This window comes from Paraburkholderia phenoliruptrix (genome assembly GCF_902859825.1).
Classification (GTDB): domain Bacteria; phylum Pseudomonadota; class Gammaproteobacteria; order Burkholderiales; family Burkholderiaceae; genus Paraburkholderia; species Paraburkholderia phenoliruptrix.
Genome location: NZ_CADIKB010000012.1, coordinates 1 through 57671 on the forward strand (window position 1 = coordinate 1; position 57671 = coordinate 57671).

Here is a 57671-nt window from a genome sequence, read left to right on the forward strand (position 1 = left end):
CAGAAACTGGCTCCATGTTCGAGGGAAATCTTCACCGGCAGTCGGGGTATGCTTGAGTTCGCTCACTACCCGATCATGGCGCAAGTGGAGCTAAATGGATAGCCCATACATTCATACAGGGTGTGCGTCATGCCTCATTTCGACCCATACGGGAAGCCGCGGCCTTGCGTCGGTTGCGAGCACTTTGCCGAGTTCGCTCAGGCGGCTCGATCGTCCTATGCATGTACCGCGACCGCGCCCAGGTCAACGCCCAGCCGCAGCAGGGCTGTGTGCACCGGGTTCGGGCGATCGGAGCCGACGACGAGGTTTCTCCAGACCGAACGAAAAGGCGTTGGCGTTAGCCTCCTCGGAGAATTCGCCAGCATTCGCCCCGTTGATCCCGTGCATCTGATTTAGGTCGCCTAGACTGGATGAATGGTTCCGGGAGGCGCAGATGACAGCAGACGACGTGATTACCGTGTTTGAACAGATGAATGCTGAGGGGCGCGCTGATTACTCGCTCGACGACACATGCGCGGGATTCGCGGGCTGGCTCGCGGAAGCTTGGGAGAGGTTGCCGGCGCAGGATATAGCGTTGCTTACTGCGGTGGGCGCAGTGCTTTGGCGGGAGGGATTCGCCTTGCGGCAGAAATGAAAAACCCGGCGTGGAGCCGGGTTCGCTTAACAATCGATCACAGTGATAGATACGCGCGGAGGCAGGCGTCGATTGCTTCCATGTCCTCTTCGCAGAGGAAAACGCCTATGTATTTCCTGCCGGCATGCTGAGTTTTCTTGTACGGCTTCGTCAGACGATCAAAGCTGATCGTCGCAAGCATGTCGCACTTTGCCCACATGGTGGCCTTGGGTTCCCATCCGGGTATCTGGACATGCGGAAGAGCGTAATGCCAGTGCTTTACTGGGACCGGTGCGGTTGTGGAGATGGGGACAACACTACACAGCCGACGCCCATGGCTGCTCTTATGCGAAACAACTATCGCTGGGCGACGTTTAACCATTTCAGGCTCTCGAAAGCCAGTGTTGAAATCGCAAACGAGTATCTCGCCCCGAGACGGTATGTAAGGAAGAGCCATAGGATAAGAAAAAGCCCCCGAATTATCGGGGGCTTAGATCAGACGCCCGGGCTAGCTTGGAATCGCCTATCCGGGCCGCTGCCGCACCTAAGATGCGACAGACTCAAGCCGGCTTTCGCCGGTGACACCAACAGTATGCTGCCCGCAGCGATAAAACTCAAGTAAAAGCTTAGCTTCTGCATCATGCGGCCGACACTTCTGTACTACCCCGTATTTGTGGTTTTTAGCGGTTCTTGCCGTCTTTCTTTGCAGCCGTAGTTTTCAGCCTGGCGCCACGTGGACGAGAATGACGCGTCCCTAAGGCCAGCATTATGCCCCTTTTTGACTGTCCAGATAGTCGCCCCACCACTGCATCATCTTGTGCCGGTCCTTCAGGTATTCGGCGTGGTTGTACGCCGCCCGGACGCTGTCCCGCTCGGTGTGGGCGAGCTGGCGCTCGATCCAGTCCCGGTTGAAACCGTTTTCATTCAGGATCGTCGAGGCGAGCCCGCGGAAGCCATGCCCGGTCATCCGTGAGTGATAGCCCATCCGGTAAAGCGCGAACAGGATGGTGTTCTCGCTCATCGGCTTGTTGGGGTTGGTCGGGCTGGCGCACAGATACCGGGAATTGCCCTTCTGCTCGATCAGTTGCTTGAGCACCGCCACGGCCTGCTTTGACAGCGGCACGATGTGCGGCGCCCGCATCTTCATTTTCTCGGCGGGGATTTTCCACTCCTTGCGCTTCCAGTCGATCTCTTCCTCCTCCAGGAAACGAAGCTCGACCGTCCGCACGAACGTGTAGGCCATCAACTTCAGCGCAAGGCGCGTACGGATGTCGCCCTCGTAAGTCTCGATCTTCCTCATGAGCTCGGGAACTTCCGCTTCCCCGACGCGCTTCATGTGGACGACGGTGCGGGTCTTCAGTGCCCCCTTCAGATCGGGCGTCGGATCGCGCTCAGCGCGGCCAGTCGCGATCGCAAATCGGAACACCTCGCCGGCCGTTTGTAGCGCCCGGTGCGACAGTTCGAGCGCGTCACGGCTCTCAATCTTCCGGATCACCGCGAGAATCTCAGGTGCCGTTATCTGCTGGATTGGCCGGGCGCCTAGCGCCGGGAACAGTTCGCTCTCCATTCGCTTCATCACCCGAACGGCATGGGCCTCGCTCCAGCTCGCCTTCTTGTGATCGTGCCAGTCGCGCGCGACCGCCTCGAACGAGTTTTCGCGTTCAAGATTCCGCTGGAGCGCCGCTCGCTTCTTCTCGTGCGATGGGTCCAGCCCCGCACGAAGAGCGTCCTTTATTTCCTCCCGGGCCTTCCGCGCGGCAAGGAGAGATACTTCCGGATAGACCCCCAGAGCGGCCCGCCGCTCCTTCCCGTCGATCCGGTATTTCAGGCGCCAGTACTTCGATCCATTGGGCATGACTTCGAGGTACATGCCTTGGCTATCAGCCAGCTTGTAGGCCTTCTCGCGCGGCTTCGCAGACCGCACGGCGACATCGGTAAGGGGCATAAGCGTGTGGGGGCATATTTGTGCCCCTATCGTGAAAATCTGCCCCCAACGATGCCCCCACTTTCGGTGGGTGTCAATGGGAAACGATGGGCAATGTTGGTAAAGCGAAACGCCGCAAACCCTTGACTTACAGGGTTTTTTGGTCAACTATGGGAGACGTTGGGAGACAGCATGGTGCCGGGGACCGGACTCGAACCGGCAAGCCGTGAAGCGGCGGATTTTAAGTCCGCTATGTTTACCAATTTCATCACCCCGGCGAGGGTGGGGAAAAACGCGTGGACGCGCATTCTACCATTGGCCGCAGAGCCGGCAAAACGTACGCATGACCCACCTGCCCGGCGAACGGGCCCCCACTCTGCCATCACTCCCGAAGTCATCGGCGAGTCATAAACCTCCCCGATAATCCGCTCCGAAAACGTTTACAACCGAGCGGAAATCATGACCCCGACGATCAAGGATGTCGCTGCGCACGCGGGCTTTTCCATCGCGACGGTCTCGCGCGCGATCAACGCGCCGCACACCGTGAGCCCCGTCACGCTCGACAAGGTCCGGCAGTCCATCGACGCCCTCCAGTTCCGGCCGAGCCCGCTCGGCCGTCAGCTGCGCGGCGAGCGCACGCGCCTGATCGGCGTGATCGTGCCGACGCTTGCGAATCCGGTGTTCGCTGAATGCCTGCAAGGCATCGACGAACTCGCGGCAGCGCAGGGCTACCGCCTCATGCTGATGACCACCCAGTACGACGCCGATCGCGAACGCCGCGCCATCGAAACGCTGCGCGAACATCGCGTGGAAGGCCTCATCCTGACGGTCGCCGACGCCGACACGCATCCGCTGCTCGATCAGCTCGACCGTGACGGCCTGCTCTACGTGCTGATGCACAACGACACCGAACGGCGCCCATCGGTCTCGGTCGACAACCGTCTGGCTGCCTATGAAGGCGTGCGCATGCTGATCGCGCACGGCCATCGCCGCATCCTCATGCTCGCGGGCACGCTCGCCGCTTCGGACCGCGCACGCCAGCGCCACCTCGGCTATGCGCAGGCCATGCAGCAGGCCGGGCTCACGCCTGCGCCCGCGCTCGAAGTCGATTTCAACGCCGACGAACTCGCGCCCTCCGTGCTCGCGCATCTGACGCAAGGGGCGAACCGCCCGAGTGCCCTCTTTTGCAGTAACGATCTGCTTGCGATGGTCGTGATGCGCGGCCTGCGCCGCGCGCGTCTGCAGATTCCGCGCGACATGTCGATTCTCGGTTTCGACGGCCTCGCGATGGGCGAGCTGCTGTCGCCGCCGCTCGCGAGCGTCTGCGCGCCGAATCGCGAGATCGGCTGCGCCGCATGGCGTCGTTTGCTCGCGCGCGTCACCGGCGGCGACGCGGGCCGAGGCGCTGCGCCGCTCGCGCTGACGCTGCCGCACAGCGTGCGCGAAGGCGCGACCATCGCCGCCATTTCGAACCATCACGGCAGCGCTGCACTGCATGCGCGCTCGCACCTTCATCTTGAGTCCTGACTAACTCGCTGGGATTCGCTGAACCACTCGCCTCAAACAACAACTCTGAACCACCCGCTTTTGTCCCTTCCTGGAGAACCGCAGTGACCCGCTTTTCCGTCCGCCTTGCATCGCCGCTTACATCGCTGATGCGCCGTCTCGCACAGTCCACCGTCGTCGCGCTGGGCGCGGGCGCCGTCGCGACCGCCGCCCTTGCCGTCGTCATGCCGCAAAGCGCACACGCCGACGAAACCGCCATCTGCTACAACTGTCCGCCGGAATGGGCCGACTGGGCAAGCCAGATCAAGGCCATCCAGCAGAAGACCGGCATTCGCGTGCCGTTCGACAACAAGAACTCCGGCCAGTCGATTGCGCAACTCATGGCCGAGCAGAAAAGCCCCGTCGCGGATGTCGTCTATCTCGGCATCTCGTCGGCGTTCCAGGCGAAGGACAAGGGTGTGGTCGAGCCGTACAAACCCGCGCATTGGGACGACATTCCCGCGAACCTGAAGGACCCGCAAGGCTACTGGTTCACGATCCACTCGGGAACGCTGGGCTTTTTCGTCAACAAGGACGCGCTCGAAGGCAAGCCAGTGCCGCGCTCGTGGGCCGATCTGCTCAAGCCCGAATACAAAGGCATGATCGGCTACCTCGATCCGTCGAGCGCGTTTGTCGGCTACGCGGGCGCGGTCGCGGTGAATCAGGCGCTCGGCGGCACGCTCGACAACTTCGAGCCGGGCCTCGACTGGTTCCGCAAGCTCAAGGCAAATGCGCCGATCGTGCCGAAGCAGACCGCCTACGCACGCGTCATGTCCGGCGAAATCCCGATTCTGCTCGACTACGATTTCGATGCCTATCGCGCGAAATACAAAGATCACGCCAACGTCGAATTAGTGATTCCCAAAGAAGGCACGATTGCCGTGCCGTACGTGATGAGCCTCGTGAAAGGCGCGCCGCACGAAGCGAACGGCAAGAAAGTGCTGGATTTCGTGCTCTCCGACGAAGGCCAGAAACTATGGGCCGACGCTTATCTGCGCCCGGTGCGCGCGAATGCGATGAGCCCGCAAACGGCGGCGAAATTCCTGCCCGCCAGCGAATATGCCCGCGCCAAGCCGGTCGATTTCGGCAAGATGGCCGAAAAGCAGGCGAGCTTCGGCGAACGCTATTTGCAGGTGATGCATTGAACGACATCACGTTCCCGTTGCGCTGGCGCATCGCACTGCTTGCGCCGGCGCTCGCGGTTTTCATCGCGTTCTGGCTGCTGCCGATGGGGGCGCTCGCGCAGCTGAGCGGCGACGGCCACGCGTTCGCCACCTATCGCGCGATGCTGACGAATCCGCGCTACATGTCGAGCCTCGGCGCAACCGTCGTGCTTTCGGCGGCGGTGACGGCTGCCACGTTGGTGCTCTCCGTGATTGCCGGTTTGCTGCTCGCGCGCCGCGAGTTCGCGTTCAAGCGCACGCTGCTCGCGTTGCTGACCTTCCCGCTCGCGTTTCCGGGCGTGGTGGTCGGCTTCATGGTCATCATGCTGGCAGGACGCCAGGGGCTCGTCGGCGCGTTGTCGCTCAAGCTCACCGGCGACCGTTGGGTATTCGCCTATTCGATGAGCGGGCTTTTTCTCGGCTATCTGTACTTCTCGATTCCGCGCGTGATCGTCACGGTGATGGCTTCGGCCACCAAACTCGATGCGTCGCTCGAGGAAGCCGCGCGCTCGCTTGGCGCATCGCCATGGCGCATTACGCGCGACATCGTATTGCCTGCGCTGTCGCCCGGTCTGATCGCGGCGGGCGCGGTGTGCTTCGCCACCGCGATGGGCGCGTTCGGCACGGCGTTCACGCTCGCCACCGACATCGACGTCCTGCCGATGACCATCTACACCGAGTTCACGCTCAACGCGAACATGGTGACGGCGGCGGGCCTGTCCATCGTGCTAGGCATCGTCACATGGGCGGTGCTTGCTCTCGCCCGCAGCGTGAGCGGCTCCGCCGTCGCGGCCAGCGCATGAGCGGCGCATCATGGCCACAGGCCGCCTCAACGGAAAGAAAAAGCTCCTCATGAACTCGATCACTGCTACTTCACAGCCTGCCGGCGAGCGTCGCTCGCGCGTTCGCATGCCCGATGCCAGAGCATGGCTCGCGGCGGGCCAGTGGTTCGTCACGCTGTCGCTCTGCGCGTTTCTGATCGTGCCGGTCGCGATGTCGATCCTCGCCGGTTTGACGGTCAACTACTTCAAGGGCATCGCGAGCGGCTTCACGTTGCGCTGGCTCGGCGAAGTATGGACGCAGTACCACGGCTCGGTGTTTCTCTCGCTCGAAGTCGCGGCTGCGACGCTCTTCATTACGCTGTTGACGGGCGTGCCCGCGGGCTATGTGCTCGCGCGCAGCAAGACGCGGCTCTCGCGCGTCATCGAAGAGTTTCTCGTGCTGCCCATTGCGCTGCCCGGGCTTGCCTCCGCGCTGGCGCTGCTCGTGGTGTATGGCGGCTTCACGATGTTCCGCATGAGCGTCGCGTTTATTGTCATCGGCCACGTGGTGTTTACGCTGCCCTTCATGGTGCGCGCGGTCGCCGCCGTGTGCGCGAGCAGCGATCTGCGCACGCTGGAAGAAGGCGCCGCGAGTCTCGGCGCGAGCTTCATGCAGCGCTTCGTGACCATCGTGCTGCCCAATGCGAGGCCCGGCATCGTGGCGGGTGCACTCGCGGTGCTGACGCTTTCCATCGGCGAATTCAATCTGACGTGGATGCTGCACACGCCCGACACCAAGACGCTGCCGGTCGGTCTTGCCGACACCTACGCGTCGTTGCGCATTGAAATCGGCAGTGCCTACACGATTCTCTTTTTCATCATGACGATGCCGCTGCTCGTCGCAATGCAATGGCTCGGCGTCGATGCGACCGGCCAGCGCAACGCGGCAAAAAAACGCGGCGCCGTTTCTGTTTCGAAGTCCAAAACGACGCCATGACACTTGCCTCAGCTTCCTCCACCGCTTCTTCCTCCGCGTCGGCCTCCGGTGCCGCCTCGGTGCCGATCACGCTGACGCAGTGCGCGAAAACGTTTCGCGGCTCGCGTGTGCTCGAACCGGTCGATCTGCGCATTGAAGCAGGCGAGACGCTCGTGCTGCTCGGCCCCTCCGGGTGCGGTAAAACGACCACGCTGCGCATGATCGCGGGCCTCGAAACACCCGACGCGGGCGGCCGCATCGCATTCGGCGACGACGACGTCACCGCGCTGCCCATCGAAAAACGCCAGGTGGGCATGGTGTTCCAAAGCTACGCGCTGTTCCCGAACCTGACGGTGCGCGGCAATATCGGCTATGGCCTGAAAATCCGGCGCATGCCGGCAGACACCGCGCGGCAGCGCGTCGACGAACTGCTCGCCATGATGCGTCTCACCGCGCACGCCGACAAACCGATCGATCAGTTGTCGGGCGGCCAGCGTCAGCGTGTCGCGCTCGCACGCGCGCTCGCTGTGCAGCCGCGCGTGCTGCTGCTCGACGAACCGCTCACGGCGCTCGACGCCCGCTTGCGCGACGCGTTGCGCAGCGAGATGAACGCGCTGCTGCGCGAACTCGGCATCACAACAATCTATGTGACGCATGACCAGGCCGAAGCAATGGAACTGGGTGACCGCATCGTCGTGATGAGCGCGGGGCGCATCGAGCAGATCGGCTCGCCGCGCGACATCTACTATCGGCCGGCGAATCGCGCGGTCGCGCAGTTCGTCGGCACGATCAACCGCGTTGCCGGCGAGCGCCGCGGCAACATGCTGACAACGACAGGCGGCGCCGTGCCGCTGCCCGCCGCCCAGGCGAACGCGTTGGTAGAGCGCGACGCGAAGCACGAAATTTTCTTCCGCCCCGAAGACGCGTTTCTCGCCGATCCGGCTCACGCGCAACTGCGCGGCTGCATTGAAAGCAGCGCATTTCTCGGCGAGCGCACGCGCCTCACAATCAGCGGCGCCGCCCCCGATGCGCTGCTCATCGACGTCGCGGGCCGTGTCGAACTCGCGCGCGGCACGCCGGTCGGCATCTCGATCGGGCAGGACGCGCTGATTGCGCTATCGTAATGAAGCCGCGCGTTGCACCCGCGCGCAACAATGAGGATGACCCCATGCTGCTGGCTCAAATTAGCGACCTGCATATCAAACGGCCCGGCGCGCTCGCCTATCGCCGCGTCGATACTGCCGCGTATCTGGAACGCTGCGTCGCCGCGCTGAACGCGCTCGATCCTCGTCCGGACGCCGTCATCATGACCGGCGATCTCGTCGATCAAGGCGAACCGCAACAGTACGAACACCTGAAGGCGCTGCTCGCACCGCTGGAAATTCCCTACTTTCTGCTCGTCGGCAATCACGACGACCGGGCCGCGTTGCGCGCGGCGTTTCCCGATCGCGCGGAATTGCAGGGTGGCGGCGAGTTCGTGCACTACGCACTCGACGTCGGTCCGCTGCGCCTGATCGCGCTGGATTCGATGGTACCGGGCCACAGCGCCGGCACGCTGTGCGACGCACGGCTCGCGTGGCTCGCGGCGCGACTCGACGCGGCGGGCGGCAAGCCGACGGTGGTCGCGCTGCATCATCCGCCGTTTGCGTGCGGCATCGGACATATGGACAAGCTGCGGCTCGATCCCACCGCGGCAGAGAGGCTCACGGCGCTGATCGCGCGCTATCCGAACGTGGAGCGCGTGATCTGCGGACATGTGCATCGCCCGATGTTCGTGCGCTTTGGCGGCACCATAGCGTCGGCCATCCCGGCGCCCGCCCATCAGGTGGCGCTCGATCTGCGCGACGATGCGCCGTCGGCCTTCATGATGGAGCCGCCCGCGTATGCGCTGCATCGTTACGAGCCGGGCGTCGGCATTGTCACGCACCACGCGTATGTCGATGCGGCCGAGGGTCCGTATCCGTTCTATGAGCCGGAAGGCGTGTTGATCGATTGAACAGGCGTCGTGGCGACGCCCTCAGCGGTTCGCGAAGGTTCGGCGCACGCGCCGGGACGCCCTGAAATAAGGGATCCCGAGCGCGGCGGCAACAACGGCCTGCAGCAGACCGTCAATCGGAATCGCAATGTCTACGCCGATTGCATGCGTCATATAGGCACTTGCCAGATATGCGCCGATTCGCATGGCGAGAATTGCCCCAAGCCACACCTGCACATGCAACGGCAAGCGCGCCGACCTGCGCCACGCGAGCAGCGCGAACCACCCGATGCCCGCGACCATGAATGCACCGGTCACGACGTCGAAAGCGGTCATGGCGATCACCGTGCGATACCACCCATGCGTTTGCGGCCACGTGAAAACCGCAAGCAGTTCCCATTCGAGCAGCATTTTCAGCGGGTCGCGCAGCGCCATGGCGGTGGCGAGCGCCCACGCCGCGAGGCAGATCAACACGACAATCAGGCATCCATCGATGCGCTGTGGCGCCAGCCCGGCTTGCGCGCCGCGCCGGGTCGAACAGGGGTTGAGCTCTTTCATCGGATCGTGCGAAATTGGCCGGAATAGCGCGCCGATTCTACGAACCCGCGCCCATGAACCTCGCATTTTTGTCACAAACACCGCGTTGCGCAGACCTGGCAGCGCGTCAGCACGATCCGGTTCGCTCCGGTATGATCGGCACGCTTGAGGACCGCGCATGGGCCGGTCCGCCGACTGCCCTCATTCATGTCCACGTCCAACGCGTCCACACCCGTTTCCGCCGACCCGTCGCTGAGGGGCCTGCTGCTTCTGCTCGCCACCATTGCCGGCGTGGCGGTCGCGAATATCTATTACAACCAGCCGCTTCTCGACAACTTCCGGCAATCGTTTCCTGCGAGCGCTTCGTGGGTCGGCGTCGTGCCGGCGGTGACGCAGTTGGGCTACGCGGCCGGCATGCTGCTGCTCGCGCCGCTCGGCGATCGCTTCGACCGGCGCGCACTGATCTTGCTGCAAACCGCGGGCATGTGCGTCGCGCTCGTCGTCGCGGCCACCGCACCGGCGCTGCCGGTGCTGATTGCCGCGAGCCTCGCGATCGGCGTGCTCGCCACCATTGCGCAACAGGCCGTGCCGTTCGCGGCCGAACTCGCGCCGCCGTCCGAGCGCGGTCATGCGGTGGGCACGGTGATGAGCGGCCTGTTGCTCGGCATTCTGCTCGCGCGGACGGCAGCCGGTGTCGTCGCGCAATACTTCGGCTGGCGCGCGGTGTTCGCCGCGTCGGTGGTGGCATTGCTCGCGCTGGCGGTGGTGATCGTTCTGCGTCTGCCGAAGAGCAAGCCGACTTCGAAGCTGCCGTACGGCAAGCTGCTCGTGTCGATGTGGCATCTGGTCGTCGAGCATCGCGCGTTGCGTGAGGCCTCGCTGACGGGTGCCGCGCTCTTTGCCTCCTTCAGCATCTTCTGGTCGGTGCTCGCACTGCTGCTGGCGGGGCCGCCCTTTCACCTCGGACCGCAGGCAGCGGGCCTCTTCGGCATTGTCGGCGCGGCGGGCGCGCTTGCCGCGCCGCTCGCGGGCAAGTTCGCCGATCGGCGCGGGCCGCGCGCGATCATCACCCTCTCTATCGTGCTGGTCGCGATTTCTTTCGTGGTCTTCGGCTTCTCGGCGAAGAGCATCGCGGGGCTCGTGATCGGCGTGATCGTGCTGGACGTGGGCGTGCAGGCCGCGCAGATTTCGAATCAGTCGCGCATCTATGCGTTAAAGCCGGACGCGCGCAGTCGCGTGAATACCGTGTACATGGTCGCGTATTTCATCGGCGGAGCGCTGGGTTCCGCCGTGGGCGCGGCTGTGTGGCCGGTATTCGGATGGGTGGGTGTGAGCGTGGCAGGCTTGCTGTTCGCGGGCCTTGCGGCCTGGAACCATCTGGCGCTGCAAGCCGGAACGAAAACCAACGAGGAGCGCGCCTAGCCGTGGCTGCGCGCGAATGCGTACTCGTGCAGCGCGTCGATCACGCGGTCGAACTCGAACGACTTGTCGTAGAAGTGCCGCACCCCATACTGTTCGCAGCGCTCGCGGTACGCCGGCAACGCGTGATTGGTCAGCACCGCCGCGAACACCGAGTCGATCAGACCTTCGCGCTGCAAATAGGCCAGTACGGGCACGCCCGAGCCACGTTTCAACTGCAGGTCGACGATCACCGCGTCGAACGCTTCGTCGCCGAGCAGCGCGATGGCTTCGTCGGCGGAATCGGCATAAGCGGCCACGCGCAGCGAACCCGACGCGTCGATGGCTTCCACCAGACTGCGGCGGATCAGCGGCGAATCTTCGATAAGCAGCACGCGCAGCGGCGCGCGGCTGGCTGACTCGGCAACGGGATTCGATTCGCTGTTCATCGGGATCTCTCGATCGTCCATTATTCGATCAGGCCGTTCTTGATCGCGTAGTAAGTGAGATCGGCGTTGTTGGCGAGGCGCATCTTCTCCAGCACGCGAGCCCGGTACGTGCTCACCGTTTTCACGGACAGGTGCAACTCCTCGGCAATCTGCGTGGGGATCTGCCCCGCGGCCAGCTTGCAAAAAATCTGGAACTCACGCTCGGAGAGCGCCTCGTGCGGCCGCGCCGCCGCCGGCTTGTCCAGATTGTCGGCCAGCGTGTCGGCCACCGCCTCGGACAGGTAGCGATGCCCGCGCGCCACCGCGCGAATCGCCCGCACGATCTCGTCCGGCTCGCAGTCCTTGTTCAGATAACCGTTCGCGCCCGCGCGCAGCAGGTTGATCGCGTACTGACTCTCCGGATAGCCGGAGAGGATCAGCACGCCCTGCTCCGGGCGCACCTGCTTGATGACGCGCAAGGTGTCGATGCCGTTCTTGTCCGGCATCGCAATGTCGAGCAGGACGACGTCGAACGCCTGCTCGCGCACGAGGCTGATGGTTTCGTCGCCCGTGGCGGCTTCCGCCGCGACGCACATATCCGGCTCGTCGGCGACGAACTGTCTGAAACCCCCTCGGACGATCGCGTGGTCGTCAGCTATCAACACTCGAATCATCGGCTTGGTGTCCGTACGATGGAGTCGCTCCAAAGCAGACATTGTAATGATCTCGCGCCGCATTTCGACATGAGAGCGGCCGCCGCCGGCCGCACGCTCGTGCTGCCGGGCACGCTCACTCGCGGCCCTCGAGCAGATCGGCCATGTCGTCCGCATGCTCTTCCTCGACCGCGAGAATTTCTTCGAACAGACGCCGCGTCGTGACGTCCTTCTCGCCGAGATAGCGGATGATCTCGCGGTAGGTGTCGATTGCGATACGCTCGGCAACCAGGTTCTCGCGGATCATGTCGGTGAGGTTCTCGCCTTCCTTGTACTCGGAATGCGCGCGCGTCTTGAGGCCGTCCGGTGCAAAGTCCGGCTCGCCGCCAAGCTGCACGATGCGCTCGGCGATGCGGTCGGCGTGCTCCTGCTCTTCGGCCGCGTGCTCCGCGAATTCCGTGGCCACGGCTTCCGAGTTGATGCCTTTTGCCATGAAGTGATGCCGCTTGTAACGCAGCGTGCAGACGATTTCCGTCGCGAGCGCGTCGTTGAGCAGCTTGAGCACCGTGTCGCGGTCCGCGCCATAGCTTTGCGTGACAGGCCCATCCGACATGTGCTTGCGGGCGTCGTCGCGGATCTTCTGGATGTCCATCACGAACGGATCGCTCGACTGAGATGCCGCGCCCTGGGCGCGAGGTGTGTTCGCCATTGAGTTTCTCCTTTATCCGTATTGAGGAAATGGGCGCATCGCAAGGCGTGCCCGCGATGCGCCGTGACTGTGATGTCCGGCTCTAAGGGTCGGCTCTACGTTCGGAACACGCCGAGCAGCAACGTGACCACGAACACGACGAGGAAGATGTAGAACAGTATCTTGGCGATTTCGGCCGCACCCGCCGCGATTCCGGTGAAACCGAACACCGCGGCAATAATGGCAATGACGAAAAAGACGATGGCATAGTGAAGCATGGCAACTCTCCTTCTTGTTGGTATCCGCGTGGATTCTCGTGCTTTGCGCTACGCGAGCGCGGCTTGGGGAACGCGCCCGGTCAAGGACGCCTTGAAAGACCAGAAGCGGCGCTAATCGACAATTTTTTTCGTCACCACGAAGCCGAGCACGAGGAACACCACGCACAGAATCACAAATACGACGAACAGGAACTTCGCGATGGCCGCCGCGCCCGCAGCGATGCCGGTAAAGCCAAGAAGGCCGGCTATCACCGCGATGACGGCGAAGAACAACGCCCACTTCAGCATGATGGCTACCTCCTGAAACAATGAATGGGATCAGGGTTCATCCTATCCAGCGGCGGCGGCGGGCGCATTCCGACGCGCTCCGGTTTTCGTGTGAGAATCCGCTTACATTCGATTACGGCAGCGTTACGGCGCCCGCATTTGCCGGTGGCAGCGGCGCCCTGCGGCGCTCGCGCGAGGGCAACGAGCGCTACACTGATCCTATTCAGGGAGCCGAAGGTGTCAAACGTGCAGAACGCGCCAGATTGGCGGAACGACATGCAGCATGTGGCAGGACACGATGCCGGACATGAGCCCGGACACGAGGCACGGCATCGGGCGCAAAGCGAAACGGGAAACCCCGCGCAAGCCGAAGCGCCCTCACGCAGCACCGCCGCGCGGCTGAGCGCCTGGATGCGCACCCGCAGCTGGGCGATCGCGATGACCGTGGCCATCGTGATCACCGTCGGCGGGCTCGTCATTCTGGAGACCGCGCGCGAACGCATTGCAGCCGAGTACGAGACGGCGCTCGAAGCGCGCGACGTCACCGTGCAACTAAGCGCGCTGGCGAGCCAGCTATCGCGTTTGAGCGCCCAGCAAAGCGAGTTTCTTCTGACGAAGCGCGACGACGCGGCCCACGCATTTTGCGCGACCGCGACACGCATTCGCGCGAGCGAAGAACCGCTGCAGCGCTTTTACCGCGGCCCAGAAGCCGATAGCGCCGAGCTCGCGAGCTTCACGCAGATTCGCGCGCTGATCGACGCGCGCATCGGCGCCGGCGCTGCGGCATTGCAGCGCGCCGCGGCGCAACCGCTCGATCTGGCCGCATGCGGCAGCACGAGCGGTGCGCAAGCGGTGGACGCGGCGCTCGTCGACAGCACGCTCAGCCTGCTGCGCGACAACGAAGAGCGCCGCGCGCAGCACGCGCTCGCCGCGAGCCGCGCCGATCAGCGCATCTCGACACTGTGCGCGGCGGGGCTGTCGGCGCTCAATATCGTGTTGTTCATTCTGCTGTTTCGCAACCTCGGCATCCAGATCGACAGGCAGGCACGCGTGCAGCGCCAGTTGATCACGCAGCAAGGCGAACTCGACCAGCTCGTCAACGAACGCACGCGTCAACTGGAAGCACTCGGCTGGCATCTGCAAGCCGTCAGCGAAAACGAGAAAACGCAGCTTGCGCGCGAACTGCACGACGAGCTCGGCGCGATCCTGACCGCGAGCAAGATGGACGTCGCGTGGGCGAACCGCAAGCTGAAGGAGAGCGCTCCCGACATCGCGCAGAAGCTGCAGCGCGCGCTCGCCAACCTGGATCAGGGGATTGCGCTCAAGCGCCGCATCATCGAGGACATGCGGCCCACCGTGCTCGCGAACTTCGGTCTCGTGACCGCACTGCGCACGCTCGCCGACGAAGCGGCGCAGCGCAACAACTGGACGCTGAACCTGCAGCTTCCCGCAGACGATATTCAACTCGACGAGCAAACGGAAATCGCGCTTTTTCGCGTCGCGCAGGAATCGCTGACGAACGCGGCGAAGTACGCGCGCGCGTCGCAGGTGTCGATCGGCCTGCAAATCGGCGAGGGCGAAGTCACGCTCGATATTGCCGACAACGGCGTGGGCATCATGCCGGCCGACCTCAAGCGCACGCATACGCATGGCCTTCTCGGCATGCGCCAGCGCGTCGCCGCGCATGGCGGGCGCTTCGACATCCGGCGCGCCGTGCCCAAAGGCACCGACATTCATGTGGTCATGCCACGCGCGAGCGCCGCCTCGCAACCGGGCAGCGACGCCTCCTCCGCACCGGCGAACACGCATTGATAAACGCCGCGCCAAAGCCACCGCGCACGCGCCTGTAGGAGTGCGCCGACGCCAACACCAGAGCGCGCCTACAACAAAATCGCAGCGCAGCCGACAGCGCGGCATGCGCCCTTTTTTTAACATGCAATCAGACCGGATCGACTGGCGCAAGCCACGGTCGGCAGCTAGCAAAACCGCTAGCGGGCCACGTCAACCGATACCTTCTCGACAAGGAGAACTTCCATGAATCGACTGATCGCTTTGCTCCTCATTGCAGGCACGGCCGCGCTGGCCGGTTGCAACACGATGGCAGGTGCCGGCCAGGATATCTCGAAGGGCGGTGACGCCCTCACCAATCAGGCTGAAAAGGCGAAGTAAATCGCCGCTCCCTGAGAGCCATGCGTCGTGACGGCGCGTGGCGCATCGCCGTGATGCATCGTCGACGCCCGCTGCGGGACACCGCAGCGGGCTTTTTATCGTCTCCGACTCGCGCCTGCTTCGAGGCTCGCGTGCATCGCGGCGATAGGCGCGTGCAGCGTCGCCAACCGTCTGCACAAACAAAGCGGCGACCCACTTGCGTGGATCGCCGCCCCGTCCTCCCCAGGATTTGCCGCTATGCCATGCGCTGCAGTGCGCGCATGCTTGCTAGCGAGCTTATACGCCCGTCAGCGTATTCGAGAGTTCGACGCTCGGTGTGCCGGTGTTGCCGTTCTGCACGATCAGCAGATGAATCTGCCCCGCCGCCAGCTGGCTCAGCGCACCGCCGATCGGCACCGACGTGATGAGCCAGTCGGCGTTGTTGGACAAGGTGAACGACTGCGACTGGTAGATCGGCGTCTTGCTGCCCGCCGCGGTCGCGATCAGCACATACTGGCCGCCCGATACGTAGATCGAGTCCTGGCCGCTCGCCGGGACCGCGTTCTTGAACGCGACGCCCGCCATGGTCGGCGAGACGCTGCTGATGTTGGTGTTGCTGGCCTGCACCAGATACAGGTCGAGATTCGGCGCGTTGCCCGATGCATTGAAGCCGCGCACACGCGCGCTGTTGGACAGGAGGCCCTTGTCGAACGGATCGTCGATCAGGCCGATGTCCGGCGCGGCAGTGCCGGGCAACGCGAGCACGGTGTATTCGTGGCCCTTGGCGACATTCGGGAAATTGCCGCTCGCGAGCGGGGTCGTCGTGCCGGTTGCCGCGTAGGCGACGTTCGTCGAGCCGGTGTTGATGTTGGTGAAGTTCGTCACGCCCTTATACGAGACATTCGTCTGCCCCGACGGAGCGCTGCCGTTGACGAGAAAATCCACCGCCGGTCCGCTCGGGATCGCGTGCACGAAATGGATTTCCGGGTTGGTGAGGCCGAGTTCCTTGCCTACGTCGTCGGAGCCTCCACCGCACGCGCTCAGCACGGATGCAACGGCAATCATGGCCGCCATGGTTCGAATCAGTTTCATTCTGTTCACCTATCTCGATGTCGGGCTTTCCGCCCATTCATATGCGGGCGCACGCTCTGGACGGCACCATCAGAAACCGTGTTTTGCATCGTTCGATCGGTCCCGTTCCGGCTGTCCTCGGCGAAGCACTCCCTCCTATCCCTGCGCGCAATACGCCGTTTTTAGCGGCGCCGCGCGGTCCATGTCGATGGACGCACCCAATGAGCAATGCCTGTGCCGCGACGATCGAATTGGCTTATGAGCGCGCGAGAATGTCTTGTCCGGCAACATGCTGCGAGCATTAGAAGCTTTCCTCTGATGGTGACCGTGATCGCGCGGTGTATCGTGCGTGCGCACCCCATACTTACAACGGCAGCCTGTATGTCTTACCAACGCTTACTCGCTGAGCTCGATCTCGGCTTTACCCGCTTGCGCAATCGCGTCGTGATGGGCTCCATGCATACGGGCATGGAAGACCGCTTCTGGAATTATCCGAAGCTCGCCCAATACTTCCGCGAGCGCGCGCGAGGCGGCGTGGGGCTCATCATTACAGGCGGCATTTCGCCGAATCGCGAAGGGTGGCTGCTGCCGTTCGGCGGCACGCTCAACTCGGTGTTCGACCTGCGCAATCATCGGCGGCTCACGCAAGCGGTTCACGAGGAAGGCGGCAAGATCGCGCTGCAGATCCTGCATGCGGGTCGTTACGGATATCAGCCGTTCGTTGTGTCCGCATCGGCGTTGAAGTCGCCGATTTCTAAGTTCAGACCGCGCGCGCTCAGCATCGCCGGCATTGAGAAAACCGTGCGCGACTATGCGCGCTGCGCAAGACTCGCGCAGCGCGCGGGCTATGACGGCGTCGAGATCATGGGCAGCGAAGGCTATCTGCTGAACCAGTTCCTCTGCCCGCGCACCAACCGGCGCACGGACCGTTACGGCGGCAGCATCGAGAACCGCATGCGGATTGCGCGCGAAATCGTCGAGCGGGTACGCGAGGCCTGCGGAGAGCGCTTTATCGTCGTATACCGGCTTTCGCTGATCGACCTGGTGGAAGGCGGCAATACGTGGGACGAAACCGTGCAGGTCGCACGCGCGCTGGAGGCGGCCGGCGTCACGATCTTCAACACCGGCATTGGCTGGCATGAGGCGCGCGTGCCCACCATCGTCACTTCGGTGCCGCGCGCCGCGTTCGCCGGATTGAGCGCGCGTCTCACGGCCGCCGTCAACGTGCCGGTGATCGTCTCGAACCGCATCAACACGCCCGAGGTCGCAGAGGCTCTGCTTGCCGACGGCGCGGGCCACCTCGTCTCGATGGCGCGGCCGCTGCTCGCCGATCCGGAATTTGTGCTGAAGACAGCCGCCGGACGCACGGATGAAATCAACACCTGTATCGCGTGCAATCAGGCGTGCCTCGATCATACGTTCAGGAATCAGCGCGCCACCTGCCTCGTCAATCCGCGCGCGGGACGCGAGACGGAACTGGTGTACCGGCCCGTCGCAGGTCCACGGAACGTGCGCTCCATTGCGGTGGTCGGCGCCGGGCCGGCGGGCTTGTCGGCGGCGACGGTGGCAGCCTCGCGCGGACATCGCGTGACGCTCTTCGATGCGGCCGCAACCATTGGCGGCCAGTTCACTCTCGCGATGCGCGTGCCGGGCAAGGAGGAATTCCGCGAGACCATTCGCTATTTTCAGAGCCAGCTCGAGCGGCACCGCGTGGACGTGCGGCTCGGCACGCGCGCGGATCCCGCACTGCTTGCGGCGGGCGCTTACGACGACATCGTGATCGCTACCGGCATCGTGCCGCGGCGGCCGGCCATCGCCGGTATCGACGCGCCCCATGTTCTGTCGTATATCGACGTGCTGCGTGGCGCACCGGTGGGCCGCCGCGTCGCGGTGATCGGCGCGGGCGGCATCGGCTTCGACGTCAGCGAGTTTCTGCTGCACCGCGCCGACGAGCCGCTACCGGTGCCGCGCGATGCATGGCTCGACGAATGGGGCGTCGATCTGTCCGTCAGCGAGCGCGGCGGCCTGAAGCCGCCGGCGCCTGCACGGCCGGCGCGACAGATCTGGCTATTGCAGCGTAAGCCCGGCAAGCTGGGCGCGGGCCTCGGCAAAACGTCCGGCTGGGTGCACCGCGCGACGCTCGCAAGAAACGGCGTGACGATGCTCGCTGGCGTTTCGTATCTGGAGATCGGCGCGCGTGGATTGAAGATCGAGCACGGCGGCGCCGGGCAATGGCTGGAGGTCGACAATATCGTGGTGTGCGCGGGGCAGGAATCGCTGCGCGATCTGTATCCGCACGACTTTGCACGGGAAAAACCGGCGGATGCGGGCGGCCCGCGTTATCACGTGATTGGCGGCGCGGCGCTGCCCACGGAGCTGGATGCGAAGCGCGCGATTCGCGAAGGCGCGGAACTGGCTGCGCGGTTGTAGCCTGCGTGCCGCCTGCTGCCTGCTGCCTGCTGCCTGCTGCCTGCTGCCTGCTGCCTGCTGCCTGCTGCCTGCTGCCTGCTGCCCCCAGAATAACTGCGCGAGCCTGACCGCGTGAGCCTCGCCCTTGGCCCGCTCCGGCGCTTGGCCGGCAGAAAGCCTCAGGCGAGCCCTTTCTTCCGATAATCGAGCCAGAAAGACAGGCCCACGCTGACCAGAATGACGACGGTGGCGATCACCGTCGAATGCGTGACCGGTTCGCCGAGCAGCAACGCGCCGAGCGCCACGGCCACGACCGGATTCACATACATGCAGCTGCTCGCGATAATCGGGCTCGTGTGCCGGATCAGGAAACCATAGGCCACGTAGGCGGCCATCGTGCCGATCAGCATCAGATAGATGAACGCAAGCGCCGGCAGGACATGCACGTCGAGCATCCGCTCGCCGGAGACCCACGCGACCATGGTCGACATGGCGCCGCCCAGGCCGATTTGCAGCGACGTCGATAAAAACAGGTCCGACGGCAGTTTCAGGCGGCTGGCCAGGTGGGCGCCGCCCGCCCAGAAGAGCGCACCGCATAGAATCGCGAGACTGCCGCCCGCCGAACCGGGCGCGCTGTCGCCATGGCTCAGGATTGCGATGCCGACGAGCCCGAGTCCCACCGCGAACCACTCGCCTTTGCCGATCTTGCGCCCGGCGACCGCCGCGATCACCGTCGCGAAAAGCGGTACGGTTGCGACCATTACCGCCGCGGTGCCGGTGCCGACCGTGCGCATGCCATACGCGAGCATGCCGCTCGACAAACCGACCAGCATCGTGCCGACAAGTCCGGCATTGCGAATTTCCGCGAGGCTCGGCCATACCGGCTCGCGGCGCGCCGCGAGCGCGAAAAGTCCGACGCCCGCGAAGAGGTTGCGCAGGCCCGACATCAGGAGCGGCGGGAACGAGCCGAGCGCGACGTGCACGGCCAGATAAGTGGAACCCCACACCAGATAGACGACGCCCAGCGCGAGCGCGATCTGGCCGTTGCGCGAACGCGGCAAACGGATCGGGAAACCACGCGAAAACCAGCCTGAGAGTTCCTGCGACATACCGTCAACCCGCCCGCGCCGTTCGAGATTCCCGCTGCGGGGACGGCGGACACCGCATCGGCGATGCGGTCAAACGGGCGAGGCTGGCGGACATGATGGTGGAGCGAAGGACGATAGTTGGCTAACAGAGAAAGCCATACGGGAACTGCCAAGCCGCGCCGGCAGCACCGGCAGATTCGCGGCGCGCGCCCTGTCAATGCAGGCCCAAAGCACTGCGAATGCACGGCGCGCATCGCATTATGCAGTAAGCGCCCACCGCGCCAGGCGAAAGAATCGTAACTTTTGGTGCGCATGCAACAAAAAGCCGGGGCCAAACCGCGCCCCGGCATGCTGGGTGAGTTGTGCCGCCCACCCGCGGCTTATGCGCAGCGCATCAGGCCCAGCGCCGCGCGCCCGCAATGCTTCGGACGGGCGGGCTGCACGCGCCGCGTCGCTCAGTTGCTCATCGCACCCGACGCCTCGTGCTTCATGCCCATCGCGTCGCCCTTTTTCATCTTGTCGTGCTTCATGGCGTCTTTTTTCATGTGGTCCTTCGACATGGCATCTTTCGACATCGCATCGTGCGACATCGAACCGTTGGACATGGCACCGCTCGCTTGTGCGAACGCGGCGCCGCCGCTGGTCAGGAAGGCGACGGCGACTGCGGCGATTGCAAGCTTTTTCATGGGATGACTCCGTTTGTTGTGGATGAATCGAACCGGCTCGTGCCGGCATCTTTCCGAAGCGTCTGCCGAGCGGGACCGCATGCGCCTCGCGCATGCGGCGGCCCGCGCGTCAGGAGCCTCCGAACCAGTTGTAACCCTGATCGACCCAGTAGCCGCCAGGATAAGTGTTGGTCACGAACATCTCGACGATATGCTTCGGATTCTTGTAGCCGAGCTTGGTCGGCATGCGCAGCTTCATCGGGAATCCGTATTTCGCGGGCAGCCGCTCGCCGTCGTAGGAAAAGGTGAGCAGTGTTTGCGGATGCAATGCGGTCGGCATGTCGATGCTTTCGTAGTAATCGTCCGCGCATTTGAAGCCGACGTACTTCGCGCTCGTATCCGCGCCGATGCGCCGCAGGAAGTCGCCGAACGGCGTGCCGCCCCAGCGGCCGATTGCGCTCCAGCCTTCCACGCAGATATGCCGCGTGATCTGCTCCGCGTGCGGCAGCGCGTAGAGCTCCGGCAAGGTCCACACGCGCTGACCGGTGACGAGGCCGCTGATCTTCAGCTTGTAGTCCGATGCGTCGACCTGTGGCACCTCGTCGATGCCGTAGTAGGCGTTGAACGGAAACGGCCGTGTGATTTGCGCTTCGGTGTAGGTCGGCGCGAGCAGCTTCGGGTTGAACAACGCGGCTTGCGCGCGGTCGTTCAGGCGCGAAACGGCGGTGAGAAACTTGTTGACCGATTCGTCGTCGGTAAGCGAGCAGCCCGTCAGCAGCGAAAGCCCGCCGAGTGACAGAAGCTGCCTGCCGAAAAGACGCCGCGACGGCATGGAGAGCTCGCGGCGCGCGTCGATCAGGATCGACTCGCGGTCCAGCTTATGGGCGCGTTTTACCCGTAATTCTTCAGGTGGCTTGTTCATGATTCGGCATCCGTAATATTGAACGATGCGCTCAGCGCCCACGCAACATGGCGACGAGCGAACGCGGCACGAGCGCGACCATCACGAGATGCACGACGATAAACGCGGCCATGAGCGCCATCGCGCAGAAGTGGACGATGCGTGCGTTGTCGTAGCCGCCCATCAGTTCGCGCAACAGCGGAAACTGCACCGACTTCCAGATGGCGAGCCCGGACAGCACGAGCACGATGAGATCGAAAACGACGAACAGGTAAGCGAATTTCTGCACTGCGTTGTAGACCCGCAGATCGGCGTGCGAGAGCTTGCCCGTCAACGCGGCGATGAAATCGCGCCACACCGCTCGCGGCGAGAGCGGCAGAAACTTGCGCACAAAACGACCGCTCGCGAGGTTCATCGCAAGATAGACGAGCCCGTTGAAAACCAGCAGCCACATCGCGGCGAAGTGCCACTGCAGCGCGCCGCCGAGCCAACCGCCCAGCGTGATTTGCGTCGGAACACTGAACGAAGCGAAAACCGGGGACGCGTCGTAAATGCGCCAGCCCGAAAGCATCATCACGATCGCCGCGAGCGCGTTGAGCCAATGCGTGACGCGCACCCAGAGCGGATGGATCGCGCCGTGCGCGGGCTCGGCAGGCGGCGCATTGCCGCGAACAACGTGAGGCGTAGCCATGAAACTCTCCTGTGATTGACGACGTGCGTTCAATGGCAGAACGCGAGGTCCGCCACTTGCAGCACGTCGCCGGTTGCTGCGTTTTCGACGAAGGCGACCACACCGAATCGGCCGGCGGAAAAGTCGGTGCCGGTATTCGCGCCGGCATCGGCGAGCCGGATGTCGCGACGAATATGAGCACTGCCGCCGACAAGCGGCACCGGGCCGAACCATTGCCGCACCACCCGCTCGTGATGCAAGGTCGCACCACGGTTTTCTCCCGCGCCCACCTGCGTGCTCAGCGCGTTTTCATACACGGCGACATAGGCGTCGAGTCGGGCCGCGGCGTCGGCGATCCGGCTGTCGAAGCGGGCCGCGACGTCGAACGCGCCGCCCGCTCGCGGCGTGATGTCGAGTGCGACATCGGCGTCGGACGGCTGCGCGATCAGCTGGGCCACGCGGCTATTGAAACTCTCCGGCCGCGACCAGCTTCGCAATTCGCGGCCCGCGACGAAGACCTCGGGCGTATAGATCGTGTGGTCGCCGGCACGATGGGTCAGCGACTCCTGACGCTCAGTGAAACGGTGCTGCGAGAAGCGGTCGGTCCAGCCGAGGCTGTTCCAGTAATCGACGTGCAGCGCGAGCGGCACGACGCTTCGCGCGGCGCCGCTGTTTTTCCATTGACCAAGCCACGCGTCGGCGGGCGGGCAGCTGTTGCAGCCTTCGCTGCTGTAAAGCTCGACGAGCGCCACGCGGTGCGCGGGACTGCGCGCGCTGCACATCGCGCCGGTCGCGCTCGCGAGACCGCTCGCGCACAACAGCGCGAGTGCGGTGACGAGTGCGACGGCGCGCGTGAACCGCCCGTCCGCGTGGCGCATGAAGACTGATTGCATGACGTGCTCCGATCAGGATCTGCACGTTTGTCGAAGGGCGCGGCCGGTTATGACACCGCGCTGAAAATTTTTTTGCCTGTTTTTTTCTGCGCTTTTGCAGGCCGGCTGCGGCGAGTGTCCACCGATGTCGCCGGTCTCTAACGCTCATTCTTTCAACAACGAAATGTTCGCCAAGGCCGTTGAAAGACGCCGTGCTAACATGCTCCTATCCTCCGCACTACTTCTCTGCGTTCTTCGCATTGCTCGAATTGCAGTTGCGCGCCGTCCACTTCATTCGACACCTGCCGGCCACTCAATGCGTTTGCCGACCTACCGCGCCTTCACCTGCTTGCGCTTTGCCAGCGCAACCGGTCGCGCGCGCGTGGAGTGCGCGCCGCATTGGGCCGGCGAACCGCCGCCAACGCTTGTCGCAGTAACGGCCCCGCTCCAGGCCGCCCGGCACTCCGACTGACGCAGCTCTCCCGCTTGGCTGAAACCGCGTCGTTGCCCCTAAGGGGACTGTCGGAGCGCCGGGCCGATCCATCCGCGTGACCTTTCCTCGCAGAGATTGCAGATCGAACTGGAGTAGCAACCGTGAAAACGACCCGAAGGACCAAGCAGTGTTACCTCACCGAACTCGACGTCGCCCGTCTTGAGAAACACGCCGCCGCGCCCGGCGCGAATGCGCGCTTTCAGGAGATGCTCGACGACGTCCTGGAACGCGCCGTCATCGTCGACTCGCGCGACATTCCCGCCAACGTAGTCACGATGAATTCGCAGGCCACGCTCGTCGACGAAACAAGCGGCGAAGAAATGACATGGACGGTCGTCTATCCGCCCGACGCCGACTTCGCGCATGGGCGCCTGAACGTCTTTTCGCCGGTGGGCCTTGCGCTGCTCGGCGCGAAACGCGGCGAACAGATCCGCTTCATGCCGCCAAGCGGCGACGAAAAAGTGCTGAAGCTCGCGAAAATCCTGTATCAGCCCGAAGCCGCCGACGACTTTACCCTCTAGCCGCACGGCCGCCTTGCAGGCGCGGCCGGTGCTGCGGGGCGTCATGGAAGGCGCGCCCGTCAATACAAGCATAGTCCGCTAATCGCGGCGCGCACGCCGGCTCTCAGGCGCAGAAAAAAGGCCGCTGCGCCATGCCCGCCCCGGCGGCGCAGCATCGCGCGACGGTTGCCAAGCGCCGCCCGCCCGGTGTATCGTGTGCGCTGCTAACGCGGGGGTCCTGCGGTGCACTGGGGTTGGAGGTCCGTGCAACGTGGGTGAGAAATACCCTTTGAACCTGATCTGGATAATGCCAGCGCAGGGAAGCGTACGGATTTCGCACTCCAGCTTTTGAGCCTCACCCCTCGCGAATTCCGACTACTTCCGTCTCGTCTCCTGCTTAGCGGCCCCACATCGAATGGGACCGGACCCAGGCGTAAAAGCGTCGCTCCGGCCCACACATGGAGAACCGCATGAACGCCAATCCGAAGTTTCTTTCCGCCGACGCCCACGTCGACGAAGCCGCCGTCGCGCCGCTGCCGAATTCCCGCAAGGTCTACGTGACCGGCTCCCGTCCCGACATCCGCGTGCCGATGCGCGAAATCACCCAGGCGGACACGCCGGACAGCTTCGGCGGCGAAAAGAATCCGCCCGTCTATGTCTACGATACCTCCGGCCCCTATTCCGATCCGGACGCGAAAATCGACATTCGCGCCGGCTTGCCCGCGCTGCGTCAGCGCTGGATCGAAGAGCGCGGCGACACGGAAGCGCTCACCGGACTCACGAGCGACTACGGCCGCGAGCGCGCCGCCGACCCGGCCACCGCTGAACTGCGCTTCCAAGGCCTGCATCGCACGCCGCGCCGCGCGTTGCCCGGCAAGAACGTCTCGCAGATGCACTATGCGAAGAAAGGCATCATCACGCCGGAAATGGAATACATCGCGATTCGCGAGAACCAGCGCCGCGCCGAATACCTGGAGAGCCTCAAGACGAGCGGCCCGAACGGCGAAAAGCTCGCCGCGATGATGGGCCGCCAGCATCCGGGCCAGGCGTTCGGGGCGAGCGCGTTCGGTCCGAACGGCGTGACCGAAATCACGCCGGAATTCGTGCGCGAGGAAGTGGCGCGCGGCCGCGCGATCATTCCGAACAACATCAATCACCCGGAAAGCGAGCCGATGATTATCGGCCGCAACTTCCTCGTAAAGGTGAATGCGAACATCGGCAATTCGGCGGTGACCTCCTCCATCGGCGAGGAAGTCGACAAGATGACGTGGGCGATCCGCTGGGGTGGCGACACGGTCATGGATCTGTCCACCGGCAAGCACATTCACGAAACGCGCGAGTGGATCATCCGCAATTCCCCGGTGCCGATCGGCACGGTGCCGATCTATCAGGCGCTCGAAAAAGTGAACGGCAAGGCCGAAGACCTGACGTGGGAAATTTTCCGCGACACGCTGATCGAACAGGCCGAGCAAGGCGTCGATTACTTCACGATCCACGCAGGCGTGCGGCTGCAATATGTGCCGCTGACCGCGAAACGCATGACCGGCATCGTGTCGCGCGGCGGCTCGATCATGGCCAAGTGGTGCCTCGCGCATCACAAGGAAAGCTTCCTGTATGAGCATTTCGAAGACATCTGCGAAATCATGAAGCAGTACGACGTGGCGTTCTCGCTCGGCGACGGCCTGCGCCCCGGTTCGATCTACGACGCGAACGACGAAGCGCAGCTCGGCGAGCTGAAGACGCTCGGCGAACTCACGCAGATCGCGTGGAAGCATGACGTGCAGACGATGATCGAAGGCCCGGGCCACGTGCCGATGCAACTGATCAAGGAAAACATGGACCTGCAGCTGGAATGGTGCGACGAAGCGCCGTTCTACACGCTCGGGCCGCTCACCACCGACATCGCGCCGGGTTACGACCACATCACGTCGGGCATCGGCGCCGCGATGATCGGCTGGTTCGGCACGGCCATGCTTTGCTATGTGACGCCGAAGGAGCACCTCGGCCTGCCGAACAAGGACGACGTGAAGACCGGCATCATCACGTACAAGCTCGCCGCGCACGCCGCCGACCTGGCGAAGGGCCACCCGGGCGCCCAGGTGCGCGACAACGCGCTCTCCAAAGCGCGCTTCGAGTTCCGCTGGGAAGACCAGTTCAACCTCGGCCTCGACCCGGACAAGGCGCGCGAATTCCACGACGAAACCTTGCCCAAGGATTCGGCGAAAGTCGCGCATTTCTGCTCGATGTGCGGTCCGCACTTCTGCTCGATGAAGATCACCCAGGACGTGCGCGAGTTTGCAGCGCAGCAAGGCGTCTCCGACGACGAAGCGCTGAAGAAAGGCATGGAAGTGAAATCGATCGAGTTCATGAAGAAAGGCGCTGAAATCTATCAGCGGCAGTGATGTTTGGGCCGCGCATCGGTCCGGGCCACGGTCCGACTCGATGCGCGCACAACTTCCTGCTGTCTCCCGAGCCCGCCACCCGGCGGGCTTTTTTGCGCCCGACCGCGCAGGCACGCCGCATGCTGCGCCCGGGGAAACATTTGATTACGAAACCGTCAGTCTGCTGACAACCTCATACAACTCGAAACCGGTTGCGGCGATAAGATCAAATCAACCAATGCATAACGACAGGCGGCTTCGAATCACAACAAGGGAGTGAGTCATCATGAAATCGATTCGTAAAATGGGTTCGCTTGCGGTGCTGGTCGCGCTTGTCGCAAGCCTTTCTGCGTGCGAGGGGATGACGACGCGCCAACGCGACACGGCAATCGGCGCGGGTGTGGGCGGCGCGGCCGGCGCGGTGATCGGCGGCAGTGCGCTTTCCACGCTCGGCGGCGCGGCTGTGGGCGGTGTGATCGGCAACCAGGTGGGCAAGTAAGTCTTTGAGTATCAGGCTGCAGAGCGGGCCGGGCGCACCGCCCCGCCCGCTCGCCGCTTGCCGGTCCGCTGCAAATGATGAATACGGCAGCGATGAATACCGCAGCGCACCGGGAGCCGCCGCGCGCGGCTGCAATGCTGCGAAATACGCCGTTACGGTTTTGCCCTCCTCCTCGCGCCTCATGGGCGTAAGCTCGTGCGATAACGGGCCGACGACGGCGTCGGTCGCGTTGCTTGCACGTTGTTTGCAACCGGAGCGCGCCATGAAGTCCCGCGTCATCGACTCTTTTCGTCTTAATCGCACGCGTCTGCCGGGCATGCCGCCCGTGCGCGCCGCCCTTCATGCACGGCTCCCGCTTGGATCCGCCGCCGGGCTGCTGCTGGCGGCGTCGCTCGCGGGCTGCTACTACCCGTACGGCTACTATCCGGCTTATTACCCAGGCTATCCGTCCTATTACGCGACGGTGCCCGCCAGCGCGACTCAGCGCGAAGTGCCGCCCGCCACGGCCGGCGACTCGTCGGTCGGGCCGTCCACGCAACAGCAGCCGCCCGTGCAGCAAGGCCAGCAGGCCCAGCCCGAACCGGGATCTGCGGGTTCGCCGCCTGCCTACGTGGTTGCCGAGCCGCCGGTGTATGTGGCGCCGGCTTATCCCGTCTACTATCCGCCGCCCGTCTATCCCGCCTGGTATGGCTATGGCTATCCGGGCTGGTATGGGCCGGCGGTGTCGATCGGCTTCGGCTGGTCGTGGGGCGGCGGCGGGCGGGGCCGGCATCACTGAAGGGCTTTGCGCAATGCGGGTGGCCTGAGCCGGTCGCCCGCAGCCGGTCGCCCGCAGCCGGTCGCCCGCAGCCGGTCGCCCGCAGCCGGTTGCCAGCGCCGGTCCCGCCCGACGGCGCGCTCGACGCCCTTCGCGTACGCCCCCTGTGCGCTTCCACTCCTCCGGTAGTTTCCCTTCTTGACGCGCGAGCTTCGCGCCCTATGCTTGCTAAAGCCGCACAGTAAGCGTTTAAAAGGGAACCGCCCGGCACTTTCTTGTCCGGGCGGCACTCATCCGTCCTGCACCAGCGACGCGTCCCGTCATTCTCAATTCCGCGTCGATTCGAACAACAACGAAGGAGACGTGATGTTTCATCAACTACTCACTCCCATCGGCAATTCGCTGCTCGCGTCGTTCCTCGTCGCGGCGCTGCCGATCATCGTCGTGCTGGTGCTGCTCGGCTGGGCGCGCCGGCCCGCGTGGCAGGCGTCGCTCGCGGGGCTCGTCGTCGGTTTGATTGTCGCGATCGGCGGATGGAAGTTTCCCGTGGGGCTCGCGCTCGACTCAGTGGCGGCAGGCGCCGTGTTCGCGTGCTGGCCGGTCATGTGGATCGTGTTCGCCGCGATCCTGCTGTACAACATCGCGCAGCGCTCGGGCCGCTTCGCCGCTTTTCGCATGTGGATGATCGACAATCTGCCGAACGACCGGCGCGTCGTCCTGGTGGTGGTCGGCTTCTCGTTCGGCGCGCTGCTCGAGGGCATTTCGGGCTTCGGCACGCCGGTCGCCATCACCAGTTCGCTGCTTATCCTGCTCGGTTTTCCAACGCTCGAGGCGCTCACCTTCACGCTGATCTTCAACACGGCGCCGGTCGCTTTCGGCGCGCTCGGCGTGCCGATTACGGTGCTCGGCGCGGTCACGCATCTGCCGGCCGATTCACTCGCGAAAATGGTCGGCCGCCAGTTGCCGTTTTTCGCGCTCGTGCTGCCGTTTTATGTGATCGCCGTGTATGCGGGCTTTCGCAACATGCTGCGCGTCTGGCCGGTGTTGCTGGTGTCGGGCGCGAGTTTCGCGCTCACCCAGTTCGTCGCGTCGAACTATGTGAACTACAGCTTGACCGACGTGTTGTCGTCGATGGTCTCGCTCGTCGTCACCATCGCATTCCTGCGGGTATGGAAACCGGCGGCGGACCCGGCGTTCGCGGTCGACATCGACCGTGTCGGCGAAGTGCGCGGCAAGATCGGCGGCGGCCAGGGCTGGTATCCGTGGATCATCGTGTCGGTTGTCGTGATTGTCTGGACAGTGGCGAAGATTTTTCTGATCGGCGACGTGAAAATTCCGTGGCCGGGGCTCGATAAAGCTGTCTTCATCACGTTGTACAACACGCCGTATGGCGCGATCTGGGACTTCCAGCCGCTCGCGACGGGCACCGCGATCCTCGTCGCCGCGATCATCACGAGTCTCGTCGTCAAACTCAGCGCGCGCGAATTCGGCGCCGCCATCGCCGACACCTGGGTGCAGACGCGCATCGCGATTCTGACGGTCGCAACCATCGTCGGACTCGCGTATCTGATGAACTACTCGGGGCTCACTTATACGCTCGGACTCGGCGTCGCGTCCGTCGGACCGTTCTTCCCGCTGGTGTCGGCATTCCTCGGGTGGGTTGCCGTGTTTCTGTCAGGCAGCGACACGTCCGGCAATGCGCTTTTCGGCAATCTGCAGGTGGTCGCGGCGCATCAGCTGAATCTGAATCCCGTGCTGATGGCGGCGACCAATTCGTCGGGCGGCGTGATGGGCAAGATGATCTCGCCGCAAAACATTTCGACCGGCGTGGCGACCACGGAACTCAAGGGCAAGGAAGGCGGGGTGTTCGCGCGGACCTTCAAGCACTCGATTCTGCTGACGGTGCTGCTCGGCATTCTGGTCTGGCTGCAGCAGAACGTGCTGCAGGCGATGATTCCGCATTGAGGCTTGACGGATTGGATGGGCGTGGCTGGGCTTCGGGCTCCGCTACGTCCTCTTTTCTTTGCCCGACTGTTGGCGCGCGCCGCACCGGCTGACCGCGCGCGGCACTATCACACGTCTTCTCGATGGCGGAGGTCCAACACCCCGCCTCTTCGCCTCGCAAACAATCGCAATTTTTCTCACATCAGCGTGAGAATTGCTCGCTTTGCGCGGCTCGCGTCGACGCTTACGATCACGTGTGTCAGACGTCCTCTCCCGCTACTTGCCGTTTCATTCGAACGTGAAACGTTTTGGGCGATCGCGCTGTTACGATGCGCAGGCGTCTCGACTCAACCGCGCGCGACGCCACCACAATGAACGCCAAAAACCTTCTCCAGTTGCTGATCCTCGCGGCCCTATGGGGCGCGTCCTTTCTGTTCATCCGCGTCGGCGTGACCGACTTCGGCGTTGCTCCGTTGATGGCGCTGCGCGTCGGCATCGGCGCGCTGTTTCTCATCGTCGTGCTCCTCGCGCGGCGTCCGTGGCAACAATCCGCAACGATCCTGCGCACGCGGGCCTTCCCGCTGCTCGTCGTGGGTATTCTCAACTCAGCGGCGCCGTTCTGCCTGTTCGCCTATGCGGAGTTGACGCTCTCCGCGGGCGTGACCTCGGTCATCAACGCGACCACGCCGCTGTGGGGCGGTCTCGTCGCCTTCCTGTGGCTGCGCGACCGGCTGAGCGCGCTGCGCACGCTCGGCCTCGTTATCGGTTTTCTCGGCGTGCTGATGCTGGTGTGGGACCAGATCGCCGCACCAAGCGGTTCCGCGGCAACGCCTTTAAGCACCGCGCTCGCAGCGGGCGCGGCGCTTGGCGCGACGCTGCTGTACGGCATCGCCGCCAACTACACGAAGCGCTACCTGACGGGCGTCGACGCGCTCACCGTCGCGGCCGGCACGATGACCGGCGCGACGATCGTGCTGCTGCCGCTCGCCGTCATCTACTGGCCGAGCGCGCCCGTGTCGCTGCACGCGTGGGGCGCGGTGCTGGCGCTCGGCGTGGCGTGCACGGGCATCGCCTACATGCTGTTCTTCCACCTGATCGCCGTGGCGGGCCCGGCCCGCGCCATCACCGTGACGTTCGTGATTCCCATCTTCGGCATTCTGTGGGGCGCGCTGTTTCTCGGCGAAGCCGTGTCGGCCGGCATGCTCGAGGGCTGCGGCGTGATTCTCGTGGGGACGGCGTTGGCGACCGGCGTCGTGAAGCGCCTGCCATGGCTGGGGACGCGGCGCGCGGATACCTGAGTCTGGCTGTTTCCGCGGCTCAAAAAATTGCCCGCACTCCACCGGAGTGCGGGCAAAAAACCGTCGCCCTACGAGGATAGGCGACGGGGCCACCGAGGCCTGCGCGTGCAGCGCGCGGCCGTTGTCGGGCTGAGCGGGGTTATGCTCGACGCTCGACTGGATGGGCAAAGTCGTTGAAGCACTCGCGTATTGGAACTCGTGGCAATCCGACCCCGTGAATCGATAAAAGCACCATGCATGCCAGTTACGGAAAAGCGCGAGGGGCTTGATGTAACACGTTGATTCGGCGGGAAATTTGCGCGCGGCTACGGTGCTGATGGCAGGCCGCTGCAGAGCGCGCGAGGGTTACGTCACCGGCGTAACGTAGGGGGAGTAACGTGACGTTTCGCTGCCGCGGCTCATGCGGAATGCCCCCGGCTGCCGAGCGTGGAACGCGTGGATTTGTGGATTAATGTTTCGGCGCCGTTTGATGAAGCTTCAGAAAACGAAAAATATTGCACGCTAAGCTCGACCGAGATCGGTGCTACCGTCCTCCGAATGCCTGATCGATCTCTCCGGTGCGCAGGATATCGTCGCCGTACAGGTACATTGGTGTTGTAGCGATCGACCCATGGCGCAAGCGTGCCAGCGGCGGCAATGCTACACCGGCGCGCTTGCCACCCTCACCGGTCACGTGAACCATTGATCGCCGCGCCCCTCAACGGCGCTTCGCCTCGCGTCGCCCTCGCCGACTCGTTGCCCGCAGGCCCTCGGGTGGCGTCATATCCGTCGCGCTCGAGACCGTATAATAAGCAGTACTAGGCGCCTGTCGATGGCGATTTAAAAGCGCGCAAATCTGACGCGATTGCGAACAACGACACGAGAGACCTGCATTGGCTATACCAGAACGCATCATCCAACCCAGCATCGCCGAGGACGGATCGATTCACTACTCATCGGTCACCTCTGCTCCGGACGACAGCACGGCCGTGTGCTACATGGTTCCCGACCGCGTGATTCCGGTAGTCTTCGTGCCGGGCGTCATGGGAACGAATCTGGAGACCAAAGGGCCAGCGAAGTCGAAACCGGTCTGGCTGCTCGACAGCCTGTCTACGGTCAAGCCGTGGATGACGGTAGGTCCAGATATGCGCAAGCGAGTTCTCGATCCGAACAAGACCCAAGTCCACTCCGGTGGCAATATCCCATCCGGTACTGCCCAGACGGAGGACGAACTGCGCCGGCGCGGCTGGGGCGAAGTGGCGTACATGAGCTACGGCCAGTGGCTGGTGTGGCTCGAAAACGCACTGAACGACGTGCATGCGGGCACGGACCATGGCCGCAAGGGCTTGCGGGCGAGCCTATGCGATATCGTCACGCCCGTCCTGGACAAACTGAAGCGAGATGAGGTAGCGCTCTCGTACAAATACCAGTTTCCGGTCCATGCCGTCGGCTACAACTGGCTGCAATCAAACGCCGTGTCAGCGGAGCGCCTCGCAACCCGGATCGATGAAATCACGGCCTGGTACCGCAAGCAGTTCAACTATCGGTGCGACCGGGTCATCCTCGTCACCCACTCGATGGGCGGACTCGTGGCCCGCTACTACTCGGAAGTCATGGGGCTGCGCGACAAGGTGCTGGGTGTGGTGCACGGCGTGATGCCGGCCACGGGTGCCGCGGCGACTTACAAACGGATGAAGACGGGAACAGAAGGCGTAGCCGGGCTGGCCCTAGGGCCAACCGCCGCAGCTATGACCGCGGTGGTTGGCAGTGCGCCTGGGCCCTTGCAGTTGTTGCCGAGCCGCGATTACGGCATGGGCTGGCTGCAGATCAGGGACGGTGAGCGGTTCGTCACCTTGCCTGCATCCGATCCGTACAGCGAAATCTATACGGTGCGCGGTAGCTGGTGGGGACTGTGCGATGACCTTCTGCTCAATCCGCTGGATCCCTCCAAGAAGACCATCGATCAGGATTGGAAAAGTTTTGCAGACTTGATTCGACGCCAGGTTCGAACATTTCACGATGACGTCAGCGGCCAGTACCACGCCAACACCTACGCGTTTTACGGCGACGACGCAAAGCACAAGGCATATGGCGACGTCACGTGGACTCAGCAGACGCTACCGCTGTTGCGCGGTGGTGTGCCGCCGATGACCGACCTGCTCGCAGTACGTGGCAGCGATGACCCCGCAACTGGCGGTCAACTGGTCAAGACGACGCTCGATGGAAAAGCCTACTTCGCCAATTTCGTCCTGCGTGATGCCGACGAGCATGGCGATGGCACGGTGCCGGTGCGTTCGGGCCGCGCGCCCGGCCATCAGGTCAGGGCCTGCGCAGCCTTCGCGGGTATCGATCACGAAGGGGCCTACAAGCTGGACGCGACACGACGCTTTACGCTCCACGCGATTACGCGCATCGCGCAAAGCGTGAAGGGCACGGCGCTGGACTACAAGGCATGAGGAAAACGCGCGCAGCACTCGCTGTTGCCTGCCTGATATTGACCGTTGCCGCGTGCGATCACAAGCCGGCACCGCTGAGCCAACAGGAAAAGCAAATCGTGACTGAACTGACTGCGAATATGAAAACGCGGTGTGTGGGCCGCTATATGATCGACATGCCGGGGGAAGCCGTGGAATCCGGCTACGCGAAGATACAGGGCGTCAGCGTCGAGGCAAAGGCGATGACGGAAGACGTCTGGCGGCAGGAGGTCGCGCAGCGCGAAGCGGCGTTGAAAGCAACCAGGAGCCGCGATGCGTATCCGTTCCTATATGCGGCTGGTCAAGCAAGGGGGGAACACACCTACTACTTTATCCATCGCGGCACCATCTATGAAGCTCCGGCCACGCGACATATCGAAGGATACAAGTGGGACAGCGGGTATCGGTTCCTGCTGAAGATCGAAACTTACGACTACACCCACCCGGACCAAACCGATGATCCAATCGTCAAGCAGTTCGACGTGAAAAACGAAGTTCCCGGGAAAACCGCGGTGGTGTTCAGCCTGCTGGAAAAACTGCGTGGCCGCTCCCCGGACGACATTCCGACTGAGCCTGGCGTGTGTTTCGCCGGCGGATTCCTGCCTGCGCCAGCGGGCAGCAATGAAGACGTGGACGCGCAGTTCAACCTGACTCACATGCAAGATGTGAGCTTTGATATTTCGACCACACCCGATGTTCGCGAGAGGACAACGCTGCTACAACGCGCCGACAGTCCGGAAGTACGCCAGGAACTCAGGGACGCTGACGGCATGCTTGTCCGAAAAGGAATTGTCGATCTGCACGGTCCGGAGGCCGAGGAGTGGCTGGTCGAGGGCCGGCGGCCTGGAGGTGGTCGCGGGCACTCGTTTTCCCTGACTTCCAATGAGACGAGCAGTGGGCCTGCCACACCATACCTGTCACTCGATCTGACCACCGGAGGACAGCTCATGATCCAGGGAAAACTTGTAAAACTCGAAAAGGCCTCACTGACAACGGGCGAAGCTGTAGGCCTATGGGATACGGTGTCGAGAACACTTCGACTCAGACCGGGCGCAATGTGACCCGGGCTTTGTCCGTTGCGGTAATTTCCAGCAGGAAACGAATGCGGATGCAAGCACGGCTCATTGCGAATGCTGGTCGCGACAGTCAGAAAGGAAATCAAGAGGCGGGTTCTGCTTGTAAGCGGCCTGCGACGTAGCACCCCTCGGCCGGCTTGATCGGGTTCGCCGCCTCGTCCACCCAGTCGCGGCGCTAAATTTTCCCTTTTCTGAAGCGCCCCACCGATTCAGCGCATCGGCCACCTCGAGCGCAGCGCGCTGGATTGCCGGGCCCGCATGGCTCGCGGCTCGCGCGGCTGCCGTGGACTCAACGCGGCGCCGCACACCAGCGCGAGCACCAGCAGGCTCGCGGCCCACATCCAGTAAGGAATCACGTCGAACATGGCCATCTCCGGTGGATGCCGGTCTGCGCCGGCGCCGTCATGACAAGCAAGACATGTGCACGGCGCGTCGGACACAGCGCGTGCCGCCGTGCGCGCCAAGCCCAAGCAGCGAAGACCATAAAAAAACCCGCCCGGAACGCAAAGGTCCCGGACGGGTTTTCGGAGCGCTTGCCGCCGCAGCGGGCGCGCGTCAGTGCAACTGGTCGGCCATGAGACTCAGAATCTGCCGCGCCTGCGGGCTTTCGTCGATACCGCCCTTGTCGTCCACGACGGCCACGCGCGTCTGGTCCGGCGTCAGCGCCCGCACGTTCACGCGATACTGCTTGGCCACCTTTTCCTTCTTGCCGTGGAACACCTGGCTCCAGAAGCCCTGTTCAGCCGACGACATGTCCTTCGGATCGACGTAGCGCACGAAATACAGGCCGCGCGTCAGATCGCGGTCGTCCACGGTGAAATTGCTGCGGTCGAGCGCGAGGCCCACACGCAGCCACGCGCGGTCATACGGCTCGCCGAGCGTGAGCTCGTTCGACGACAGCTGCGCCGCCGGACCACCGTTTGCCGCGTCCGGATCGCGCACGGGCTGCTGGGCCGCCAGCACGACGTTTTGGGCCGCCGTAGCCGCGGCCGCCGACTTCGCGCCCGCCGTCGCCGCATTGGGCGCCGTTTGGGCACCGGCCGGCGAGAGCGCCGCGGTTTGTGCGCCGCCCGACTTGCCGCGCGAATCGGCGAGCGCGAGCGCCGCCATCAGGCGCTTCAGGTATTCCTGCTCGAGACCGGGATCGTTCGGCTTGGGCTGCCATGTGCTCGAATCGTTGTTCGTGCCGGTCAGCGCCTCGCGCATGCCCTTCTGGCTGATGAACACATAGGTGCCGCCGTTCGGCGCCGGTTCGAGGCGCGTGCGGTACTTGTTGCGCTCCGAGGTGACGTAGCTGTTGCCCATGGCCTTCGACAGCGTGCTGCGGATCAGGCCGTCGTTGATCTGCGCGTGGGTTTCGTTCCAGTCGGTCTCCATCACGCCCTTGTCGCGTTGATCGACGACCAGCAGGAAACCCTGCTCCTGCCAGAAGCGGCGGATTTGCGGCCACGCCTCTGCCGGCGTCTTGCTGTCGATCACAAGCCAGCTTTCGGTGCCGTCGCGCTGAATATGCATGCCGCTCACGGGCGGCACGACGGAAAGCGTGTTCGCCGCCGGCGCCTGAGCCTGCACCTGGCGCAGCGTGGACAGCGAGGTTTCGCCGCCTTGCGGCGGCAGCGAACGCTGATCGGCCGTCTCGTCGATCAGATTCGGCGGGACGGCGAGTGACACCTGCTTCGATTTCGAGTCGCTCTTGTAATCGACCTTGGTCGGCGACGACGTGCCGCAGCCGGCGACCAGCCCGCCCGCCATCAGCATTACTGCAAACCGCTTGGTAAGACGAAGATCAGTCATGTTCGGGGAATCCTTCCGCTACGCCACGGCAAGATTCCGTGGATCAACCCAACATTTTACCGATCCCGGCGAGCCCTGTGCAAAAACTGGGGTTTGCCCCGCCTAGTGCCCGCTTGAGCATGCGCGGATTTTAACAATCGACAACTATTCCGAACGGCGTGTCAGAGGCATGCGCGCTCGCTGTCAGAACATTGTTTTCAAAGACTCTTTCCGGTTTCGGCCCACGACCGTTTTTGGGATGACGTTAGTCTCGCAGACGGCCGTCCTGCGTGATCGTGAAACACGGGTGCTATCTTCAAAACGCCTTTCCGAGAAGCCCCGAACGCCCCACGCAGGAGACGCCGTCATGCTGCAAATCCACTCTTTCCGCCTCCTCGGCACCTTAGCGATCGCCGTCGCGAGCTTGTGCAGCAGCGCCAGCGCTTGCGCCCAACTCGGCGGCGTGATGGCGCCAAGAGCCGGCACGAGCGCGCCCCAAAGCCTGCTGAACGGCGCGCTGCGCCTGCGCACCTCGACGGATGCGGGCAACACGACCATCAACGAGTACGGCACGAGCAGCGGCGAAATCGTCGCCTACACGTGGCAAGGTCCGACCATGCCGGATCTGGCCGCGCTGCTTGGCAAGTACGCCGGCTCTTACCGCGCGGGCGCCGCGGCGGCGGCGGACGGCAATCTGCACGCGTCGCGCGTCGTGCGGCCGGACGTGATCGTCGAATCCGGCGGCCCGATGCGCTGCTACGCGGGCCGCGCCTGGCTGCCCGGCGCGCTGCCGCCGGGCGTGACGGCCGACGACCTGCGCTGACGGCCCGACCCCGAACCACTGCCGACCTCTTTGACGCCATGAAGCCGAACCATCGTCTTTGCGCCCTGCTCCTCGTCTGCGCCGCCCTGACCGCTTGCGGAGGCGGCGGCGGAGGCAGCGCCCCGACCACCGCGTCCAACACGAACGCACCCGCCGGCACGGCAAACTCGCCCGCAGCGGACGCGCCCCTTGCCGCTTCGAGCCCCAGCAGCACGAGCGGCAACAGCGTCGCCCAGTCGAACACGCCGAACATCCAGCCGATCGTCGTGCACGCCGCGCCGCGCCTCACGCGCAACATGCTGACGACAAGCGTCACGCTGTGCCAGCCGGGCACGGACCAGTGCGCGACCATCGACAACATTCAGGTGGACACCGGCTCGCACGGCCTGCGCATTCTCGCCTCCGCGTTGCCGGCGAGCCTGCCGCTCGCGGCAGTGGCGTCGGGCGGCGGCGTCTCGGGCGAATGCGCGGTCTTCGGCGGCGGCTACGCGTGGGGCGCCGTGCGCAGCGCCGACGTGCGGATGGCCGGACAACTGGCCGCCTCCATCCCGATCCAGTTGATCGCCGACCCCGCGGTGCCGTCGGTGCCCGCCGACTGCGCCGGCTCCGGCCCGTCGATGCTCACGCTCGACACGCTGCGCGCGAACGGCATCCTCGGCGTCGGCGTATTCGCAGCCGACTGCGGCGCGGCCTGCGCCAACGCGGCGCTGCCTCGCTGGTACTACAGTTGCGACGCAAGCGGCGCGTGCCTGCCGAGCGCGCAGCCCGTCGCGCAGCAGGTGGTCAATCCGGTCAGCCGCTTCGCGCTCGACAACAATGGCATCGTGATCGAGCTTCCCGACGTGCCGGACAGCGGCGCGGACACCGTGTCGGGCACGATGATCTTCGGCATCGACACCCAGGCGAACAACACGCTCGGCAACGCGAGCGTGCTCAAGGGCAGTCCGCAAACCGGTTATGTGAGTACGGCGTACGAGGGCCAGACCTACGCGCAAAGCTATCTCGACACCGGCTCGAACGGCCTTTTCTATCGCGACACGCAACTGCCGCAATGCGGCTACTGGTATTGCCCGGATTCCACGCGCTCAGCCAGCGCGACGATCAGCGGCACAAACGGCGCGTCGACCACGGTGAGCTTCGCTGTCGGCAATTCGCGGGTTCTGTTTGCCTCGGCGAATAATGCCTTCGACAATCTCGCCGGCCCGGCGGCGAGCGGCTTCGGCTGGGGCCTGCCGTTCTTTTTCGGCCGCCGCGTGTACACGGCGATCGCGTCGCGCGCGACGTCCGCGGGGCCGGGTCCGTACTATGCATTCTGAAGGTAAGACCGTATTCGAGCTGCTGAAAATTCACAAACTGGTGGAAAGCACATATTCGATATGGGGTGGCTGCGATAATCGCCGTTCGCGGCTAACGCTTCACGAAGATAGTTAGTCATGCATAACTGTCAACCGTCACTCCATGGAAGAAGCCACCTTTTCGCTCGACGAGTTCGAGCAGCTCGTCTATACGCGGCAGCATGTTCGCGCGGCAATCCAGCTGCTCTCCGCGTTGGCGCTGCTTCAGCACAAACGCGGCGAACTCGACGGGAGCTTCCTCGCGTCGGGCATGACCGGGTTGACGCCCGCCGAGCAACGCAGGCGCTTCTGCACGCGCCTCGCAAGCGCGGCTTCCACGCTGTTCGCCGCCCCCGACTTCAGGCCGCCAGCCGAATGTTTCGGGCTCTTTTTAACGTTGCATGAATGGGTCGGCCTGCTGTTTTCCGCCACGCCGTTCGGCAACGCGGACCATGTCGCTTGCCACCTCAACCCGCGCGGCCCGGAAGACCGGCAGTTTCTCGCCGGCGACAGTTTTGTCGAGAAGCTGTGCGTGCTCTATTCGACGGAGTCCGAACTCGAACTCGACTTTGCCGCGCTGTGGGCGTACGACAAAGTCCTGGCGGCCTGTCTCGCGCTCGTCCTTCTGGCGCCCGTTTTCAAGGGCTCGGCAAGCGCGCACATGAAGCGCGAGGCGCTGATCGAATGGCTGCCCGGCAAGCTGCAACAAATCGGGAATCTCGACGATCTGCCCACCGCCTTGCTGCACAACGCCTACATGTTCTGCAGCTACGCACAAACGCCGCGCAGGCATGAGATCAAGCGCGACATCAACGTACTGGTGCGGCGCAAGCTCGCGGAACTGGGCCTGACCGATCTGCCGGCGGTGCCGCAGGCGCGTGTCGGAGCGGACGCGAACACAAGGCCGCGCAAGAAGCCGCTGATGCTGGTGGTGCTCGAATGGTTCGGCGGCGCGCATTCCATCTACCGCACGCACTCCCGCACGCTCGAAGCCGCGCGCGAGCATTTCGAGGTGGTGGCTTTCGGCTTCGGCTATGCGATCGACGACATCGGTCGCGCGGTGTTCGACCGCTTCATCGAACTGGAGGAGCCCGAGTATATCGGCGAGTGTCTGCGCACCATTCGCGACTTTGCCGAGCGCGAAAAGCCGGAGGTGCTGTATATGCCGAGCGTCGGCATGTTCGTGCTGACCATCTTCATGTCGAATCTACGCGTCGCGCCGCTGCAGATCGCGGGACTGGGTCATCCGGCCACCACGCATTCGGACAAGATCGACTATGTGAGCGTGGAGGAAGATTATGCCGGCGATCCCGCGTGCTTCAGCGAACGCTTGTTGAAGCTGCCCAAAGACGGACAGCCGTACCGGCCTTCGGTGGCATTGCCGGCCATTGCCCCGATCATTCCGCCGCGGCGTGAAAAAGTGCAGGCGATCATCACCGCGAGCGCAATGAAGCTCAACCCCGCGTTTCTCGATACGTGCCGGGAAATCGGCGAGCGCGCAGCCACGCCCGTCGAGTTTCATTTCATGAGCGGCGTGCATGCCGGACTCACGCTGGATCATATGCGCGAGGTCATCGGCCGGGCGCTACCGGGGTCGGTGGTGCACGGGTTTCATCTGTATCCGGACTATCTGGGACGGGTCAACGCTTCCGATTTATTTCTGAGTCCCTTTCCGTTCGGCAATACGAATGGCATTGTGGACGCGCTCACGCTCGGTTTGCCGGGCGTGTGCATGCGCGGGCGCGAAGTGTTCGAGCGTATCGACGGCGCGCTGTTCGACCGCGTGGACATGCCGGCGTGGGCCACGGCGGATAGCATTGAGGCATATATCGCCGCCGCAGTGCGAATGATCGACGGGCACGACGAACGCATTGCGTTGCGGCAGCGGTTGATCGATACGCACGCGGTGGAGCGTTGCTTTGAAGGCCGGCCTCAAGCGTTTGCTGAAAGCGCCCTCGCCTTGATGAACGAAGCGCGGAGCGGATGCCAGGCCGAGGCAATGGAGCTGGCGGAAGAGAAGCCGGGATGCGACGGCGGTGCGCGCGGGATCGTTCGACGCTTTTGGAGGGACGTCCGTCTTGTCACCTGCGCGTGCAACGGCGCCCGCGCGTATTCTCGCGCTTGCCGCCCGAAGAGCTGATCGCCTGGCAAAAGCATCAGCATGTGCGAACTCGTGACCGCGTCGCGACAAAACGCGGCGCACGAATCCGGCGGTGCCCGAGAACTTACTCCTGCGCTTCGCCCGAATCTGGCTCGGACGGCGCCGCCAGCTTTGCCGGGGCAAGCCAGCTAAACGTGGCGAGCGTTGGACCATGGAACGTACATTCGGCAGCTGCAGCTTGCACGATCTTCTTCGGCTTGCCGGACTTGAGCGCCAGCGCCTGCGCGTCTGACGATGCCGACGGCGAAGCTGCTGCAGCGCCCACGCCTGATGCGGTCGCCCCCGCGGCCGTTGCCGTGCCGGAAGCCGCCGACGTTGCCGAACCGCTCGCGGGCCTCGAAGCCGCCGAAGCCCCCGCGGCCCCGGACGCCCTCGAAGCTCCAGACGCCCCCGAAGCCCCACCCGCAGCCGCCGCCTCAGACGCCGTCACTCCATGCTCGATCGCCCCTTCCACCACCACACGCGAACCACCGATGCCGGCGCCGGTATGGCCGATCTTGAGCGTATCGGACGAGGTTTCCGCGAGTTTGCTGCGCATCAATTGCTCGCACGCGTCCGAGTTCCTGTACACAGTGGTGCAGGCCGCGAGCAGCGCCGCAGCGGTCGCGACGCACGCGAGAGTGAGAATCCGAATCTTCATTGACGTTCCGTTTTTCAAACCGTCGCGAATTGTAGCCTGGGCGCCGTGCGCGAGCCTGCGCTTGACGTCGTCCCAATAATATGTTCCTATTGCGCACTATGTACCGCGCCCAGACCACCCTATCGCTACTACTAGCCCGCTCTACCGGGCTAGGTCTGCTGCTGCGCGCTTCCAACTGAATCACCCGAAGCACCGCTTAATTTCCCAGTAACTGACCCAGCCCCGGTTTTCGACCGGCGGCCCTGCTTCGCGTTTTTGTCGTCCGGTCGACTCCCTGCTTGTCGACTCCACGGATGATGAAAATGTTGAAAAACCCTGCCACCAAGTACCGCTCGTTCAAGCCCATCAATTTGACGGACCGCCAGTGGCCGTCGCGCACCATCACGCGCGCGCCGATCTGGATGAGCACCGACCTGCGCGACGGCAACCAGGCGCTGTTTGAGCCGATGGACAGCGAGCGCAAGATGCGCATGTTCAAGACGCTGGTGCAGATCGGTTTCAAGGAAATTGAGGTCGCGTTTCCGTCGGCATCGCAGACGGACTTCAACTTCGTGCGCGAGTTGATCGAAGGCGGCCACATTCCGGACGACGTCACGATCGAAGTCTTGACGCAAGCGCGTGACGACCTGATCGAACGCACCTTCGAATCCTTGCGTGGCGCGCCGCGCGCAATCGTCCATTTGTACAACGCGACGGCGCCGGAATTCCGCAAGATCGTGTTCGGGCTCGACAAAAACGGCGTGAAGCAACTTGCGCAAAACGCCGCGCGCACGATGAAGCGTCTCGCCGACGCCGCGCCGGAAACGCATTTCACGCTGCAATACAGCCCTGAAGTATTCAGCGGCACCGAACTCGAATTTGCAAAGGAAGTGTGCGACGCGGTATTCGACATCTGGCAGCCGACGCCCGAGCACAAGGCGATCGTCAATCTGCCGGCCACGGTCGAAATGGCCACGCCGAATGTGTATGCCGACCAGATCGAATGGATGCACCGCAACCTCGCGCGCCGCGATTCGCTGATCGTCTCCGTGCATCCGCACAACGACCGCGGCACCGCTGTCGCCGCCGCGGAACTGGCGGTGATGGCGGGCGCGGACCGCATCGAAGGGTGCCTCTTCGGCAACGGCGAGCGTACCGGCAATGTCGACCTCGTCACGCTCGCGTTAAACCTGTACACGCAGGGCGTCGATCCCGGGCTCGATTTCTCGAACATCAATGAAGTCGCGCGCACGGCCGAGGAATGCACGCAGTTGCCGGTGCATCCACGTCACCCGTATGTCGGCGATCTGGTGTTCACCGCGTTTTCGGGCTCGCATCAGGATGCGATCAAGAAGGGTCTTGCCGCGCAAAAGCCCGATGCGATGTGGGAAGTGCCCTACATGCCGATCGATCCGAACGACCTCGGCCGCACTTACGACTCCGTGATTCGCGTGAACAGCCAGTCCGGCAAGGGTGGTATCGCGTATCTGCTTGAGCAGAGCTACGGCGTGGTGTTGCCGCGCCGCCTGCAGGTGGATTTCAGCTCGGCCGTGCAGCGCTTTACCGACACGAGCGGCCAGGAAGTCACGTCGTCGCAGATCTGGGAACTGTTCCAGCAGGAATACGTGCGCAACACCGCGCCGGTGCATTACGTCGGCCATAGCCTGTCCGAGCAGGACGGACGCGAGCGCATCAAGCTGACCGTCGAGATCAACGGCACGCGCCGCGTGCTGCACGGCGAAGGCAACGGCCCGCTCGACGCCTTGATGCACGCGATGGACGTGCCCGTGCGCATCCAGCACTACGAAGAGCGTGCGTTGACGCAAGGCGCCGATGCCCGCGCGGTGGCGGTCGCCGAAATGGCCGGCGCGGATCTCACGGGCAGCGCGTTCGGCGTGGGTATCGACGCGAACCTGGTGACCGCGTCGATCCGCGCGGTGATCAGCGGCGTGAACCGCGCCTATGCGCGTGCGAGCGACGAGGCGAAGCAGCGCTTCTTCGACACGGCGCTGAACGACGAAACCGAGCGCGCCGAGGCATAAGATGCGCGTAAGCAGACCGTGACGGCCTGACACGCAAAAAGGGGTGCCCCGAAGCGCACAGCAAGCGAGAGGTTGGATCGAGGTCCATCAACTGGCTTGCCGTTCGCTTTCGGGGCGCCCCTTTGCTATTTACCTTTTTCTGATTCGACTACCTGAACGCTTGCTGCCGCTGGGCGCCACACCGCCACGCGGAGACGAAGCCCGCTTCACTCCGTCCACGCGTCCGGCAAACTGTGGGTGAGCGTCGACACGAAACGCGCGGTTTCCTCCTGCTGCGGCCGCATAAAGACATCGCGCGACGCGCCCGCTTCCACCACCACGCCGTTGTTCAGAAACACCACGTCGCGCGCGATGGTCGCGGCCAGCCGCAAATCGTGCGTGGCCATCAGCATGGTCATGCCTTCGCTCGCCAGTTGCTTCAGCACTTCCACCACTTCCGCGGCGAGGCCGGGATCCAGTGCGGACGTGGGTTCGTCGCACAACAGCACTTCCGGCGACGGCGCCAGCGCACGCGCAATCGCCACGCGCTGCTGCTGTCCGCCCGATAACGTGACGGGCCACGCATCGCCCTTATGCGCGATGCCGACCTTCTCAAGCAATTCGTCCGCGCGTGCTCGCGCCTTTTCCTTGTCCCACTTCAGCACGGTCAGGAGTCCTTCCATCACGTTCTGACGCACCGTGAGGTGCGGAAACAGCTGGAAGTTCTGAAACACCATGCCGGTGCGGCGGCGAATGGTCAGCACCGTTTCACGCGACGGCCGCTCGTTCGGACTGAACGCAAGCTTCTGATCGCCGATTTCCAGCGAACCCGCCTCGGGAATCTCCAGCAGGTTCACACAGCGCAGCAGCGTGCTCTTGCCGCTGCCCGACGGTCCGATCAGCGCGGTCACGTTGCCCTGCGCGAGCTGCAGATCGACGGCATTGAGCACGCGGTGCCCCGAAAAATACTTGTCGATTTTTTCCAGTCGGATCATCAGTTGCCCGCCTGAAAGAGTGCGTGACGTCCGAACTTGCGTTCGAGCCTCACTTGCGCCGACGACAGCACCGAACTGAACAGCAGATACACGAGCGCAGCCTCGGTATAGAGAATCAGCGGTTCATAGGTAACCGAAGCAATTCGCTGCGCCGCCTGAAACACCTCGGGCACCGTCAATACCGCCGCGAGCGAGGTGTCCTTCACGAGCGCAATAAACGAGTTGGACAACGGCGGCAACGCGACGCGCGCCGCTTGCGGCAGGATCGCGCGACGCAGCGCCTGTTCGCGCGTCATGCCCATCGAATACGCGGCCTCCCACTGCCCTTTAGGAATCGACTCGATCACGCCGCGAATCACCTCGGAGTTATACGCTCCCACGTTCAGCGAAAAACCGATGATCGCCGCGGTCAACGGATCGAGCACGATGCCGACGTTCGGCAGTCCGTAGAAAATCACGAATAGTTGCACGAGCAACGGTGAGCCGCGAAACAGCCACACGTAGAAGCGCACCACCGCCACCGCCCATTTCGGCCCGAAAAGCCGCACGAGCGCGACGATAAACGCGAGAGCGAGCCCGATAGCGAACGACGCCAACGTGAGCGGCACCGTGAACACAAGCCCCGCATACAGCAGGGGCCACAGCGACTGCGCCATCAGATGCAACCATGCCGGCATGATTCAGACTCGCGAAAGGCGTTTACTGGGAGACGTCTTTGCCGAAGTACTTCTGCGAAATCTTCGCGTACGTGCCGTCCTTCTTCATATCGGCGAGCGCCTTGTTGATCGCCGCGACGAGTTCGGGGCTGCCCTTGCGGATCAGCACAGCCGACTTGTCGCTGCTGTCCGCCGATGTATCCAGCGCGGCGATCTTCACCTTCGCATCCGGTTTGTGCTTCTTGAAGTCGAGGAACGACAGCGAATCGTTGACGGTTGCATCGACGCGGCCCGCCGTCAGCAGGTCGATCGACTCGTTAAAGCCCTGCACCGGAATGACTTCGGCGCCATGCGACGCGGCGATCTTGCCGAAGTTGCTCGTCAGCGTGTTGGCCGACTTCTTGCCCTTCAGATCGTCAAAGTTCTTGATCGTGTTGTTGTCCGAGCGCACGATCAGCGCCGCGTGCGACGTGATGTACGGGTCCGAGAAATCGTATTTCTGCTTGCGCGCGTCCGTCACCGCGACTTCGTTGATCACTGCGTCATAGCGGTTCACGTCGAGCCCGGCGATCAGGCCGTCCCATTTGCCTTCGACGAATTGCGGCTTGACGCCGAGCCGCTGCGCGATCTGCGTGCCGATCTCCACGTCGAAGCCGGTCAGCTTGCCCGATTCGTCGTGGTAGGTGAACGGCGCGTAGGTGCCTTCCGTACCAATCCTGAACACGCCCGAGGACTTGATCTGCGCGAACTCGTCGGCCGCGAAGACAGGGCTCACGGCGACTGTATGCAACAGCGCAACCAGCAGAATGGAACGAATCGACTTCATGAGTGGCTCCCTAAAGTGGCCAGGCCGTATGCCTGGTCTTGTGTTGGCAGTCCCGCACGCGCTCACGCCCGGCGGAGTGGGCGGACTGTAGCAAACGGCTTGCCTTTTTACAAAGGATCAGGTTTCCAATCCATATGCGCATGCGTGCTAAGCCGCAGCCATGGCGTCCGTCATCGCATGAGGTTCAACTCTACAGCAGATATCAGGACGCGGCATGCATCGCAACATGGAACGTGGGCCGGGCGCCATCGGGGAAAACGCGAGACGGTCGTGCCGCAGCGAATGCGCGGCAGGAGAGAAACCGCGGCGCGGGACGTGCACGCCCGCGCCGCCTGTCAGGACTGGACAAGCGCTACCGCTCCACCGGGTGCGGCTCTTTCAGCTTGTTGGACACGCGAATGGCGTCGAAGTAAGCCGGATTCGGCGGACGCTTCTGATATTGGCCCGCGCCGCGCACGGCGCGCAGGTCGCCGTCGGTCCAGGCAAGCGCGCCGCGTGTGAGCGTATGCATGGCTACGCCTTGCACGGTCATGCCTTCAAATACATTGAAGTCGACTTTCTGATGATGCGTCTTCACCGAAATCGTCCTGCTTGCATTCGGGTCCCACACGACGATGTCCGCATCCGCGCCCACGCGTATCGCGCCTTTGCGTGGGTACAGGTTGAAGATCTGCGCCGCATTTGTCGACGTGATGCGCACGAACTCGTTCGGCGTGAGACGCCCTGAGTTCACGCCGTGGTGCCACAGCACCGCCATGCGATCTTCCACACCGCCGCAGCCGTTCGGGATCTTCGTGAAGTCTTCGCGGCCCATCGCCTTTTGCGACGCGCAGAAGACACAATGGTCGGTCGCGGTGGTATGCAACTGCCCTGCCTGCAAGCCGCGCCACAGCGCCTCGCGATGCTCCGCGGACCGAAACGGCGGACTCATGACATGCGCGGCGGCACGCGTCCAGTCGGGGTCGCGATACACCGCCTCGTCGATCACGAGGTGCCCCGGCAGGACCTCGCCGAACACGCGCAGCCCCTCGCTGCGCGCGCGAGAGATCGCGTCGACAGCGTCTTTGGCGGAGACGTGCACGATATACACCGGCACGCCCAGCACCTGAGCAATGCGAATCGCGCGGTTGGCCGCCTCGCCTTCCACCTCCGGCGGCCGCGACAGCGGATGCGCCTCGGGACCGGTGAATCCCTTAGCCAGCAACTGGCGCTGCAACTGGAATACGAGCTCGCCGTTTTCCGCGTGCACGGTGGGCAATGCGCCGAGTTCGAGCGAGCGCGAGAAGCTGTTCACCAGCACTTCGTCGTCGGCCATGATCGCGTTCTTGTAGGCCATGAAATGCTTGAAGCTCGACACGCCGTGCTCGTGCACGAGCGTGCCCATGTCGCGATACACCGAATCGTCCCACCACGTGACGGCCACATGAAAACCATAATCCGCCGACGCCTTCTCCGCCCAGCCTCGCCACGCCCTGAATGCTTCCATCAGGCTTTGTTTAGGACTCGGAATCACGAAGTCGATGATGCACGTCGTGCCGCCGGACAACCCCGCCGCCGTGCCGGTATAGAAATCGTCGCTCGCCGTGGTGCCCATGAAGGGCAGCTCCATATGCGTGTGCGGATCGATGCCGCCCGGCATCACATACTGGCCGCCCGCATCGACGATCGCAGCGCCGGCCGGCGGCTCCAGGTCCGCGCCGATCTGCACGATGGTGCCGCCGTCCTGCGGGTCCGCACATAAAACGTCGGCGCGATAAGTGTTGTCCGCGTCTATCACGGTGCCGCCGCGAATCAGGGTCGTCATGTTCGCCTCCTTATGAACTTGCGTATGCCGCTGCCTTGCCGGCTATGTTTTCACGCACTCGCTACACGCGCGCTCGGCCCCTTGCTGAACTTCATCCACGCGCTATAGACAATGGATGCCAAGGCAAGCCCCACAAACCACGCATACGTGTAGAGCGTATTGAAGATCGACGGCACGTTGGCGAACGAAGCGGGAAATGCGGTGTGCAGGAAGCCGGGCAGATTCGGCAGCACGCCAATGACGAGAGCGACCACCGCGCCGATATTCCAGCCGCCGGTGTAGCTGTATTCGCCGCGCTCGTCGAAAAGTTGGCGCGTATCGAGGCGCGTGCCGCGAATCAGGAAGTAATCGACCATCAGAATGCCTGCGACGGGACCAAGCAGCGCCGAATAGCCGACGAGCCACGTGAAGATGTAGCCCTGCGTGGTCGCGAGAATCTTCCACGGCATCATGACAATGGCGATGGTGGCGGTGATCATGCCGCCCGCGCGATACGAAATGCCCTTCGGCCACAGGCTCGAAAAATCATAAGCCGGACCCACGAGATTGGCGGCCAGATTGCAGCACATCGTGTCGAGCGTGAGGATGACGAGCGCAATGCCGACGCCGATACCCGTCATGCGGCTCGTGAGATCGATAGGATCCCATATCGCCTTGCCGTAGATCACCACGGTCGCCGAGGTCACGACGACGGAGATCACCGAGAGCAAGGCCATCGGCACCGGCAAGCCGATGGACTGACCGACCATCTGGTCACGCTGCGTTTTTGCAAAACGCGTGAAGTCGGGAATGTTGAGCGCAAGCGTCGCCCAGAACCCGACCATCGCGGTGAGGCTGGGCCAGAATGTCACCCAGAATAAGCCTTCTTTCTTGCCGCCCGCCGCGAACTGCGACGGTGCGGAGAGCATCGAGCCGAGGCCGCCCGCCTTCGACGTCGCCCACCACACGAGCGCGATGCACATTACGATCTTGATCGGCGCCGACCAGCTTTCGAGCCAGCGAATCGAATCCGTACCGTGCACGATGAAGTAAATCTGCAGCGCCCAGAACACGAGAAAACAGGCCAGCTGTCCAACGGAGATGTCGAGGAACGGCAAGGCCGCGCCATGCAGCGCGTTGCCGGTCAGAATATTGAGCAGCGTGTAGATTGCGCTGCCGCCAAGCCACGTTTGAATCCCGTACCAGCCGCACGCGACAATGGCACGCAGCATCGCAGGCAGCTTCGCGCCCTGCGTGCCGAACGACGAGCGCACCAGCACCGCATACGGAATGCCGTGCTTCGCGCCCGCATGGCCGATCAGCAGCATCGGCACGAGCACGATCACGTTGCCGAGCAACACCGTCAACACTGCCTGCCATGGCGACATGCCCTGCTCCGTCAAGCCCGCGGCGAGCATATACGACGCGATGTTCATCACCATGCCCACCCACAGCGCTGCGAAGTGATACCAGCGCCATGTGCGCTGCGCGGTGCCGGTCGGCGCGAGGTCGTCGTTGTAAAGACTGCTGCCTTGCGCGCCGGCCGCGAAGTGCGGGTCGGCGGGTTGCGCGGTCTGCTTCATCGAAAGATCTCCACTTGATCGTAAAAGCCCGCGCGGCTTCTTCGGCGCGTCGGGCGTTGAAGGAACCAGCCGTGACGAATCGCTCTGTATTTCAGGCTGCTTTCGCTGCGTGCGCCGGCTCTGCGCTTGCGCCCGCTTCGTGTGGCTCGCTCTGCGCCGCATTCACGCGCGCCGGATTGTTCGGATGCGTCGTCCAGTTCGCGTACTCGCCGTTGTCCACGCGCTCCATCGTGATGCATTGTTCGACCGGACACACGTGCATGCACAGATTGCAGCCCACACATTCGGAGTCCACCACTTCAAAATGCCGAACGCCATCTTTTTCTTTCATGATGGCCTGATGCGCGGTGTCTTCGCATGCGACATGGCACAGCCCGCATTGAATGCACTTGTCCTGATCGATGCGTGCCTTGATGCTGTAGTTCAGATTCAGATACTTCCAGTCGGTGACGTTGGGCACGGCCCGACCGCGAATATCGTCCAATGTCGCGTAGCCCTTTTCGTCCATCCAGTTGGAGAGGCCGTCCGCGAGATCACTGACGATACGAAAGCCGTAGTGCATGGCCGCGGTGCAAACCTGCACGCTGCCTGCGCCCAGCACCATGAATTCGGCCGCATCGCGCCATGTCGAAATACCCCCTATGCCTGAAATGGGCAGGTTCGGCGTTTGTTCGTCGCGCGCGATTTCCGCGACCATGTTCAACGCGATCGGCTTTACCGCCGGGCCGCAATAGCCGCCGTGCGTGCCCTTGCCGTCGACCATCGGCAACGGCGACATGGCGTCGAGATCCACAGCGACGATCGAGTTGATCGTATTGATCAACGACACGCCGTCCGCACCGCCCTTGTACGCTGCACGCGAACCGAGGCGAATATCGGTGATGTTCGGCGTGAGCTTCACGAGGCACGGCAGCCTCGTGCCCTCCTTCACCCAGCGCGTGACCATTTCGATGTACTCGGGCACCTGGCCGACCGCCGAACCCATCCCACGTTCGCTCATGCCGTGGGGGCAGCCGAAATTCAATTCGACTGCATCGGCCCCGGTATCTTCGACAAGCGGAAGAATCCACTTCCAGTCGCGCTCGTTGCACGGCACCATCAGCGAGACGATCATGGCTCGCTCGGGCCAGTCACGCTTCACTTGCGCGATCTCGCGCAGATTCACGTCCAGCGGACGGTCGGTAATCAACTCGATATTGTTGAGCCCCGCGATGCGCTGGCCGTTCCATTGCACCGCGCCGTAACGCGAACTCACGTTGACCACGTGCGGGTCGAGGCCGAGCGTTTTCCACACCACGCCGCCCCAGCCTGCTTCGAACGCGCGGTTCACGTTGTAGGCTTTGTCGGTCGGCGGCGCGGAAGCGAGCCAGAAGGGATTCGGCGAAGTAATGCCGGCAATCGTACAGCGCAGATCGGCCATGTTCGGCTCCTTGGGGACGGCTGTTTTTGTGCGATTCGTTTGACGCAGTCAGCTGTGCTAAGCGGCCTTTATGGCGGTCCGGGCAAACTGCGCATGGATGGCTTCGGCGGCGAGCTTGCCGTCCTGCACAGCCTGCACCGTCAGATCGACGCCGCCCGTCGCCGCGCAATCGCCACCGGCCCACACGCCGGCCAGCGACGTTTGCCCGCTTGAATCCACGGCGATGCGGCTGCCGTCGAGCGTCAACAGTTCGCGTTCCATGCCTACCGCCACGAGCGTCTGGCCGATTGCCTTCAGCACCATGTCCGCTTCGATCACGAGGCGCTCGGCGTCGCCGGTGCTTAACGTTCGTTCGAACTCAACGCCCGTCACCACGCCGCCCTCGCCGATCAACCGGACAGGCGTTGCGTGCGTGACGAGCATGACGCCGTTGGTCTGCGCGAAGTCGCGTTCGGCCCACGTCGCGCTCATCGATTCGACGCCGCGCCGATACACCATCGTCACCGACGTCGCGCCGAGCTTGCGGCTTTGCACGGCCGCATCCACGGCCGTATTGCCGCCGCCGATCACAACCACGCGGCGGCCTACCGGCACCGTGCCGAAGTCGCGCGCGCTGCGAATCTGCTCGATGAAATCGACTGCGTTCATCACCCCGCCCAGGTCTTCGCCCGCCATGGCGAGCGCGCGCACGCCGGTGAGGCCAATACCCAGAAACACCGCGTCGTATTGCTTGCGCAACGCGTCGAGTTGCACATCGCGGCCGAGCGCCATGCCGCGCCTGATCTCTATCCCGCCGACCGAGCACAGCCACTCCACTTCGCGCTGCGCGAAATCGTCGACTGTCTTGTAAGCCGCGATGCCGTATTCGTTGAGGCCGCCCGCTTTTTCGTGGGCGTCGTAGATCGTCACGTTGTGTCCGGCCAGCGCGAGACGATGCGCGCAGGCGAGTCCCGCCGGGCCGGCGCCAATCACCGCAACATGCCGGCCGGTTTCGGGTGCGCGCGAAAACAGCGCTTCACCGCGCGCCATCGCCCAATCGGTGGCATGGCGTTGCAGCGCGCCGATCGCGACCGGCTTCGCGTCCTGATGGTTGCGCACGCAAGCACCTTCGCAAAGAATCTCGGTCGGGCACACGCGTGCGCACATGCCGCCGAGCGGATTGGCCGACAGAATATCCACGGCCGCGCCCTTCAGGTTGCCGTTGCCGATCTTGCGGATAAAGCCGGGTATGTCGATCTGCGTCGGGCACGCGTTCACACACGGCGCGTCGTAGCAGTAGTGGCAGCGGCTCGCCGCCGCCGCGGCGGCGGTCGCGTCGAGCAACGGTGCAATGTCGGAGAACTCGCAGGCGAGCTGTTCGGGCGACAGGCGCTGCGCGGCGATGTCGCCGGTTTGCTTGATGGCCATACACGTTCCTTCTGTCGATGTGAGGACGCCGCCGTGCGTCGGCTCTCGCGCGAGCGAGACCGGCACGGCATTTTTCCGGCACTGCGCTAAAACGTTAGATGTACTAGGCGACCGGCTCGCTTGCGCGCTCCAGCATGGCGTGCAGCAGTACGTTCGCGCCTGCCTCGATCCATTCGAAGGTGGCATCCTCGATTTCGTTATGGCTGATGCCGTCGACGCACGGCACGAACACCATCGAGGTCGGCGCGACCTGCGCGAGATAACACGCGTCGTGCCCCGCACCCGAGACCATGTTGCGATGCGAGTACCCAAACCGCTCGGCCGCCGCGAGCACGGACTTCACGCAGGCTTCGTCGAACGCAACCGGCGCGTAGTAAAAAATCTGCTCCAACTCGGTTTCAAGCCCAATGCCGCCCGCAATTCGCGCAACGCCCTCACGCAACGCCGCATCCATTTTTGCGAGCACCGCATCGTCCGGATGACGGAAGTCGACGGTAAAGAACACACGGCCCGGAATCACGTTGCGCGAGTTGGGGTGCACCTGCAGCATGCCGACCGTCGCGCAGGCGAGCGGCGCATGGTCGAGCCCAATACGATTGACGAGATCCACGACGCGCGCAGCACCGAGCAGCGCATCGCGCCGCCGCGGCATCGGCGTCGGGCCCGCATGCGCCTCCTGGCCCGTCAGCGTGATCTCGTACCAGCGCTGGCCTTGTGCGTCGGTGACCACGCCAATGGTTTTCTGCTCGGCTTCGAGAATCGGTCCCTGCTCGATGTGCAGTTCGAACGCCGCATGCAACTTGCGTCCGCCGCAGCGCACATCGCCTGCATAGCCGATGCGCTGCAACTCTTCACCGATCGTCTTGCCGTCCACATCTTTGCGCGACAAACCGTAGTCGAGCGAAAACACCCCCGCGAACACGCCGGAAGCCACCATGGCCGGCGCAAAGCGCGAGCCTTCCTCATTGGTCCAGATCACCACTTCGACGGGATGCTCGGTTTCGATGCCATGGTCGTTCAGACTGCGAATCACTTCGAGCCCGCCCAGCACGCCGTAAATGCCGTCGAAGCGGCCGCCTGTCGGCTGCGAGTCGGCGTGCGAGCCGGTCATGACCGGCAATGCGTCGGGATTGCGCCCCGCGCGACGCATGAAGACGTTGCCCATCTGATCGACACTGACCGCACAGCCCGCTTCCTTCGCCCAACTAACTATCAGATCGCGCCCTTCCTTGTCGAGATCCGTCAGCGCAAGGCGGCATACGCCGCCTTTGGGCGTTGCGCCGATCCTGGCCATCGTCATCAGGCTGTCCCATAGCCGCTTGCCGTCGACCCGGATCGACGTAACGTCTTGCGCGCTCCCCGGCAGGTTGTCCTTCGGGCTCTTCAGCGCTTCAGTAACCGCGTTCATTCGTCTCGCTCCTTTCGGTGAACCGACATGAAACTGGTGCATGGGCGGCGGCTTTTGGGGCGTGTCCGCACGGCGGCGGTGCACGTTCGATACGCCAGGCCGCCTCAGATAGCAAGGGCAAACCCTGATGCATCTCCCGCCCTTTCAATCCTGTCCAGTTGGACAGGTTGTAGACGATTAACACCGCCAAATCAATGCTTTTCGCACGAACGCAATGAGAGCGAGAAGCGTGCCATTGCATTGCAGCACTGCCTGGCCTCGCGCAAGAAATACGCGTGTGAGCTCGCCGTCGAGCGACTAGAATGAAGCGCGACGCGGCACACATGCCGCTGAAGGCGAACATGAGAGACGACGACGTGGCTGCGGGCATCACCGAAAACGACGAAACGCGCGCGCCTTTGCGGCGGCGCAAGGCGCACATTCGCGAGTCGAACGAAGCCCATCTTCTGGCGTGCGCCGAGGCGGTTTTCGCCGAGCGCGGACTGGACGGCGCGAGCACGGCGATGATCGCCGAGCGCGCAGGCTTACCGAAAGCCAACGTCCACTACTACTTCCCGACCAAACTCGCGCTTTACCGGCGAGTACTCGAAGACCTGTTCGAGGACTGGTATCGCGCGGCCGATACCTTTGAATGCAGCGACGATCCCGTCGAAGCCATCGGCGGATATGTGCGCGCAAAGATGGAGCTGTCGCGGCGGCGTCCGCTCGGATCGAAAGTGTGGGCGAGCGAGATCATCCACGGCGCGGAGCATATGGAAGACATCCTCATGCAGCGCGTCAAGCCGTGGCTCGACAGCCGCGTGAAAGTGATCGACGACTGGATTGCGCGAGGCCTGCTCGCCCCCGTGAATGCGCGCACGCTGATGTACATGATCTGGGCAACGACACAGCACTACGCCGATTTCGACGCGCAAATCCGCGCGCTGAAAGGCAAGCGCGCGCTGACGCAAAAATCGTTCGAGGCGACGACCGAAGAAGTCGTGGAACTGGTGATTCGCGCGTGCGGCGCGGTGTCGCCCACACAGCGCGAGCAAGGCGCCGATCCTTCGCGTTAGAAATGTGCGCGGCGCCGCGTCAATACGTTTCCAGATGCAGGCGCCCTTCCTTTTTCAGTCTCGCCCAGAGCGCCTCCCAATCCATCTGATGCTGCTCGGCGATCTCCTTGAGCGCTTGCAGCACACCGTCTTCCATGCCCTTCAGGCCGCACACATAGATGTGCGTGTTGTCGTCCTTCAACATATGCGCGACGTCGACCGCGCGTTCGCGCATGGCGTCCTGCACATAGCGCCTCGGCTGCCCCGGTGTGCGCGAGAACGCCAGATTGGTGTCGATAAAGTCTTTCGGCAGATTAGTTAGCGGACCGAAGTACGGCAATTCTTCTTTGGTGCGCGCCCCGAAGAACAGCATCAGTTTTCCGGTCGCGCCTTTCAGGCGGCGCCGCCGCCGGTACTCGGTCATCGCCCGCATCGGCGCGGAGCCTGTGCCCGTGCAGATCATCAGCAGATGCGAGTTCGGATGGTTCGGCATCAGGAAGGTGCCGCCAAATGGGCCGATAACCGTGACCACGTCGCCCTTTTTCAGGTCGCACAGATAGTTCGAGCAGACGCCGTCGATCGAGTCGCCATGCTGTTCGGACACACGCTTCACAGTCAGCGAAACGTTGTTGTAGCCGGGCCGCTCGCCGTCGCGCGGACTCGCAATCGAATACTGACGCGCGTGATGCGGACGACCGTCGGCGGTCGCGCCCGGCGGCAGCACGCCGATCGACTGCCCTTCGAGCACGGGAAACGGCATCGAGCCGAAGTCCAGCACGATGTGATGGATATCGCTTTGCGTCGACGCGTCGGTCAGCCGATAGTTGCCGACCACGGTCGCAGTGGTCGGCGCCTTATGCGTATAGAGGTTCACGTACGGTTTGGCGGCGGACCACGGCGGCACGACGGAGCCGCGTACCGTGTCGACTTCAACCCCGCTTGCATTCGCTGAGGTGTCCGCGCTCGTGTCGGCGGCAACGGAGGATTCGTCGGCACTGGCCACGGCCATCGTGTTCTGCTCCGGCAGCACGTCCCATGTGAACTGTTCCTCGATCGGGTACGCGTCGGCCTTCAGCACCGTGCGCCAGTTGTCGATCGCGCCTGTCGGACACGGCGGCACGCACGCCATGCAGCCGTTGCAAACATCCGCCCTCACCACGTAGTTGTTTTCGTCGTGCGTGATCGCGTCGATCGGACAGGTCTCTTCGCAGGTATTGCAGCGAATGCAGATCTCCGGATCGATCAGATGCTGCCTGAGAACCTCGATCGACACTGGGCCGTTCATGACTTCCTCCACCATGTAGTGCTTTGTAAGCGCGCCGCGCGCGCTTCGTTGCTTCGAGCCGCCGTCCGCCCTCGTTCAGTTTCGCTTAGTTAAAGCGCACGTATTCGAAATCCACTGGCTGACGGTTCACGCCCATCGCGGGCGGCGCAATCCAGTTCGCGAACTTGCCGGGCTCGACCACGCGGCCCATCAGCGACGCGACGAATGCGCGGTCTTCCGGCGTGGCGAGCCACTTGCTTTCGTTGGCGGCCCACTCCGCTTCGCTCACGACGCGTCCGTCCGGCGAGACACGTGTGCCCGCGAACGTGCCGATCTGGCGGTTGAAGGCTTTATGCGGCACGGTCATGCGAAAGTCGATGCCGGCCTTCTCGAGCACCTTGTTCCAGCGCCCCACGCCCGCCACCGAATCCTTGATGTAATCGTCGCGCAGCACTTCGTTCATCGCGTTGAGCATGGGCACTTCGCGCTCCACCAGCTTGCCGTCCTGCACGTCGAGCAACTTGTAGCTTTGCCCGTTCAATTGATGATCGTCGTCGCGCTTGCTTTCTTCGTAGCGGCCTTTCAGGCCCGAGCTGTAGAACGTCGCCGCGTTCGACGAATGATCGGCGCCGAACAGGTCGATTGTCACCGAGTAATGGAAGTTCAGATAGCGCTGGATGGTCGGCAAATCGATCACGCCCGCTGCGCGAATCCTGGTGACGTCGTCGGTGCCGAGTTCGTTCATCACCTGGGCGGTGCGCTGAATCACGCGGGACACGCCCGACTCACCCACGAACATGTGGTGCGCTTCTTCCGTCAACATAAACTTCGTGGTGCGCGCGAGCGGGTCGAAGCCGGACTCCGCCAGTGCGGAGAGCTGGAACTTGCCGTCGCGGTCGGTGAAATACGTGAACATGTAGAACGCGAGCCAGTCCGGCGTTTTCTCGTTGAACGCGCCGAGAATGCGAGGATTGTCGTCGTCGCCGGAGCGTCGGCCCAGCAATGCTTCGGCCTCCTCGCGACCGTCCCGTCCGAAGTAACGATGCAGCAGATACACCATGGCCCACAGGTGCCGGCCTTCTTCCACGTTGACCTGAAACAGGTTGCGCAGGTCGTACATGGAAGGCGCGGTGAGGCCAAGGTGCCGTTGCTGCTCGACCGAAGCGGGCTCGGTATCGCCTTGCGTCACGATAATGCGCCGCAGATTCGCGCGATGTTCGCCGGGCACGTCCTGCCACGCAGCCTCGCCCTTGTGCTCGCCGAAATGGATCTTGCGATCCTGCTCGCCCGGCGTGAGGAAAATGCCCCAACGGTAATCGGGCATCTTGACATGATCGAAGTGGGCCCAGCCGCCCGCATCCACGCTCACTGCCGTGCGCAGATACACGTCGTAGCCATGCGAGCCTTCCGGTCCCATGTCGCCCCACCAGGACAGGAAGTTCGGCTGCCATTGTTCGAGCGCGCGCTGCAGCGTGCGGTCGTCGGCGAGGTTGACGTTGTTCGGAATCTTTTCGCTGTAGTTGATGGTCGACATGGTCGGTTCCTTGCAATGCTGAAGGTGAGAGGCGCGTATCGGGCGCAGGGTCGCTTTGCAGCGGGCGTCAAACCCGCGAGACGTCGAATTGCGCCTTGCTGCCCTTGCCGTACACCTTGAGCGCACCCTTCTCGCCCACAGCGTTCGGCCGGTTGAAGATCCAGTTCTGCCATGCGGTGAGACGGCCGAAAATGCGCGTCTCCATCGTTTCGGGCCCGTTGAAACGCAGGTTCGCCTCGAGCCCCGTCAATGCGTCCGGCGACATGGCTGCGCGTTCCTCCAAGGCGATGCGGATTTCGTCGGTCCAGTCGATGTCGTCGGGCGCCGCCGTGACGAGTCCGAGACGCTCCGCTTCGACGGGCTTGATCGGCTGACCGATGCGCGAACGCGCGGCGTCGAGTGGTTCGGCCTCCTCATAGAAGCGGCGCGCGAGCCGGGACTGATGCGTGACCATTGAATAAAGACCGAAGTTGACTTCCGACAGCGTGATCGCCGGCTCCTCTTCTTCGTTGCTCGGCAATGCGGCCATGTACGAGCGGTCGGCGGCGAACGCCAGTTCCGCGAAGGTGCCGGCGAAACACGAGCCCGGTTCGATCAAC

General features: G+C 63.6%; 52 protein-coding genes, 1 tRNA gene and 1 riboswitch (1 of these 54 running past the window's edge). Of the genes, 24 read left to right on the forward strand and 29 right to left on the reverse strand.

From position 1 onward, the window contains the following. Positions 1-433: 433 nt before the first annotated feature. Positions 434-634, forward strand: a complete 201-nt coding sequence (locus HV711_RS14520) for a hypothetical protein (protein ID WP_035481444.1) — start codon at positions 434-436, stop codon at positions 632-634. Positions 635-671: 37 nt separating this feature from the next. Here HV711_RS14520 and HV711_RS33950 read toward each other — a convergent pair whose 3' ends face one another. The 3 genes from HV711_RS33950 to HV711_RS14535 all read right to left on the reverse strand — a co-directional run bounded on the left by HV711_RS33950 (position 672) and on the right by HV711_RS14535 (position 2815). Then, complete coding sequence (locus HV711_RS33950) at positions 672-1070, reverse strand: type II toxin-antitoxin system PemK/MazF family toxin (RefSeq protein ID WP_035481443.1); 399 nt, start codon at positions 1068-1070, stop codon at positions 672-674. 309 nt (positions 1071-1379) lie between these two features. Beyond that, the gene (locus HV711_RS14530) at positions 1380-2558 is read right to left on the reverse strand and encodes a tyrosine-type recombinase/integrase (protein WP_035481442.1); all 1179 of its coding nucleotides are present in this window, start codon (positions 2556-2558) and stop codon (positions 1380-1382) included. Positions 2559-2730: 172 nt separating this feature from the next. Next, a tRNA-Leu gene (locus HV711_RS14535) sits at positions 2731-2815 on the reverse strand. 181 nt (positions 2816-2996) lie between these two features. On the opposite strand from HV711_RS14535, the gene HV711_RS14540 reads away from it, so the two are divergent. The 6 genes from HV711_RS14540 to HV711_RS14565 all read left to right on the forward strand — a co-directional run bounded on the left by HV711_RS14540 (position 2997) and on the right by HV711_RS14565 (position 8978). Continuing rightward, a complete protein-coding gene (locus HV711_RS14540; protein WP_013588972.1) occupies positions 2997-4064 on the forward strand; it encodes a LacI family DNA-binding transcriptional regulator in 1068 nt (355 codons plus the stop codon). An 83-nt stretch (positions 4065-4147) separates the two neighbouring features. Then, positions 4148-5227, forward strand: coding sequence for an ABC transporter substrate-binding protein (locus HV711_RS14545; protein ID WP_035481441.1), 1080 nt, complete (start codon positions 4148-4150; stop codon positions 5225-5227). Then, on the forward strand, positions 5224-6048 hold the full coding sequence (locus tag HV711_RS14550) for an ABC transporter permease (RefSeq protein ID WP_035481440.1): 825 nt from the start codon (positions 5224-5226) through the stop codon (positions 6046-6048). Before HV711_RS14545 ends, HV711_RS14550 begins: the two co-directional genes overlap by 4 nt. 49 nt (positions 6049-6097) lie before the next feature. Then, positions 6098-7003, forward strand: coding sequence for an ABC transporter permease (locus tag HV711_RS14555; RefSeq protein ID WP_035481461.1), 906 nt, complete (start codon positions 6098-6100; stop codon positions 7001-7003). After that, complete coding sequence (locus tag HV711_RS14560) at positions 7000-8106, forward strand: ABC transporter ATP-binding protein (RefSeq protein ID WP_051224265.1); 1107 nt, start codon at positions 7000-7002, stop codon at positions 8104-8106. Before HV711_RS14555 ends, HV711_RS14560 begins: the two co-directional genes overlap by 4 nt. Before the next feature lie 44 nt (positions 8107-8150). Continuing rightward, a complete protein-coding gene (locus HV711_RS14565; protein ID WP_035481459.1) occupies positions 8151-8978 on the forward strand; it encodes a phosphodiesterase in 828 nt (275 codons plus the stop codon). Between the two features lie 21 nt (positions 8979-8999). Here the strand turns inward: HV711_RS14565 and HV711_RS14570 are convergent, their stop codons facing one another. Then, entirely contained in the window at positions 9000-9515 is a 516-nt protein-coding gene (locus HV711_RS14570) for a DUF2569 domain-containing protein (RefSeq protein WP_035481439.1), read from the reverse strand. A gap of 186 nt (positions 9516-9701) precedes the next feature. Between HV711_RS14570 and HV711_RS14575 the strand changes: the two genes are divergently transcribed. Further along, positions 9702-10916 (forward strand): MFS transporter, encoded by a 1215-nt coding sequence (locus HV711_RS14575; RefSeq protein WP_035481438.1) that lies wholly within the window; start codon positions 9702-9704, stop codon positions 10914-10916. Here the strand turns inward: HV711_RS14575 and HV711_RS14580 are convergent. The 5 genes from HV711_RS14580 to HV711_RS14600 all read right to left on the reverse strand — a co-directional run bounded on the left by HV711_RS14580 (position 10913) and on the right by HV711_RS14600 (position 13227). Beyond that, positions 10913-11341: a response regulator gene (locus HV711_RS14580; protein ID WP_015003240.1), complete on the reverse strand. Its 429-nt coding sequence runs from the start codon at positions 11339-11341 to the stop codon at positions 10913-10915. The two genes, HV711_RS14575 and HV711_RS14580, sit on opposite strands and share 4 nt — an antisense overlap. A gap of 20 nt (positions 11342-11361) precedes the next feature. Beyond that, positions 11362-11994 (reverse strand): response regulator, encoded by a 633-nt coding sequence (locus HV711_RS14585; RefSeq protein ID WP_013338705.1) that lies wholly within the window; start codon positions 11992-11994, stop codon positions 11362-11364. A 115-nt stretch (positions 11995-12109) separates the two neighbouring features. After that, positions 12110-12682, reverse strand: a complete 573-nt coding sequence (locus tag HV711_RS14590) for a ferritin-like domain-containing protein (protein WP_013588982.1) — start codon at positions 12680-12682, stop codon at positions 12110-12112. A gap of 95 nt (positions 12683-12777) precedes the next feature. Beyond that, the gene (locus tag HV711_RS14595; protein WP_006052455.1) at positions 12778-12939 is read right to left on the reverse strand and encodes a DUF1328 domain-containing protein; all 162 of its coding nucleotides are present in this window, start codon (positions 12937-12939) and stop codon (positions 12778-12780) included. Between the two features lie 111 nt (positions 12940-13050). Further along, positions 13051-13227: a DUF1328 domain-containing protein gene (locus HV711_RS14600; protein WP_013338703.1), complete on the reverse strand. Its 177-nt coding sequence runs from the start codon at positions 13225-13227 to the stop codon at positions 13051-13053. A gap of 255 nt (positions 13228-13482) precedes the next feature. Between HV711_RS14600 and HV711_RS14605 the strand changes: the two genes are divergently transcribed. Then, positions 13483-15018: a sensor histidine kinase gene (locus HV711_RS14605; RefSeq protein ID WP_051224271.1), complete on the forward strand. Its 1536-nt coding sequence runs from the start codon at positions 13483-13485 to the stop codon at positions 15016-15018. 222 nt (positions 15019-15240) lie between these two features. Further along, positions 15241-15375 (forward strand): entericidin A/B family lipoprotein, encoded by a 135-nt coding sequence (locus tag HV711_RS14610; protein WP_006052452.1) that lies wholly within the window; start codon positions 15241-15243, stop codon positions 15373-15375. A gap of 276 nt (positions 15376-15651) precedes the next feature. On the opposite strand, the gene HV711_RS14615 is transcribed toward HV711_RS14610, so the two are convergent. Continuing rightward, the gene (locus tag HV711_RS14615; RefSeq protein ID WP_035481436.1) at positions 15652-16446 is read right to left on the reverse strand and encodes a DUF4397 domain-containing protein; all 795 of its coding nucleotides are present in this window, start codon (positions 16444-16446) and stop codon (positions 15652-15654) included. A 360-nt stretch (positions 16447-16806) separates the two neighbouring features. Between HV711_RS14615 and HV711_RS14620 the strand changes: the two genes are divergently transcribed. Then, positions 16807-18855 (forward strand): NADPH-dependent 2,4-dienoyl-CoA reductase, encoded by a 2049-nt coding sequence (locus HV711_RS14620; RefSeq protein ID WP_035481435.1) that lies wholly within the window; start codon positions 16807-16809, stop codon positions 18853-18855. A 158-nt stretch (positions 18856-19013) separates the two neighbouring features. Here the strand turns inward: HV711_RS14620 and HV711_RS14625 are convergent, their stop codons facing one another. From HV711_RS14625 to HV711_RS14645, 5 genes are all read right to left on the reverse strand, one after another. After that, the gene (locus HV711_RS14625; RefSeq protein ID WP_035481433.1) at positions 19014-19943 is read right to left on the reverse strand and encodes an EamA family transporter; all 930 of its coding nucleotides are present in this window, start codon (positions 19941-19943) and stop codon (positions 19014-19016) included. A 434-nt stretch (positions 19944-20377) separates the two neighbouring features. Next, positions 20378-20608: a pentapeptide MXKDX repeat protein gene (locus HV711_RS14630; RefSeq protein ID WP_028363520.1), complete on the reverse strand. Its 231-nt coding sequence runs from the start codon at positions 20606-20608 to the stop codon at positions 20378-20380. Positions 20609-20717: 109 nt separating this feature from the next. Next, on the reverse strand, positions 20718-21509 hold the full coding sequence (locus tag HV711_RS14635) for a molybdopterin-dependent oxidoreductase (RefSeq protein WP_035481431.1): 792 nt from the start codon (positions 21507-21509) through the stop codon (positions 20718-20720). 31 nt (positions 21510-21540) lie between these two features. After that, the gene (locus HV711_RS14640) at positions 21541-22179 is read right to left on the reverse strand and encodes a cytochrome b/b6 domain-containing protein (RefSeq protein WP_035481429.1); all 639 of its coding nucleotides are present in this window, start codon (positions 22177-22179) and stop codon (positions 21541-21543) included. 29 nt (positions 22180-22208) lie between these two features. After that, entirely contained in the window at positions 22209-23051 is an 843-nt protein-coding gene (locus HV711_RS14645; RefSeq protein ID WP_063826558.1) for a DUF1223 domain-containing protein, read from the reverse strand. 573 nt (positions 23052-23624) lie between these two features. Here HV711_RS14645 and HV711_RS14650 point away from each other — a divergent pair. From HV711_RS14650 to HV711_RS14685, 8 genes are all read left to right on the forward strand, one after another. Beyond that, on the forward strand, positions 23625-24044 hold the full coding sequence (locus HV711_RS14650; protein WP_015003251.1) for a GreA/GreB family elongation factor: 420 nt from the start codon (positions 23625-23627) through the stop codon (positions 24042-24044). A 200-nt stretch (positions 24045-24244) separates the two neighbouring features. Continuing rightward, a riboswitch (TPP riboswitch) is annotated at positions 24245-24363 on the forward strand. 130 nt (positions 24364-24493) lie between these two features. Next, positions 24494-26425, forward strand: coding sequence for a phosphomethylpyrimidine synthase ThiC (thiC, locus tag HV711_RS14655; RefSeq protein WP_013588992.1), 1932 nt, complete (start codon positions 24494-24496; stop codon positions 26423-26425). 265 nt (positions 26426-26690) lie between these two features. Further along, the gene (locus HV711_RS14660) at positions 26691-26903 is read left to right on the forward strand and encodes a YMGG-like glycine zipper-containing protein (RefSeq protein ID WP_013588993.1); all 213 of its coding nucleotides are present in this window, start codon (positions 26691-26693) and stop codon (positions 26901-26903) included. Positions 26904-27165: 262 nt separating this feature from the next. Further along, positions 27166-27681: a hypothetical protein gene (locus HV711_RS14665; RefSeq protein WP_035481427.1), complete on the forward strand. Its 516-nt coding sequence runs from the start codon at positions 27166-27168 to the stop codon at positions 27679-27681. 345 nt (positions 27682-28026) lie between these two features. Then, a complete protein-coding gene (locus tag HV711_RS14670) occupies positions 28027-29625 on the forward strand; it encodes an L-lactate permease (RefSeq protein WP_035481426.1) in 1599 nt (532 codons plus the stop codon). 350 nt (positions 29626-29975) lie between these two features. Further along, positions 29976-30902 (forward strand): DMT family transporter, encoded by a 927-nt coding sequence (locus HV711_RS14675; protein ID WP_035481456.1) that lies wholly within the window; start codon positions 29976-29978, stop codon positions 30900-30902. 872 nt (positions 30903-31774) lie between these two features. Further along, on the forward strand, positions 31775-33337 hold the full coding sequence (locus HV711_RS14680; protein ID WP_063826557.1) for an esterase/lipase family protein: 1563 nt from the start codon (positions 31775-31777) through the stop codon (positions 33335-33337). Further along, positions 33334-34416: a T6SS immunity protein Tli4 family protein gene (locus HV711_RS14685; protein ID WP_035481423.1), complete on the forward strand. Its 1083-nt coding sequence runs from the start codon at positions 33334-33336 to the stop codon at positions 34414-34416. Before HV711_RS14680 ends, HV711_RS14685 begins: the two co-directional genes overlap by 4 nt. A 224-nt stretch (positions 34417-34640) precedes the next feature. On the opposite strand, the gene HV711_RS14690 is transcribed toward HV711_RS14685, so the two are convergent. Both HV711_RS14690 and bamC read right to left on the reverse strand, forming a co-directional pair. Then, entirely contained in the window at positions 34641-34796 is a 156-nt protein-coding gene (locus tag HV711_RS14690) for a hypothetical protein (protein ID WP_013588997.1), read from the reverse strand. Between the two features lie 190 nt (positions 34797-34986). After that, positions 34987-36225, reverse strand: coding sequence for an NlpB/DapX family lipoprotein (gene bamC / locus HV711_RS14695; protein WP_013588998.1), 1239 nt, complete (start codon positions 36223-36225; stop codon positions 34987-34989). Positions 36226-36571: 346 nt separating this feature from the next. Between bamC and HV711_RS14700 the strand changes: the two genes are divergently transcribed. From HV711_RS14700 to HV711_RS14710, 3 genes are all read left to right on the forward strand, one after another. Next, complete coding sequence (locus HV711_RS14700; protein WP_035481421.1) at positions 36572-37027, forward strand: DUF2844 domain-containing protein; 456 nt, start codon at positions 36572-36574, stop codon at positions 37025-37027. Positions 37028-37065: 38 nt separating this feature from the next. Then, entirely contained in the window at positions 37066-38343 is a 1278-nt protein-coding gene (locus tag HV711_RS14705; RefSeq protein WP_035481419.1) for a DUF3443 domain-containing protein, read from the forward strand. A gap of 142 nt (positions 38344-38485) precedes the next feature. Further along, positions 38486-40501 (forward strand): glycosyl transferase family 1, encoded by a 2016-nt coding sequence (locus tag HV711_RS14710; protein ID WP_244142694.1) that lies wholly within the window; start codon positions 38486-38488, stop codon positions 40499-40501. A gap of 85 nt (positions 40502-40586) precedes the next feature. Here HV711_RS14710 and HV711_RS14715 read toward each other — a convergent pair whose 3' ends face one another. Beyond that, complete coding sequence (locus HV711_RS14715) at positions 40587-41162, reverse strand: hypothetical protein (protein ID WP_035481417.1); 576 nt, start codon at positions 41160-41162, stop codon at positions 40587-40589. A 302-nt stretch (positions 41163-41464) separates the two neighbouring features. Between HV711_RS14715 and leuA the strand changes: the two genes are divergently transcribed. Further along, the gene (gene leuA / locus HV711_RS14720) at positions 41465-43183 is read left to right on the forward strand and encodes a 2-isopropylmalate synthase (protein ID WP_035481415.1); all 1719 of its coding nucleotides are present in this window, start codon (positions 41465-41467) and stop codon (positions 43181-43183) included. A gap of 206 nt (positions 43184-43389) precedes the next feature. On the opposite strand, the gene HV711_RS14725 is transcribed toward leuA, so the two are convergent. The 8 genes from HV711_RS14725 to HV711_RS14760 form a co-directional block, all read right to left on the reverse strand. After that, entirely contained in the window at positions 43390-44157 is a 768-nt protein-coding gene (locus tag HV711_RS14725) for an amino acid ABC transporter ATP-binding protein (protein ID WP_028363532.1), read from the reverse strand. After that, positions 44157-44834 carry an amino acid ABC transporter permease gene (locus HV711_RS14730; RefSeq protein ID WP_013589005.1) on the reverse strand — a complete coding sequence of 226 codons (678 nt, stop codon included), beginning with the start codon at positions 44832-44834 and terminating at the stop codon, positions 44157-44159. Before HV711_RS14730 ends, HV711_RS14725 begins: the two co-directional genes overlap by 1 nt. Before the next feature lie 22 nt (positions 44835-44856). Continuing rightward, the gene (locus HV711_RS14735) at positions 44857-45639 is read right to left on the reverse strand and encodes an amino acid ABC transporter substrate-binding protein (RefSeq protein WP_013589006.1); all 783 of its coding nucleotides are present in this window, start codon (positions 45637-45639) and stop codon (positions 44857-44859) included. A gap of 352 nt (positions 45640-45991) precedes the next feature. Next, positions 45992-47443 carry a dihydropyrimidinase gene (gene hydA / locus HV711_RS14740; protein ID WP_035481413.1) on the reverse strand — a complete coding sequence of 484 codons (1452 nt, stop codon included), beginning with the start codon at positions 47441-47443 and terminating at the stop codon, positions 45992-45994. 50 nt (positions 47444-47493) lie between these two features. After that, positions 47494-49005, reverse strand: a complete 1512-nt coding sequence (locus HV711_RS14745; protein ID WP_035481411.1) for an NCS1 family nucleobase:cation symporter-1 — start codon at positions 49003-49005, stop codon at positions 47494-47496. Positions 49006-49096: 91 nt separating this feature from the next. After that, positions 49097-50425: an NAD-dependent dihydropyrimidine dehydrogenase subunit PreA gene (preA, locus tag HV711_RS14750; RefSeq protein WP_035481409.1), complete on the reverse strand. Its 1329-nt coding sequence runs from the start codon at positions 50423-50425 to the stop codon at positions 49097-49099. A gap of 57 nt (positions 50426-50482) precedes the next feature. Continuing rightward, the gene (locus tag HV711_RS14755) at positions 50483-51832 is read right to left on the reverse strand and encodes an NAD(P)-dependent oxidoreductase (protein WP_035481407.1); all 1350 of its coding nucleotides are present in this window, start codon (positions 51830-51832) and stop codon (positions 50483-50485) included. A gap of 103 nt (positions 51833-51935) precedes the next feature. After that, positions 51936-53240 (reverse strand): Zn-dependent hydrolase, encoded by a 1305-nt coding sequence (locus HV711_RS14760; protein WP_035481405.1) that lies wholly within the window; start codon positions 53238-53240, stop codon positions 51936-51938. Positions 53241-53542: 302 nt separating this feature from the next. On the opposite strand from HV711_RS14760, the gene HV711_RS14765 reads away from it, so the two are divergent. Next, on the forward strand, positions 53543-54295 hold the full coding sequence (locus tag HV711_RS14765) for a TetR/AcrR family transcriptional regulator (RefSeq protein ID WP_175145129.1): 753 nt from the start codon (positions 53543-53545) through the stop codon (positions 54293-54295). Positions 54296-54314: 19 nt separating this feature from the next. Here HV711_RS14765 and boxA read toward each other — a convergent pair whose 3' ends face one another. From boxA to boxC, 3 genes are all read right to left on the reverse strand, one after another. After that, entirely contained in the window at positions 54315-55559 is a 1245-nt protein-coding gene (boxA, locus tag HV711_RS14770) for a benzoyl-CoA 2,3-epoxidase subunit BoxA (RefSeq protein WP_028363539.1), read from the reverse strand. 85 nt (positions 55560-55644) lie between these two features. Beyond that, positions 55645-57072 carry a benzoyl-CoA 2,3-epoxidase subunit BoxB gene (gene boxB / locus HV711_RS14775; RefSeq protein ID WP_028363540.1) on the reverse strand — a complete coding sequence of 476 codons (1428 nt, stop codon included), beginning with the start codon at positions 57070-57072 and terminating at the stop codon, positions 55645-55647. A 67-nt stretch (positions 57073-57139) separates the two neighbouring features. After that, positions 57140-57671: the 3' portion of a 2,3-epoxybenzoyl-CoA dihydrolase gene (boxC, locus tag HV711_RS14780; protein ID WP_035481403.1), read on the reverse strand. Its footprint extends 1139 nt past the window's final position; 532 of the gene's 1671 nt are visible here — the last part of the coding sequence; its start codon lies beyond the right edge, outside the window — the gene reads right to left on this strand; it ends in the stop codon at positions 57140-57142.

Bases quoted from the DNA above. Each gene is read 5' to 3' on its own strand.
- HV711_RS14710 (WP_244142694.1), top strand. From the start codon at position 38,486: ATGGAAGAAGCCACCTTTTCGCTCGACGAGTTCGAGCAGCTCGTCTAT.
- HV711_RS14715 (WP_035481417.1), bottom strand. From the start codon at position 41,162: ATGAAGATTCGGATTCTCACTCTCGCGTGCGTCGCGACCGCTGCGGCG.
- HV711_RS14610 (WP_006052452.1), top strand. From the start codon at position 15,241: ATGAATCGACTGATCGCTTTGCTCCTCATTGCAGGCACGGCCGCGCTG.
- HV711_RS14585 (WP_013338705.1), bottom strand. From the start codon at position 11,994: ATGATTCGAGTGTTGATAGCTGACGACCACGCGATCGTCCGAGGGGGT.
- HV711_RS14520 (WP_035481444.1), top strand. From the start codon at position 434: ATGACAGCAGACGACGTGATTACCGTGTTTGAACAGATGAATGCTGAG.
- HV711_RS14765 (WP_175145129.1), top strand. From the start codon at position 53,543: ATGAAGCGCGACGCGGCACACATGCCGCTGAAGGCGAACATGAGAGAC.
- HV711_RS14705 (WP_035481419.1), top strand. From the start codon at position 37,066: ATGAAGCCGAACCATCGTCTTTGCGCCCTGCTCCTCGTCTGCGCCGCC.
- HV711_RS14760 (WP_035481405.1), bottom strand. From the start codon at position 53,240: ATGAACGCGGTTACTGAAGCGCTGAAGAGCCCGAAGGACAACCTGCCG.
- HV711_RS14665 (WP_035481427.1), top strand. From the start codon at position 27,166: ATGAAGTCCCGCGTCATCGACTCTTTTCGTCTTAATCGCACGCGTCTG.
- HV711_RS14660 (WP_013588993.1), top strand. From the start codon at position 26,691: ATGAAATCGATTCGTAAAATGGGTTCGCTTGCGGTGCTGGTCGCGCTT.
- HV711_RS14560 (WP_051224265.1), top strand. From the start codon at position 7,000: ATGACACTTGCCTCAGCTTCCTCCACCGCTTCTTCCTCCGCGTCGGCC.
- HV711_RS14670 (WP_035481426.1), top strand. From the start codon at position 28,027: ATGTTTCATCAACTACTCACTCCCATCGGCAATTCGCTGCTCGCGTCG.
- HV711_RS14570 (WP_035481439.1), bottom strand. From the start codon at position 9,515: ATGAAAGAGCTCAACCCCTGTTCGACCCGGCGCGGCGCGCAAGCCGGG.
- HV711_RS14700 (WP_035481421.1), top strand. From the start codon at position 36,572: ATGCTGCAAATCCACTCTTTCCGCCTCCTCGGCACCTTAGCGATCGCC.
- boxA (WP_028363539.1), bottom strand. From the start codon at position 55,559: ATGAACGGCCCAGTGTCGATCGAGGTTCTCAGGCAGCATCTGATCGAT.
- HV711_RS33950 (WP_035481443.1), bottom strand. From the start codon at position 1,070: ATGGCTCTTCCTTACATACCGTCTCGGGGCGAGATACTCGTTTGCGAT.
- HV711_RS14640 (WP_035481429.1), bottom strand. From the start codon at position 22,179: ATGGCTACGCCTCACGTTGTTCGCGGCAATGCGCCGCCTGCCGAGCCC.
- hydA (WP_035481413.1), bottom strand. From the start codon at position 47,443: ATGACGACCCTGATTCGCGGCGGCACCGTGATAGACGCGGACAACACT.
- HV711_RS14685 (WP_035481423.1), top strand. From the start codon at position 33,334: ATGAGGAAAACGCGCGCAGCACTCGCTGTTGCCTGCCTGATATTGACC.
- HV711_RS14565 (WP_035481459.1), top strand. From the start codon at position 8,151: ATGCTGCTGGCTCAAATTAGCGACCTGCATATCAAACGGCCCGGCGCG.
- HV711_RS14605 (WP_051224271.1), top strand. From the start codon at position 13,483: ATGCAGCATGTGGCAGGACACGATGCCGGACATGAGCCCGGACACGAG.
- preA (WP_035481409.1), bottom strand. From the start codon at position 50,425: ATGGCCGATCTGCGCTGTACGATTGCCGGCATTACTTCGCCGAATCCC.
- HV711_RS14600 (WP_013338703.1), bottom strand. From the start codon at position 13,227: ATGCTGAAGTGGGCGTTGTTCTTCGCCGTCATCGCGGTGATAGCCGGC.
- HV711_RS14540 (WP_013588972.1), top strand. From the start codon at position 2,997: ATGACCCCGACGATCAAGGATGTCGCTGCGCACGCGGGCTTTTCCATC.
- leuA (WP_035481415.1), top strand. From the start codon at position 41,465: ATGTTGAAAAACCCTGCCACCAAGTACCGCTCGTTCAAGCCCATCAAT.
- boxB (WP_028363540.1), bottom strand. From the start codon at position 57,072: ATGTCGACCATCAACTACAGCGAAAAGATTCCGAACAACGTCAACCTC.
- HV711_RS14595 (WP_006052455.1), bottom strand. From the start codon at position 12,939: ATGCTTCACTATGCCATCGTCTTTTTCGTCATTGCCATTATTGCCGCG.
- HV711_RS14645 (WP_063826558.1), bottom strand. From the start codon at position 23,051: ATGCAATCAGTCTTCATGCGCCACGCGGACGGGCGGTTCACGCGCGCC.
- HV711_RS14735 (WP_013589006.1), bottom strand. From the start codon at position 45,639: ATGAAGTCGATTCGTTCCATTCTGCTGGTTGCGCTGTTGCATACAGTC.
- HV711_RS14725 (WP_028363532.1), bottom strand. From the start codon at position 44,157: ATGATCCGACTGGAAAAAATCGACAAGTATTTTTCGGGGCACCGCGTG.
- HV711_RS14625 (WP_035481433.1), bottom strand. From the start codon at position 19,943: ATGTCGCAGGAACTCTCAGGCTGGTTTTCGCGTGGTTTCCCGATCCGT.
- HV711_RS14730 (WP_013589005.1), bottom strand. From the start codon at position 44,834: ATGCCGGCATGGTTGCATCTGATGGCGCAGTCGCTGTGGCCCCTGCTG.
- HV711_RS14620 (WP_035481435.1), top strand. From the start codon at position 16,807: ATGTCTTACCAACGCTTACTCGCTGAGCTCGATCTCGGCTTTACCCGC.
- HV711_RS14530 (WP_035481442.1), bottom strand. From the start codon at position 2,558: ATGCCCCTTACCGATGTCGCCGTGCGGTCTGCGAAGCCGCGCGAGAAG.
- HV711_RS14555 (WP_035481461.1), top strand. From the start codon at position 6,098: ATGAACTCGATCACTGCTACTTCACAGCCTGCCGGCGAGCGTCGCTCG.
- HV711_RS14630 (WP_028363520.1), bottom strand. From the start codon at position 20,608: ATGAAAAAGCTTGCAATCGCCGCAGTCGCCGTCGCCTTCCTGACCAGC.
- HV711_RS14580 (WP_015003240.1), bottom strand. From the start codon at position 11,341: ATGAACAGCGAATCGAATCCCGTTGCCGAGTCAGCCAGCCGCGCGCCG.
- HV711_RS14590 (WP_013588982.1), bottom strand. From the start codon at position 12,682: ATGGCGAACACACCTCGCGCCCAGGGCGCGGCATCTCAGTCGAGCGAT.
- HV711_RS14675 (WP_035481456.1), top strand. From the start codon at position 29,976: ATGAACGCCAAAAACCTTCTCCAGTTGCTGATCCTCGCGGCCCTATGG.
- thiC (WP_013588992.1), top strand. From the start codon at position 24,494: ATGAACGCCAATCCGAAGTTTCTTTCCGCCGACGCCCACGTCGACGAA.
- HV711_RS14755 (WP_035481407.1), bottom strand. From the start codon at position 51,832: ATGGCCATCAAGCAAACCGGCGACATCGCCGCGCAGCGCCTGTCGCCC.
- HV711_RS14575 (WP_035481438.1), top strand. From the start codon at position 9,702: ATGTCCACGTCCAACGCGTCCACACCCGTTTCCGCCGACCCGTCGCTG.
- HV711_RS14745 (WP_035481411.1), bottom strand. From the start codon at position 49,005: ATGAAGCAGACCGCGCAACCCGCCGACCCGCACTTCGCGGCCGGCGCG.
- HV711_RS14690 (WP_013588997.1), bottom strand. From the start codon at position 34,796: ATGTTCGACGTGATTCCTTACTGGATGTGGGCCGCGAGCCTGCTGGTG.
- HV711_RS14635 (WP_035481431.1), bottom strand. From the start codon at position 21,509: ATGAACAAGCCACCTGAAGAATTACGGGTAAAACGCGCCCATAAGCTG.
- HV711_RS14615 (WP_035481436.1), bottom strand. From the start codon at position 16,446: ATGAAACTGATTCGAACCATGGCGGCCATGATTGCCGTTGCATCCGTG.
- bamC (WP_013588998.1), bottom strand. From the start codon at position 36,225: ATGACTGATCTTCGTCTTACCAAGCGGTTTGCAGTAATGCTGATGGCG.